The sequence below is a fragment of the Nocardioides sp. Bht2 genome, assembly GCF_047308515.1.
GTDB lineage: Bacteria > Actinomycetota > Actinomycetes > Propionibacteriales > Nocardioidaceae > Nocardioides.
The window spans coordinates 843939-899328 of the sequence record NZ_JBLBWI010000001.1 but is presented as its reverse complement, the minus strand read 5'-3'; the positions used below and the strand labels follow the sequence as shown (position 1 = coordinate 899328).

Sequence of the window (55390 nt, the reverse complement as noted above, 5' to 3'; positions counted from 1 at the left end):
GCGGAGCCGGGGAAGAGCTCGGACTGGAGGTCGGCGGCCTTCTCCGACGGGATGCCGGGGATCGACATGGCGTCGGTCATCGGCTTGGCGAAGGTGGCCGCCAGCGAGCCCAGGCCAACGATGGCGATCAGCCACGCGGCGAGGAAGATCGGCCAGCGCCGGAAGGCGGTCTTGCCGAGTCGGTAGAGCAGAGTTGCCATCGTGGTGGCTTCCTGTGTGTGGGTGGTCAGGATGGGTGGGTCGGGTCAGACGAAGAGCGTGTTGGCTCGCGCCGCGGCCTCGTCGTAGTAGTCGGTGAAGCCGCGGTCGTCGGTGCTTTCGAGGAAGCTCTCCAGGGCGACCTGGCACAGCACGATGAGCAGGCCGAGGGCGACCTTGGCGCGGACCTCGTCGTAGTGACCGGCCTCGCGCTCGCGAATCATCTCCAGAACCGTGGCGGCCAGCGTCTCGAAGCGTTCGTGGCAGGCCGCCATCACCCGGGGGTTGCGGATCACCTGACGCATGGTGGTGATCTGCGACTTCTCCTGCGGCATCCGCTCGAAGTGGCGGTGCGCCAAGTGGCCGAGGTCGGTGAGCAGGTGGCCGGTCGGGCCGCCAGCCCGGAACTCGCCGGTGAACTCCTCCGTCAGCTCCGGCTCCGGGCCGAGGACGGCGTCCAGTTTGGAGTCGAAGTAGTTGAAGAGGGTGCGCCGGGAGACCTTCGCGGCCTGTGCGAGGTCTTCCATGGTGAAGCCCTCGAAGCCACGCTCGGCGGCGAGCTGCTGCGCGCACGTGGCGATCTGCAGGGCAGAGCGCTCACGACGAGTCAGGGTTGAGTTTGCACTTTCGGACACAGAGTGCAGTCTTGCACTTCGCTGGGGTTGAGTGCAAAAGGATTCGGCGTGACCTGCGTCTCGTGCTTCGGGAGTTAGTCGTGCGAATTTGCTGACTTGGTGGTAACCCCGAGAGGGGTGAAGCATGGGGCCATGTCAGCCACCGCCTCCTCGTACTCGATCACCATGCGTCTGCACACCCTGCCGGATCACGGCGTGGTGGGACAGGTCGCCACGACGTTGGCGAAGGCGGGTGGGATCGTCACCGCGATCGACGTCGCCGAGTCGAACCATGAGCGACTGGTCGTCGACGTCACCTGCTCCGCGGTCGACGAGACGCACTCCCAGGCGCTGGTCCAGGTGGTCGACGGGTTGCACGGTGTCGAGGTGCACAAGGTGTCGGACCGTACCTTCCTGATCCACCTCGGCGGCAAGATCGAGGTCGCCTCGAAGGTTCCGCTGAAGACCCGTGACGACCTCTCGCTCGCCTACACCCCCGGTGTCGGCCGGGTGTCGATGGCGATCGCAGAGAACCCCGAGGACGTCCGCCGCCTCACCATCAAGGGCAACTCGGTCGCCGTGGTCACCGACGGCTCCGCGGTGCTGGGCCTCGGCAACATCGGCCCGGGCGCCGCGATGCCGGTGATGGAGGGGAAGGCAGCTCTCTTCAAGCGGTTCGCGAACATCGACGCATGGCCGATCTGCCTGGCCAGCCAGGACGTCGACGAGATCGTCCGCGCCGTCGAGATGATCGCCCCCGGCTTCGGCGGCATCAACCTGGAGGACATCGCGGCCCCGCGTTGCTTCGAGATCGAGGCGCGGCTGCGCGAATCGCTCGACATCCCGGTCTTCCACGACGACCAGCACGGCACCGCGATCGTGGTGCTGGCTGCGCTGACCAACGCCCTGCGCTGTGTCGGCAAGCACCTGCCCGACGTGCGGATCGTGGTCGCCGGCGGTGGCGCGGCCGGTTCTGCGATCACCTCCCTGTTGCTTGCCGGTGGCGCCGTTGACGTGGCCGTCTGGGACCGCGAAGGTCTGCTGTCGCGCGACGACGAGACGCTGCCGGAGGCGAAGGCCTCGCTCGCTGCACGGACCAACCCGAACCTGCGTCGCGGCACGCTGCAGGACGGCCTTCAGGGTGCCGACGTCTTCATCGGTGTCTCCGGACCGGGCCTGCTCAACCCCGAGTGGATCAAGGAGATGGCGCCCGAGGCGATCGTCTTCGCTCTCGCCAACCCCGACCCGGAGGTCGACCCGGCCGAGGCGGCGAAGCACGCCGCCGTAGTGGCGTCGGGCCGATCGGACTACCCGAATCAGATCAACAACGTGCTCGCCTTCCCCGGGGTCTTCCGCGGTCTGCTCGACGCCAAGGCCAGCCACGTCACCGACGAGATGCTGCTGCGTGCCGCCGAGGCGATCGCCCACGTCGTCACCGACGAAGAGTTGCACCCCTCGTTCATCATCCCCAGCGTCTTCCACCCGGACGTCGCCAAGCGGGTCGCAGCCGCCATCGCCGGCCGCCCGCTGCACAAGGACTGAGCCCCGGAGGTCGAGCCCGGAGGTCGAGCCTGTCGAGACCGTAACCCCGCGCCCGGAGGTCGAGCCCCGGAGGTCGAGCCTGTCGAGACCGGAGCTGGACGTGTGGGGGTGATCTCGACAAGCTCGATCAACGGGATGGGGCTCGATCAACGGGATGGGGCTCGATCAACGGGATGGGCTCGATCAACGGGATGGGGCCCGATCAACGGGATGGAGCCCGGCCAACGGCGGCCGGGATGAGCCTCAGCGCGGGTCGAGGATGACGACCGGGATCTCCCGGTCGGTCCACACCGCGTACTTGGCGAAGTCCGCGTAGAGGTCGACCAGGCGCGGCCACAGTCGGGCCCGCTCGTCGGCGTCGGCGACGCGGGCGGTCACTGGAACCACCCCACGCCCGCGGACCTCGACGGTGGTCGCGGGGTGCGCCACGAGGTTCGGGAACCACTGCGGGTTCTTCGGCAGTCCACCCTGTGACGCGACGACGACCAGTGATTCGCCGTCGTTCAGGTAGAGCAGCGGCGTGGTGAATGCCGTGCCGGACTTGCGTCCGACATGGTTCAGCAGGAGCGTCTGCACCGGATTCAGGAACCCTGCACCGACCCGCCACTTGCTGCCGATCCGCCCGTTGGTGGCGCGGAAGAGGCGCACCTGGGTGCGTGCCATCACCTTGATGAACTTGGCGGTCAGGGGCGAGTCGAGGCCGGACGGCTTGGTCTCGGGCAACGAGAAACGGCCCATCGGGTCTCCTCAGGGTTGGGGGCGTAGGGATCACCCTGCCGAATTCCGTCAGCTCCCGCAGCGAAACCACCGAGCACACCCGAGCACGGGCAGGGCTCGCGCCGTCTCAGCTGACGCCGTCGCCGGGAGGCGGGGGAGTGACCGCCGCGACGATCCGCGCGTCATCACAGGCACGCGCGAAGGCATTGATCCGGGCCTGGATCTCGCGCCCCAACACGAAGGTTCCGATCCGGTCGGCGATCGGGCTCAACCAGCGCGGCCGGGTCGCGAAGGTGTACTTCCACGTCGCCTCGGTGCCGCCGTCGACCGCCTTGAACCGCCAGCCGCCGCCGAAGCTCGCGAAGAACCATGGGCCATCGACCATCGTCATCCCGACGTTGGTGGGTGGTTGGTAGGAGACGTACTGGCTGTCCATCCGTGGCCCGATCCGCGACCAGGTCCGGGTCCGCACGCCCCTGTCGGGCAGAGTGGCGCCGTCGAGGAAGTGTTGACGCCGGATGAACGGGTCCCAGGAGAGCCGGAGTTCTCCGGTGGTCTGGGAGACCGCGAACGCGATCGCGGGAGAGACCGGCACGACGACCCGAGCGACGACCTGTGGCATGGGTCCAGCCAACCACGGGAAGGGAGGTCGACGCCTCAGAGTCGTGCCAGCAGCGCCAGTGTGGTGTCGTCGCCGCCGACCTCAGCCGGCTCGGTGAGCCACCCCGGGAGCTTCTCGCGCACCCAGTCGATCCCGTTACTGCGTAGGTGTCCGAGCAGATCGGCGCCGACCTGCTGGACCCAGTCCCGTTCGACCTGCGGGGCGCCGAAGCCGTCGGTGACCACGAACGCCAGCGCCACCGGGTGGGTGGCCAGATCGATGAGCGCGACCCGCGCCGCGCGTACCGGATCAGGTTCGGCGAGGGAATGGGTGTGTACCCCGTCGTGGGTCGGGTCGGGTGCGAACGGCTGCGTCATCGTGCCGTCGGGAGAGACCAGGGCCAGTTCGCCGTCCCCGATCTGGAACGCCAACAGGTGCGTCGCATTGGCCGCGACGGCCAGCAGCGTGGTGCCGTAGGTGGTCATCGCGTCGGTCTGCGACATCGAGTCCAGAGGATGCGCGGCGAGATGGCCGCCGACCGCCGACCGCCATTGGGTGACGACCACCTGGGCGAGAGCCTCTTCCAACCCGTCGACGTCCAAGCCTGACGGGCTCGCCAGCTCGGCGGTGATCCGACCCAAGCACCCCGGCAGGATGTCGGCTGCTGTCTCGACGCCGAGCCGGGCGCCGATCTCGCTGCGCAGGTAACGCTGATTGCCGTGCCCGTCCGCGACGATGGCGACCCCGTCGGACGCCGACGCCTCAGCGTGGTGCGCGTCCTGGTTCGGGGCGCCGTTGCGTTGATGGACCGACCCGCGCTGACTGGCAGACGCGACGACCCAGTTCACCGCAGGGTGCTCCAGATCGGGTCACCTGCCGGTGCCGGTGGAGGTGCGTAGGTGGGTGCCCCGTTGGCGACGGCGGGCAGTGATGCGCCGCGGCTCGCGACCTTCGATGCCCAGACCACGTAGTCGATGAGCTGTTCGGGGCTGTCGGCCCGGAGCAGGGGGATCTCGTCGTTCCCGATGAACCGGCGCAACGACGTCAGGTCGGCGTCCCGGCCCACCCCGAGTGCCAGCCGGACGGCGTGGGTCCCGCTGCGGGTGGCCAGCACCCGTTCGAGCCCGTCGGCGAAGGTGGTTGTGGTCTCGGTGGGCATGCCGTCGGAGACCAGGATGATCGCGGGCGGGAAGGCGCCCTGGCTCTGGTCGACCTCGGTCAGCGCGTCAGCCAGGAGGTCCAACGCGCTACCCATCTCGGTGAACCCCTGGGGCACCGCTTCCAGGCGCTGCCAGCGGAACTCTTCAACGGGGGTGGGCACTTCGACGGTCCAGGTCGCTTCGTTGGCGAAGGCCAGTACTCGGATCAGGACGTCGGCGTGCGGGTTGTTGCGAGCCTCGTCGCGCAGGTGCGGGATCACTTCGGCGATCGCGTTGTTGAGCGCCTGGATCCGACCGCCACGCAACATCGAACCGGAGACGTCGAGGACGAAGAAGAGGTGCAACGGGCGACGGGCCACCGCGCCGCCGAGGCGATCACTCATCTGGCCCACCTTCACTTCCACCCGTCACCTGTGGCGAGGATATACCGTGAGCAGTCGTTGGCGATGAGGTTCACGAAGGGGGTGCGACCATGCTGAACAACGGCACTCTGGTCGACCTCGACCTCCTCGGCCCGGCTCGGGTGACCGGCCTGATCGGCCAGGGCGGACAGGGTTTCGTCTACCGGGTCCAGCAGGCGTCGGGGCGGATGCTTGCGCTGAAGTGGTACCGCCCGGAGTCTGCGTCGGACCAACAACGTCAAGGGATCCGCACCCTGGTCGACTTCGGTGCTCCCGACCATCGGTACCTGTGGCCGTTGAGCATGGCGGAGGTGGTCGGCGTCCCCGGCTTCGGGTACGTGATGGAGCTGCGTGAACCTAAGTTCCTGGAGCTCAGTCGGCTCCTGGCCAACCGGGATGCGCACGGCCACGAGCTGCAGGTGAGCTTCGCGGCGACGATCGCGATGTGCCGGCAGCTGGCCGGGAGCTTCCTGCGGCTGCACGCCCGAGGGCTCTGTTACCGCGACATCTCCTTCGGCAACGTCTTCTTCGAGCCTGCCAGCGGAAACATCCTGATCTGCGACAACGACAACGTCGGTGTCGACAACGGGGAGAGCAGGGTGCTGGGGACGCCGTTCTTCATGGCCCCCGAGGTGGTCGCTGACACCACCTTCGCGACCCTGCCGAACACCGACACCGACCGACACTCGTTGGCGGTGCTGCTCTTCTACATCCTCTTCACGGGACACCCGCTCGAAGGACGACTGACCGAAGGCGGGCTCCGCGACCCGGCCTGGCTGACCCAGCACTTCGGTTCCGGCGCGGTCTTCTGTCTGCATCCGGAGCGCACCGAGAACCGGCCGCCCGCGATCGTCCAGCAGTACTGGGACCTCTACCCCGGTTTCCTGCGCGAACTCTTCCTGCATGCCTTCGTCGACGGGCTCCGTGATCCAGGCGCACGGGTCACCGAAGGCCAATGGCTGAAGGCGATGGACCGGTTGGGTGATGCGATGGTCCGCTGTTCGTGCGGCACCACCGGCTTCTTCGACGACGCCGATCCGGACCGTCTCTGCCGGTCCTGCGGCGTCGCCCTCACGCCGCCGTTCGTCTTGCAGGTCGGACGCCGCCGGATCGCGGTGAGCGCGATGGCGCAGGTCCGCGGTGACCACGTCGGGGTCGACGCCGATCAGCCCACGCCGCTCGCCGCCGTCCGCGCGCACCCGCAGGACGCGAACAGGTGGGGGCTCAGCAACCTCACCGACCAGCCCTGGACGGCGCACTATGCCGGTGACCAGCGGGTGACGGTGGCACCAGGCGCCACCGTCGAACTCACTGCGGGCCAACGGATCGACCTGGCCGGCGGCAGCGTCTACGTCGTCGCGCCGTCGTAGACCCAGCGCCGGTCGATCCTCAGCACGAGGCGAGCTTGCCCTGTGCCGGTACCTCCTTGAATGCGTTGAGGAGGAGGCCGACGTCGAGTGGATCGGCGGGCCGGTCGGCACGGGCCGGAGCACCGTCGAGGGTGAACTCCCAGCACTGGTAACGCATCCGGAGGCGGGTGGCGGTGACCGAGATCGGGACCTCGGTGATCTGGCCGTCCAGGTGGCTCGCCACGAAGGAACGCACCGCGGGAGGAGCCTTGCTCAGGTTCCGCCAGGTGGTGCCGGGAATCTCGATCGCTGCGTTGTACTGGCGGGGGACGTCGTCGAGGCCCGGGCCGCGTTCGACCTGGCGGAGGACGTCCTCGGAGTGCAGGCGCAGGTTCAAGGTGGCGCCGTCGAGCTTGACGGCCAGATCCGCTCCGGAGCAGGCGGAGTTGAAGTTGCTGACCACCGCGGGCGCGCCGGCGATCGAGCCGACGTAGCGGCGGTCGCGGCTCGTGGCGAGCTCGGTGTGGGCCTTCAACACCTTGCCCGCCAAGGATCTGCCGCTCGCTGTGAACCGCCACGAGGAAGCGCCGATCTGCTTGCGCCACCAGCCGTTCCGGCCCTTGCGGTTGCGGCCTTCGACCCGGAGTTCGCGGTCGGAGGCGTCGGTGCCGGTCTTCACGATGGTGACACGATCGGTGACCGCGCCGGGCGGCGTCGGCTGCCGTTTCCAGCCGGGCGCCGGGAGCTGGAACGCAGCCGAGTCCGGGGCGACGTCGCGCTGCCAGGTGTAGCTCCCGGCCATGCTGTTGGCGCCGCTGACGTCGAAGTCGTAGAGCCGGGTCCACAGCGAGCCGTCGGTCCCGGCGGCGAGCACGGTGGAGCCGCTGGCGTCGAGTGAGGCGAGGATGAGCCGGCCACGCCGAGGTCCGCACATCTCGCGGCTTTCGTCGACCGGCAGCCATGGGTCGATATAGGTGATCGTGCGCCGGTCCTTGCGGAGCAGGTAACCGGTGGCCACGCCGATCGGATGGTGCCTGCGGCCGGCGCTGTCGGTGAACGTCTCGTTGGCGTTGAAGGAGGAGATCGACCAGTCGACGACGCCGGGGAACATCTTCATCCCGGCACCAAGCCAGAGGAACGGGCCCCAGCGCCAGGTCCAGCGCTGCGCGGAAAGGTCGTTGCCGGGCATGTCGTGGCTGTAGAGCTGGCCGTCCGTGGTGGTCACGGTGAGCAGCTCGTGGTCGGCGCTGACCGAGGTGATCGCGCCCTGCAGGCAACTGGGCAAGGTGAGCCGATGCCACCGTGAACCCTTCTTCGCTCGCCCGGCGTCGGCGTCGCGGACATGCAGCGTGCCGCGGCGGAGTGCGAACGCGTACGCGTTGCTGATCGCGTGGCGGCCGTCCTCGAAGACCACGTCCTTCGGCAACTTCGCGGACGCGGGTGAGATCGCGCCGATCCCGCGGTTCGGGTCGACGCTGGGGATCTGGTCGCGCAGGCCCGGCAGGCCCGTGCTGCCGAGGGCGAGCCCCGCACACCTCAGGTCGCTCGGCGGGTCGGCGGCGGCGGGCGTGCCAGGAACGGCCGCGGCGAGTGAGGCCGCAAGCAGGGTGGCCACCCCGGCGGCGATGGTGCGGCTCGTTCGGCGGGCACGGGTCTGATTCACAACGGGCGCAACGAGGTCTGAAGCGCCCAGGTTACGAGCGGCGCGACACTAGAGTGCTGGCCATGGTTGCCCTCCGTTCGGCCAGATTCTTCTCGGTTGCCGCGCTGGCGGGGTGTCTCGGAGTTGGCTTGATGCCGGTCGAGACGCCCGTCGCCGAGGCGCGGTTCGCGGCACCGTCGGTGCGCGGGGACGGCAGCCAGACCTCCGACGGGGAGCCGGGGTGGGTGCCTCGGGTCCCGTGGTCAGCCCGGTTGGCGAAACGTGACCCGGTGGACACGTCGTCGGTGAGCTGGCCGGCTGGTCCGGGCGTCACCTATCGACGGTGGGTGCGGACCGACGAACGCGGCCCGGCCCGGATCCACGTGGTCAGGATCGACCTCCGGACCAAGGGCTTGAAGGTCGCCGCGATCGGGGCGCCGTCGGTGGCGGGCCGTCAGGAGATGTCGACGATGGTCAAGCAGAACAAGGCGATCGCCGGGATCAACGGGGACTTCTTCGACATCGGGAACACCGGGGCGCCGCTCGGTGTGGCGACTGCTGGCGCGAGGTTGCGGCATGGGCCGGTGGCGGGTTGGAACAACGCGATCTACAAGGTGAACGGGCGTTGGGCGGTCGGCGAGCTGCCGGTGGTGGCGAAGGTGCTCAAGCATCCCGAGCTGGTGGTCACCAACGTGAACTCGCCGCAGGTCGCCAAGGGCGGGCTCGGTGTCTACACCTCGGCGTGGGGCGTGACGCCTGGGCGCGCCGTCACCGGCGGCCAGCGGATCGTGCGCCAGGTGGTGCTCCGCAACGGTCGGGTGGTCTCGAACACCCGCAAGCTCTCGGTGGGTAAGCCGATCCGCGGCACGGTGTTGATCGGCCGTGGCCGTTCGGCGACCAAGCTGGCCCCGCTGAAGGTCGGGAAGAAGGTACGCGTCAGCAAGCGGCTGAAAGGTCGGCCGACGGTCGCGATCAGCGGTGACAAGCCGTTGCTCATCGACGGCGTCCGCCGCGTCATCGACAACGTCACCCTGCACCCGCGCACCGCGGTCGGCATCGACCGCGACACGAAGTCGATGTACTGGGTGGTGGTCGACGGCCGCACCGCGAGCAGCCGGGGTTTCTCGATGGTGGAGCTGGCGAACCTGATGATCGAGCTCGGCGTCGAGGACGCGTTGAACCTCGACGGCGGCGGCTCCAGCACGATGGTCGCCCGCAGCAAGAGCGGCAAGTTGTCGGTCCGCAACCGCCCCTCGGACGGCCGCCAGCGCGTGGTGCCGAACGGGCTGGGTGTCTTCGTCCGGTAGCGCCCCAGGACGTCATGCGCTCCGAGGGAGCGGTTGCCCCGTCCGTATGACGTCCCGGGGAAGCGGAGCGGTTTACAAAAACTTAGGTCTTGTCAAACGCCTTGACATCTCGTACCTTCTTGTAAAGCGATCCAGGTCACAGGCGACCTTGATCGGCCGACCAAGGAGGACGCCATGACCCAGGCGAGCAGCCCGGAGACGCCGAGCAGTAGCGGTTCCCGCACTGCCGGCACCGTGCCCGCAGGATCAACCGAGCAGTGGAAGGACAAGAAGCGCTATCTGTGGTTGATCGGCCTTGTCGTGCCTTCGCTGGCCTTCGCCGCGATCGGCCTCTACGAACTGACCGGGCTCACCTTCTGGTTCTGGCTCGGCCCGATCGTGATCCTGGGCATCGTGCCTGCCATCGACCTCGTCGTCGGCCTGGACCGGGTGAACCCGCCTGACGACGTCATCGAGGCGTTGGAGAACGACCGCTACTACCGCTGGATCACCTACCTGTTCCTGCCGATCCAGTACGCCGGCTTCATCGGCGCCTTCTGGGTGATCGACACCTGGGATCTTTCCGTCATCTCCAAGATCGGGATCGCCGTCTCCATCGGCGCCATCGGCGGTATCGGCATCAACACCGCCCACGAGCTCGGTCACAAGAAGGAGAGCCACGAGCGTTGGCTCTCCAAGATCGCGCTGGCACAGGTCTTCTACGGCCACTTCTACATCGAGCACAACCGCGGTCACCACGTCCGCGTCGCCACCCCCGAGGACCCCGCCAGCAGCCGGATGGGCGAGAGCTTCTACGCCTTCTGGCCGCGCACCGTCGGCGGCTCGCTGAAGAGCGCCTGGGAGCTGGAGCAGCGCCGGTACGCCCGCAAGGAGAAGCACCCGTTCCGGCTCGGCAACGACGTGCTCAACGCCTGGCTGATGTCGGTGGTGCTGTGGAGCGGCATGGTCGCCGTCTTCGGTTTCGACATCCTGCCGTACCTGATCCTGCAGGCCGTGGTCGGTTTCTCGCTGCTCGAAGTGGTCAACTACATGGAGCACTACGGAATGCTGCGCCAGAAGGTCGGCCGCCCGGGCAAGGAGCGCTACGAGCGCGTGCTGCCCTCGCACAGCTGGAACTCCAACAACATCGCCACCAACGTCCTGCTCTACCACCTGCAGCGGCACAGCGACCACCACGCGAACCCGACCCGTCGCTACCAGACGCTTCGTGACTTCGAGGAGTCGCCGGTCCTGCCCACCGGCTACGCCGGCATGATCGTGCTCGCACTCTTCCCGCCGATCTGGCGCCGGGTGATGGACCCGCGGGTGATCAACCACTACGACGGCGACCTCACCCTCGCCAACGTGCAGCCCCGCAAGCGGGAGAAGGTCTTCGCCAAGTACGGCGTCGCGATGAGCCAGGCTGCCGACCGGGCTGAGGCCGCCCGGATCGACGAGATCGCTGCGGCTGCCGCTGCCGCCGCGGCGCAGGTCGACGAGGTGCTCGCCGCACGCTGTCCCGGCTGTGGCTACACCTACGAGGTCGCCGCCGGCGACGAGCACGAGGGCTTCGCGGCCGGAACGGCATGGGCCGACATCCCCGACGACTGGTGTTGCCCCGACTGCGGTGTGCGCGAGAAGGTCGACTTCGTCCCGGTCTCCCCGGCGGTGGCCTGATGAAGATCGTGGTGGATCGCGACCTGTGCGACGGAATCGGGATGTGCCAGTCGATGGCACACGAGTTCTTCGAGCTCGACGACGACGACGTGATGCACGTCTTGGATGAGAACCCCAGCGAGGAGTTCCGCGGGCAACTGACCGCCGCGATCAACTCGTGCCCCGTGTTGGCCCTCTCGTTGGAGGGCTGAGCACTGCTCCATAGGATCGACGTCATGGTCGCCAAGGAACCGATGCTCGCGCTACGCGAACGCATCGTGCGTGCCGCGGCGACCATGACGATGGCCCAGGGGTGGGCCGCCGTCACGATGGCGAAGCTCGCGGACGTCGTCGGCGTCAGCCGGCAGACCGTCTACAACGAGATCGGCGGCAAGCCGGCCCTCGCCGAGGCGATGGTGCTCGACGAGCTGGCGCGGTTCCTGTCGCTGGTGAACAAGGCGTTCGCCGACCACCCCAACGACCTGGTGAAGGCGATCGAGGGCGCCTCCCGCGCGGTCCTCGAACACGCCGACGACAACACGCTGCTGCATGCGATCGTCTCGGCCACCCACGGCGCCGACACCGAGCTGCTGCCGTTGCTGACCACCAACTCCCAGTCGCTGCTGGGAGTCGCCAAAGCGGTGGTCGCCGAGTTCGTGACCAACCAGGACACGGGCCTGACGCCGGCGCAGCTCGACGTCGCCATCGACATGGTGGTGCGGGTCGTGCTCAGCCACGTCATGCAGCCCACCGCGTCGCCCGCGGAGACCGCCGCCGGGATCGCCTGGATGGCCGACCGGGTGCTCAACCCGCACTGAGCCACGGATGCGCTGCGCGCAGGTTCCGGAGTTCGATGCGGAAGTTCGGCGGCCGCGCCTATGCTCGGCGACACGAGTGGTGAGCGGTCTGGGAGGACTGGGATGTTGGCTGCGGGTAGGTTCGCGCGGGCGCTGACGGCGTCGCTCTGCGTCGCGGTCCTTGCTGCCTGCGGAAACGGGGAAGGATCGCCGCAGGCGAAGCCCGAACCGTCGACCCCGCCCGCCTCGTCGCAGAGCCCGGCCAACCCCGACTCGGAGCGGAGCGTCGAGGCGCCGGGTGCGTTGACCGACCCGCTGCGTTCGGCCGACATCATGCTGGTCGCCCTCGACCCGAAGCCGCTCCCTGCCGAGTTGATCGCCAACGTCAAGAAGCTCAAGGACGTCGCCGCCACCGAGCTGATCGACCTGGGCAGTGTCTCGATCCAGAACAGCGTGGCGAAGGTGGCCTCGGTCGACCCGGCAACGTATCGGCGGTTCACCAGCTCCGGTAAGAGCGAGGAGATCTGGAAGCGCGTCGCCGGAGGCGAGTTGGCGCTCAGTCAGACCCTGGCCAAAGAGGTCGCCGACGACGAGGCCTACGTGACGCTCGGCAACGACAAGGACGCCCCGCGGGTCCACGTCGGTGCCTACGCCGATCAGGTGCCGAACGTCGACATGGTGCTGAACCGGGCCTGGACCAAGGACCTCGGCCTGGTCCAGGACAACGCGTTGCTGATCTCGACCGGGATCGGCTCGCCGCAGAAGGTGCGCAAGCAACTCAAGGGCCTGGTCGCCGACGTCGCCTCGATCCAGATGCTCGACGTCGTCGCGCGGTTCGGCCTCGACCCCAACGCCAAGCAGACCGCCTACCTGACCGGTGGTTCGGTGGCCCAGGCCGTCGGCTCCTTCTCCTACCGGGTGATCGGTGGTGGCCGGATCGCACCCGACCCGGCCTGGGTTCGGGCGAACATCCGCACCGAGCAGGTGCCGATCGTCGGTGCGGTCACCTGTCACAAGGTGGTGCTGCCGCAGCTTCGGGCAGCGCTGACCGAGATCGTCGAGCGCGGCCTCGCCGACAAGATCCACCCGGGTGAGTACGCCGGTTGCTACTACCCGCGTTTCATCGCCAACTCGAACAATCTCTCGCTGCACTCGTTCGGTATCGCGTTGGACTTCAACGTCCCCGGCAACCAGCGCGGCACCGTCGGCGAGATGGACCGGACCGTCGTCTCCATCTTCAAGAAGTGGGGCTTCGGCTGGGGCGGCGACTGGAAGTGGACCGACCCCATGCACTTCGAGATGAACGCGCTCGTCGACCCGCGCTGAGCCCCACTGAAGTCTTGACGGCTGGGCGCGTACGCCTGACGGTTGGGCGCGTATGCCTGACGGTTCGGCGCGTGGGCCTGCCGGTTCGGCGCGATCACCTGACGGGACGGCGCGTCTGCCTGCCGGTTCGGGGATAGGTTCGGGACATGCGCGCAGTTCAGGTGACCCGCCTCGACGGGCCGGAAGCAATCGAGATCCTCGACATCGCCGAACCGACGGCGGCCCCGCAGGAGGTGCTGATCGACGTCCACCGGGTGGGGATCTCCTTCCCCGACCTGCTGCTGTCGCGGGGGCAGTACCAGCTCAAGCCGGAGCTGCCGTTCACCCTCGGCGTCGACGTCGCGGGCACCGTGGTCACCGACGGCAACGGCTTCACCGCCGGCCAGCGGGTCTGCGCGGTGGTGCCCTACGGCGCCGGTGCCGAACGGATCGCGGTCGGCGCCGACTTCGTCTTCCCGCTGCCCGACGAGATGAGCTTCGACGAGGGCGCGGCCCTGCCGATGAACTACCTCACCGCGCACTTCGCGCTGGTCGTCCGCGGCCAGGCCCAGCCCGGTGAGTCGATCCTGATCCACGGGGCCGCCGGCGGTGTCGGCACCGCCACCATCCAGACCGCCAAGGCGCTCGGGCTGACCGCGATCGCCGTCGTCTCCACACCGGAGAAGGCGGAGGTGGCTCTCGCTGCCGGTGCCGACCACGCCCTACTGATCGACGGCTTCAAGGACGAGGTCAAGAAGCTCACCGACGGTCGCGGTGTCGACCTGGTCCTCGACGTCGTCGGTGGCGACGTCTTCACCGACTCGCTCCGTTCGCTCGCCCCGCTGGGCCGGTTGCTGGTGGTGGGCTTCGCGGCGGGCCAGGGGATCCCCGAGGTCAAGGTCAACCGGTTGCTGCTCAACAACATCGACGTCCGCGGCGTCGGCTGGGGCGACTATGCGATGCGTCGGGCCGGCTACCTCACCCAACAGTGGAACGAGATCGTGCCGTTGATCGAGACCGGCTCGATCAAGCCGCCGATCGGCAAGATCTACCCGCTGGAGGAGTTCGGTCAAGCACTGCTCGACCTCGACGGCCGCAAGGCGGTCGGCAAGCTCGTCGTCGCGATGCGCTGAGTTACTTCCGCCCGAAGTCCTGGGTCGCCCACGGGACGCCGTTCTTCACCGTCACGCCGACCCCGAGGTGCCGGTACTTGCAGGTAAGGATGTTCTTGCGGTGCCCGGGGGAGGCCATCCACGCCGCCATCATGTTGGCCGGGGTCGGATAGCCGAAGGCGACGTTCTCCCCGACGCTGCGCCAGTTCCGGTAGCCGGCCCTGGTGATCCGCTTGCCGAGCGACGCCTCGCCGGGCAGTTGGTGGGAGAGCGTCTTCGCGCGCGCCATCAGGTCGCTGTGCTTGCGGGCGGCCTTGCGGAGGCTGGTGTTCAACTTCAACGCCTTGCAGCCCGCCTTGGCCCGGTGCTTGTTGGTGATCGTGAGGATCTTCTTCTCCCAGGTCGCCTCGGCGGTGCTGACCTTGGCCGCGACCCGGGTAGTACTGGCGGGCGGGTTCCCCGCGGTCGCGCCGGTGTCCATGCTGGTCGCGGGGGCGATCCCCGCCAGGGCGAGGAAGAGCACCGAGGCGGCGATGACGGCAGGACGGACCAACGGGGGCATGGTTCATCATCCTTCACCACTTTTGGGGTTGACTAGACACCTACCGGCTCGAAGAAATGACCCATAAGGGTGGTATGAACGCCCGGGGAACCCCGTTCGCCGTTCGCAACTGCCGGGTAGGGTCGACGGGGTGAGCATCCTTGACGACGCCCGCCCCGGCATGGATCTGGCCCTACGTCCCCAGGACGACCTGTTCGGCCACGTCAACGGCGCGTGGCTGGAGACGACCCCCATCCCCGACGACCGTTCCAGTTGGGGACCCTTCGTGCAGCTCGCGGACACCGCTGAGGAGCAGGTGCGCGAGCTGATCCAGGATCTGGCCGCCAGCCAGGGCGAGATCGGCACGGACGCCGGCCGGATCGCGGCGCTCTACGCCTCCTTCATGGACACCGCGACCATCGCGCAGCGCGGCCTGGCGCCGGTTCGTCCGCTGATCAAGGCGGTCGCCGGGCTCCGCGACGTCCGCGACCTCGCCGCCTTCCTCGGCGAGTTCGAACGGGTCGGCGGCGCCGGCCTCTTCGGCTCCTACGTCGACACCGACTCGCGCAACTCCGACCGGTACCTGTTCCACATCTCGCAGGGCGGTCTGGGCCTGCCGGACGAGTCGTACTACCGCGACGAGAAGTTCGCCGAGATCCGGGCGAAGTACGTGGGCTACCTGACCCGGCTCTTCGTGCTCAGCGGGCACGGGGATCCGGCCGGTGCTGCACAGTCGGTCCTCGAACTCGACACCACGTTGGCAGCGGGCCACTGGGAGCGGGCCGAGACCCGCGACGTCCAGAAGACCTACAACCTGTTGACGGCCGATGAGCTCAACGCACTGGCGCCCGCTTTCGACTGGAGCGCCTACGTGCGCAACCTGGGCGGCGACGGCAACACGCTGGCCGAGGTCTGCGTACGCCAGCCGTCCTACCTCGAGCACCTCTCCTCGGTCCTGGCGAGCACGCCGATCGAGCAGTGGCGCAACTGGATGCTGACCCGCGTGCTGCGGTCGGCGGCGCCGTACCTGACCGACGACTTCGTCGAGACCAACTTCGACTTCTACGGCCGGACCCTGAACGGGACGCCGGAGCTCCGCGCCCGGTGGAAGCGCGCCGTTGCCTTCGTCGAGGGCTCGGTCGGTGAGGCGGTCGGCCGCGAGTATGTGGCACGGCACTTCCCGCCGCAGAGCAAGGAGATGATGGACGAACTGGTCGCCAACCTGCTGGAGGCGTACCGCCGTTCGATCGCGGACCTCGACTGGATGACCGAGGCCACCAAGGAGCGCGCCTACGAGAAGCTCGCGACCTTCCGGCCCAAGATCGGTTACCCGGAGACGTTCCGCGACTACTCCGCGCTGCGGGTCACTTCGGACGACCTGATGGGCAACGTGGCGGCTGCCGCCGCCTTCGAGACCGACCGCCAGCTGGGCAAGTTGGGCGGCCCGGTGGACCGCGACGAGTGGTTCATGCTGCCGCAGACCGTCAACGCCTACTACAACCCCGGCACCAACGAGATCTGCTTCCCGGCAGGCATCCTGCAGCGCCCGTTCTTCTCCCCGGACGCCGATCCGGCGGAGAACTATGGCGGCATCGGAGCGGTGATCGGCCACGAGATCGGTCACGGCTTCGACGACCAGGGTGCGCAGTACGACGGCGCAGGCAACCTCAACGACTGGTGGACCCCGGACGACAAGGCCGCCTTCGAGGAGAAGTCCAAGGCGCTCGTCGAGCAGTACAACGGCTTCAGCCCCCGCAACCTGCCGGGCGAGTACGTCAACGGACAGCTCACCGTCGGCGAGAACATCGGCGACCTGGGCGGCCTGACCATCGGTCACAAGGCGTTCGCGATCTTCCTGGGCCGCGAGCCGTCGGCGGAGGAGTCCCAGGCACTCTTCATGAACTGGGCCTACTGCTGGCGCACCAAGCGGCGCACCGAGCAGGAGCAGCAGTACCTGACCATCGACCCGCACTCCCCACCGGAGTTCCGCGCCAACATCGTGCGGAACCTCAACGAGTTCCACAACGCGTTCGGTACGAAGCCGGGTGACGGCCTCTGGCTCGAACCCGAGGCACGCGTTCGGATCTGGTGATCTGACACGTCGACTGCCGCGTCCCTGAGTCAGGAACGCGGCAGTCGGTAATTCAGCTGACGTCAGTTGGCCAGCTGAGCACAGACCAGTTGGATCCGGAGCAGGTCGTCGCCAGGGATCGGCGTCGCGTAGACCGCTCCGGCCTGCGGGTCGCCCAGGGAGAAGAGCGCCTGCACCCCGACCGAGATCGCCGTAACCAGCCGCGTCACGGTTGATGGGCGATGATGGGCGCATGACGTTCGCCCCTGAGGTTGTTGCGGCCGTGCTGGCCCACATGAATGACGACCACACCGACGACAATCTGCTGATCGCGCACGCCTTCGGCCTGCCTGAGGCGACAGCCGCGACGATGACCGGCCTCGACGGTGAGGCGGGTCTGTGGCAGGTCACCGGCCCGACCGGCGACGCCGAGTTGCGGGTGCCGTGGCCCGGCGCACCGATCACCGAGCGCGCGGAGATCCGGCGCGAGATCGTGGTGCTCTACGACCAGGCGTGCGTCCGACTCGGTCGAGAGCCGCGCCCGCATTGATCAACGACGACGTCGACTTCGACCGAGCCCATACCCAGGCGCCCTACCGGGTGCGCTTCGAGTGGGGGCAGTCGGGCGCTGCGGCGTTGACGGCGCCCGGGGTCGACGCCGCGGTCGTCGTCGACGTCCTCTCCTTCACCACGTCGGTCTCGATCGCCGCTACCCGCGGGGTGACGGTCTACCCCTACCGATGGCGGGACGCCGGTGCCGCGGCCTATGCGATGCGCAAGGGAGCCAAGTTGGCGGTCGGCCGGTTCGAGGCGCGGAGTGCGACGAGCGGGGCGCACGTCTCGCTCTCGCCTGCCGCGATGGAGCGGATCGAGGGCGTCGAGCGGCTGGTCCTGCCGAGCCCCAACGGCTCGACGATCTGTTTCGAGTTGGCCGACAGCGGCGCCGCCGTCTACGCCGCCAGTCTGCGCAACGCGGGCGCCGTCGCCCGGGCGTTGCAGCCGCTGCTCGCCGACGGCGGCACCGTAGCGGTGGTCGCTGCCGGGGAGCGTTGGCCCGATGAGTCACTCCGCCCGGCGTGGGAGGACCTGTGGGGTGCAGGTGCGGTGATCGCCGCCTTGGCCGGGGCCGATGTCGAGGGGATCAGCCCCGAGGCACAGGCCGCGAGCAACGCCTACCACCAGATCGCCACCGCCACAGAGCAGGCTCTGATGACGGTGGCGAGTGGGGTGGAGCTGGTGGAGAAGGGGTACCGCACCGACGTGGAGGCTGCGGCGCGGGTCGACGTCGACGACGTCGCCCCGCGCCTGATCGAGGCAGCCTTCCGCGCCTAAGTGCTACCGGTTCAGCGCTTCGCGGACTTCTTCACGGTCCGCTTCTTGACCGGCTTCTGGAACTTCACCTGGATGGTGCTGGAGCCGGTGACCACCGACGGGGTGGTCCAGGTGCTGGTGCGGGTGAACAGGTTGCCGTACTTGGTCATCCCGGAGAGGTCGGCGGTCACCGTGTTCTGCTTCGGCTCGCTCTGCAGCAGCTTGAGCAGGCCGTTCAGGCTGGTCACGACCGGACCCTCGGAGAACCCCTCCCCGCCGAGAAGCTCACCGAAGAGCTCGTCGAAGTCGTCCCAGAAGCTGACTCCGTTGCCGGCGACCGAGAGGCCCGCCTTGCCGGCGGCGCTCTTCGGGGTGGAGAAGGTGAACACCCTGCTGGTCGGCGTTCCGCTGGACTTGCGGCCGTCCTTGAGCAGGTGTGCGCGGACCTTGACCGTCGCACCCGGCTTCACGGTGATCCGACCGCCGTCCTTGACCGTCGTCCACTTGCCGTTGACCCAGGCCTCGACCCGGTTCAGCAGCATGCCCTTGTAGGAGCGGGTGAGGTTCTGGCGGACCTGGACGTCGGTGATGGTGACGTCCTCGAAGCCGTTGTCGAGGATGGCAGCGACGTCACCGGCGACACCGCTGGGAACCTCGTCGGCGATGTTGAGTGCGCTCGCATAGTGCTGCGAGCGGCTGAAGGTCTGGGTGCTGCCGTTGGCCCGCTTGAAGGTGATGTCCCAGGCGACGTCTGCCTGGCCGGGGCCGGTCTCGTTGACGCTCAGTGCAGCGTCGCGGTAGGTCTGGGTGCCGACCACGAAGGGCAGCGCCTCGATGTTCGGGACGATGGACTCGGTGACCGAGTTCTTCGGCCCGGTCGTGGTCACCGTGACCGTGGTGCTCGCCGGAAGCGTGGCGCCGATCCGGCCGGTGATGCCGGCGAGGCGGTCGTGGAGCAGGGTGCCGACCGGGGCGGCCAGGTTCGCCATCTTGTAGGAGACGGCGCCGTCAGCCATGATCGTCGCCGTCGAGGCGCCGTGGATCGTGCCCTGGGCCGGAGACCAGACGTTGGGGTGGCCGTAGCCGATCACGATGTCGTCGCAGACCGCGGCGGCGGTGCCGACCGAGTAGAGCGCGACCGAGCCGTAGCTGTCGGCGACCGCGACGTTGCCGCCGGCCACGATCGGCACGGTGTTGGCCTGGTTGCCGGTGCTGCCGGCCAGCTTCGGCATCGGGCGACCCGACTTGGCGGCGATGGCGCGCAGCGTCTTCGTGCTCAGGCCGTTCGCACCGGCCAGGACGGTGGGGTTGGTCAACCGGTTCAGGCCGCCGGTGATCTCCGAGGCGGAGACACCCGCCCGGGTCAGCTCAGCGCGCTGCGCGCGGTTGGGGACGATCCGCTGCGCAGGGGCTGGGTCGGTCTCGCCGAGCAGGTCGTAGAGCGCCGCCGCCGGGGTGATGCCCGCGATCCGGGAGCCGGTGGCCTGGGTGAAGCCGTAGGAGACCGAGCCGACGAGTTGGCCGTTGGCGTAGACCGGGGAGCCGGAGATGCCCGCCCAGATGCCGGCGTCGACGCTGCCGTCGGGGTTGCTGATCCGGGAACCCTCGAGCTCGAAGAGGAAGAGGTCGCCGGTGGCGTCCTCGATCGTCGAGAGGTAGGTGCCGGTGAACGCCTCCGGCGTCTCCGGGGAACTGTGGATCGTGGCACCGCGCTTATAGGTACCGGCCGTCGTCTTGCCGGTGACGGTGAGGCCGGGGACCAGGTCCTCGGCCGGGAACGGCAGCGGGCAGTCGGCGGAGACGCCGGGGCTCGGGGCGCCGGTCGCCGTCGACGTCGCGGCCACCAGGCCTGCGGTCAACAACGTGAGGGTCGCGCCGGCACCGAGCAGCGCGCGATTGCGTCGTGGGGTCATGTCACATCCGTAAAGTCGCGGGTGAAGTCCCTCAATCTAGTGGCTGGTGGCCATCTTTGTGCTGAGTACACGTGTCTGCGGATGCCGCTCTTCGCAACGGCGCCGCGGTGCCTGCGGTTCGCGTCGGAGCGTCTTGGTAGACATGAGGCATGACGGCACCCACGATTGACCGCGCGGCCCTGCGCCAGGACGCCGAGGCGCACCTCCGCGCTCTGGTCGGCCGCGACGACGCCCGGCTCCGCGACGACCAGTGGACGGCGATCGAGGCGCTGGTGGTCGACCGCCGTCGGGCACTCGTGGTGCAGCGGACCGGCTGGGGAAAGTCGGCCGTCTACTTCACCGCGACGGCGCTGCTGCGGGCCCGGGGCGCCGGGCCGACGGTGATCATCTCGCCGCTGTTGGCGTTGATGCGCAACCAGATCGAAGCCGCCTCCCGGGCCGGGATCCGTGCGGTCACCATCAACTCCACCAACCTCTCCGACTGGGAGGCGATCCACGCCGACATCGAGCGCGGCGAGGTCGACGTCCTGCTGGTCAGTCCGGAGCGGCTGAACAACCCTGGCTTCCGTGACCAGGTGATGCCGCGGCTCGCCGCGACCACCGGTCTGCTGGTCGTCGACGAGGCGCACTGCATCTCCGACTGGGGCCACGACTTCCGCCCCGATTACCGCCGGATCCGCACCCTGCTCAGCGAGTTGCGGGCCGGTATCCCGGTGCTGGCCACCACCGCCACCGCGAACGCCCGGGTGACCACCGACGTCGCCGAGCAGTTGGCGGTCGGCGAGGCGATCGGCGACTCCGTCCTGGTCCTGCGCGGTTCGCTGGACCGCGAGTCCCTGCACCTGGGCGTGGTCCGACTCCGTACCGCCGAGCAGCGGTTGGCGTGGCTTGCCGAGCACGTGGCGCAGCTGCCGGGTTCCGGGATCGTCTACTGTCTCACCGTCGCGGCCACCCAGGAGGTGGCAGAGCATCTGCGCTCCGCCGGCCTCGAGGTCGCCGCCTACTCCGGCCAGACCGACGCTGAAGAACGGCAGCGACTCGAAGGAGCCTTGGCCCGGGGCGAGGTCAAGGCGCTGATCGCCACCTCCGCGCTGGGCATGGGCTTCGACGCCACGCTGGGCTTCGTGATCAACCTCGGCGCGCCCTCCTCGCCGGTCTCCTACTACCAACAGGTGGGTCGTGCCGGCCGTGGCACCGAGTCGGCGACGGTGGTCCTGTTGCCGGCCATCGAGGACCGCGACATCTGGGCCTACTTCGCCTCGCTTGCCTTCCCGCCCGAGCCGCTGGTCCGGCAGACCCTGGAGGAGTTGGCCGTCAGCGAGCGCCCGCTCAGTACCCCGGCGTTGGAAACCCGGGTCGAGCTCAACCGGAACCGGCTGGAGATGATGCTCAAGGTGCTCGACGTCGACGGCGCGGTCCGTCGGGTCTCCGGCGGCTGGGAGTCGACCGGGCAAGCGTGGGAACACGACACCGAGCGCTACCAGCGGGTCGAGGCGGCACGTGCCGCCGAGCAGCAGGCGATGCTCGACTACATCACCACCGACCAGTGCCGGATGCTCTTCCTACGCCACCAACTCGACGACGAGAACGCCGCGGTCTGCGGTCGTTGCGACAACTGTGGCGGGGTCAGCTTCACCACCGACATCTCCGAGGCAGCCTTGGGCAGTGCTCGGGACGCCCTGCTCCGGCCGGGGGTCACCATCGCGCCGCGCAAGATGTGGCCGACGGGTCTCGACCGCCTCGGGCTCACCCTCAAGGGCAAGCTCGACCACGCCGCCGCCGAGGGGCGTGCGGTGGCTCGACTCACCGACCTGGGCCACGGGCAGGCGCTGCGCGAACTCTTCGCGGCTGCGCCCGAGCAGCCGCAGGGGGTGCGCGATGGCGAGGTCCCGCCCGGGTTGGCCCGGGCGATGATCGAGGTGCTCGACGACTGGGGGGTCCGTCCCGACGCGGTCGCCTACCTCGACTCCGCACGGCGACCGGTACTCACCCGCTCGCTGGCCGACGGCGTCTCCCGCTATCTCGGGGTGCCGATCGTGGCGCGCTACTCGATCGCGGATCCGAGCGTCACGCCCGGCGCGGGGGCGATGAACTCCGCGCAGCGTGTGGCTGCGGTGAGCCGTCGCTATCGGCTCGATCTGGCGCCGTCGGCTGAAGGCGTGCTGCCCGGCGGCCGGGTGCTGCTGCTCGACGACCAGGTGGTCACCGGGTGGACGTTGACCCTCGCGGCCCGCGCACTGGGCGCGGCCGGTGCCGCCGAGGTGCTGCCGCTGACGCTCGCCGTCCAGGCGTAAGCGGTCCGCCCGTTGATCGAGCTTGTCGAGATCCTGGCGGGTCTCGACAAGCTCGACCTCCGGGGGGAAGCTCGACCTCCGGGACGGGGCCCGTTGATCGAGCTTGTCGAGATCACCTCCGAGGGTCTCGACAGGCTCGACCTCCGGGGGCAAGCTCGACCTCCGGGGGCAAGCTCGACCTCCGGGGGGCAAGCTCGACCTCCGGGGTCAGTGCACCAGCACCTGGGGGCGCTCGCCCTCGGTCACCATCTTGCGACGCGGTAGCAGCACTGCCGGGATGAGGACCGCCAGGACCAGGATCGTGGCGATCACGAAGGCGCCTGCGAAGGCCGAGGCCACGTCCACCGGGAACTTGGCCATCACGTCGCTGACGGCGTCCGGGTTGATGCCGAACGTCTTCATCACCTCGGCGACCTTGCTCTCGTCCTTGCCGGCGAATGCCAGCGCGGTCGAGGCGCGGTCGGCGAAGGCGTTGGTGATCAGCACCGAGAAGAGCGCGGTACCGGCCGAGGCGGCCACCTGCTGAATGATGTTCATCAGCGTCGAACCGCGAGCGATCTGATGCTCCTTGAGGGTCGCCAGCGCGGCACTCATGATCGGCATCATCGTGGCGCCCATACCGAGGCCCTGGATGAAGAGAGCGGTCAGCAGGAACCAGTAGCTGGTGTCGGCGTCGAGCAGGGTGAACATGCCCATACCCACGGCGATCAGCGCGATACCCGGGATGACGACCTTGCCCGGACCGATCTTGTCGGCCAGGAAACCAGCCAGCGGCATGGTCAACATCGCGCCGAGACCCTGCGGAGCGAGCAGGATGCCGGACTTCAGCGGGGTCTCGCCCTGAGCGACCTGGAAGTACATCGGGAAGAGCAGGCTGGCGCCGAAGAAGGCGAGCGCGAAGAGCGACATCGCGATCACCGCGACGGTCATCTGACGGTTCGCGAACAGGCGCAGGTCCACCAGCGGGTGCAGGTTGCGCCGGTTCAACGCCCACGGCACGAAGGCGGCGACCAGCAGCAGACCGATCACCGCGGGTGCGAGTACCTCGGCGTCCCAGACGGTGCCGGTCTCAGGGACCATCGAGACGCCGTAAAGGAAGGCCGCGAGACCGGGGGAGAGCAGCAGCATGCCCAGCCAGTCGAAGCTCTCCGACGGCTCGACGTGGTCGGTCGGGAGTGCCTTGTAGGCGTAGACCAACGCGATCACACCGATCGGCAGGTTGATCAGGAAGATCCAGTGCCACGAGGCGGCATCGATCAGCCAGCCACCGAGGATCGGGCCTCCGATCGGGCCGAGCAGCATCGGGATACCGAGCACAGCCATCACCCGCCCCACGCGGTCAGCACCGGCGGCACGGGTCAGGATCGTCATACCCAGCGGCATCAGCATGCCGCCACCGAGACCCTGGATCACGCGGAACGCGATCAGCTGTTCCAGGCTGCCGGCCATCGCACAGAGGGCGGAGCCGATGGTGAAGAGCACGATCGCCAACAGGTACAGGCGCTTGGTCCCGAACCGGTCCGCAGCCCAACCGGTCAACGGGATCACCGAGGCCAGCGCGAGGGTGTAACCGGTCATCGTCCAGGCCACCTGGGCGGTGGTGGCGTCGAACTCCTTGACGAAGGTGTTCAGCGCGACCGAGACCACGGTGATGTCGAGGATCGACATGATGGAGCCGAGGACCACAACGCCGGCGATGATCAGCGTCTTGCGGTCGAGCTTGTCGTCGTGCGGCGCTGCGCCGTCGTGGGGAGCAGCGCCGTCTTGGAGTGAATTGCTTGTGGACACCAGAAGAGAGTAGAGAGTCGGTCCTGGTATCTGCGAATCAATTCAGCTCGGCACCGGTAGCGTCACGCCTATGAGTCAGCACCCGCCTGAGCACGATCCGTTCCGCCGTTCACTCGGTGATCTCGTCACCTCGGGGAACCTCACCCCTGCCCAGGCGGACGCCGCATGGCGTGCCGGAGTCGCTCAACCGGCGATCCTGCACCGCGGCGAGACGGTCACCGTCGCGCTCGGAACGACCCTGCTGGCGGCCGCCGTCACCTTCGCGTTGTGGTGGAGTCGACCCGACGCCGACCTCGACTGGGCCGTCTACGGACCCGGTCTGGGAGCGGCACTCGGCCTGGTCCTGGTGGCGCTGGCGGCGTGGAAGGTGGTCGGCGACCCGGAGCGTCGCGCCAATCTGATCGCCTGGCCCGGCGCCGTCGGTGCGATCAGCATCGGCCTGATGATCGGCGTCGGGATGGACGACACCACCGGCACGACCTACGTGGTCGGAGCGGTGATCCTGGCGCTCAGCGTGCTGGGCCACCTGATCACGCCGCGCCCGCCGTTCCTCTTCAGCGCGCTTCTCGGCCTGCTGGTGCTCTACCTGCAGGGTGTCGAAGATCTCTTCAGCGACGCCCTCGATCTGGACGAGATCGGCGACAACGCCGGCATGGTGCCCGCGGTGGCGACGGTGCTCTTCGTCGTGGTGATCACGATCCTCGGCCGGCGCTATCTGCCGGGTGGTGAACTGCTCGGCGTCGTGGTCGGCCTGGTCGGGATGGTCTCGTTGACGGTGACCGCGATCGGGCTGGGAGTGGCCGCCTTCTTCTTCGAGATGATCGGTGCGTTCTCGGCCGACTTCTCGGACGGGGAGATGCCCTCCGAGGGCTCGGACCTCTCCGCCGACGCCTTCCACAACGACCTCTGGGTCGTGCTGCTCTGCGGCGCCCTGCTGATCGCCTTCTGGCTCTGGCTGGCGTGGCGTGATGGCCCGGTCGGCTACCGGGTACTGGCGCTCGCGACCGGCGCGGTGTTGGTGCCCGTGGTCTCGGTCGCCCTGGACACCGAACACCCCGCCGTCTGGATCGCCGTTGTGCTGGCCGCCGGTGCGGCGACCTTCGTGGCTGTACTCAGCCGAGCAGTGATTCGATCGCGGTAGCGATCGCCGGGTCGGTCGGCTCGGTGCGCGGGCGGAAGCGGGAGACCGGCGTGCCGTCGGCAGCGACCAGGAACTTCTCGAAGTTCCACTGCACGTCGCCGGCCTCGCCGTCGGCGTCCGGCAACGAGGTGAGGGCGGCGTAGAGCGGGTGCCGACCCTCGCCGTTGACCTCGATCTTCTCGGTCATCGGGAAGCTGACGCCGTAGGTGGCGGAGCAGAACTCGGCGATCTCCTCGGCGGTGCCGGGCTCCTGGCCCATGAACTGGTTGCACGGCACGCCGACGACGGTGAAGCCGCGGTCGCCGTACGTCTTCTGAATCTCTTCCAAGCCGGAGTACTGCGGCGTGAGGCCGCACTTCGAGGCGACGTTGACGACCAGGGCGGGGCGACCGTCGGTCAGCTCACGCAGGGTTGCCGCGGTGCCGTCCAGACGGGCGATCGGGGTATCGAGGATGCTCATGCTCCGCAGGGTAGCGCTCGGTGTTGTAGGGGGTGGGTGGTTGACTCGGGGATTGACATGCGCACGGACGACGAAGGAGTGGTGGCGTGAGCTTCGTGCCGATCGTTGGGCCGGCCACCTTCCACCCTGCTGAACCTCCGCGGGAGAGCGAGATCGAGTTCACCGGGGGCGCTCGCGCCGTCCGGTTGCCGATGCGTGCCGCCCTGCCGGTGCTGACCCGCGCCCGCACCGACGACGCCGCGCATCCGAGCGTGAGCCTGCTCGCCGGTGCCGCGTTGATCGCGATGCAGGTCGTCGCCGCTGGGCGGATCGGGCCCGGCCCCCAGGGCTGGTGGATCCCGGCCCTGGACGAGCGCGACCTCGATCGGCTGCACATGTTGGGGCTCAAAGCTGCTGCCGCCGAACCGGTCGACGGTTCCCATCCCGAGCAGATGTCGGCCGAGGATCGTGCCGCTGCCGTGCTGGGCGCCGTCGTCGACGCGCTGCCGCCGAGCCCGCCGTCGGCGAAGCCCGCTGCGGCCAAGCGGGCGGCGGCCGAGGGCGAGGACGACGGGCTCTCCCGGTTCGCCCGTGCCCGCGCGCGGCGTTCGCTGGCACCGGATCCGACGTTCGTACGGCGGCTCCAGGCCAGGGCGCAGAGTGGCGGTGACTCGGACCTTCCGCAGTTGGTCAGTCTCTCGTTGCGGGTGGAGGCGCCGGAGGAGTCGCTGATCGCGGGTGCCGTCGACCTGGTCCTCCAGGTCCACGATGCGCGCAACTCGCTCCACCTCGCCGACGCCGCGGTCCTCTTCGCGGAGTCCGGCCCCGGTGCCAGTCACGGGTTCGGCGACCGCGCGCGGTTGCACACGATGGTGCTGCTCCGCGAGGCGGCGTTGAGTTGGCCGGTGATCGACCGGTTCGCCGAGCTCCGGGTCCCGGACCGGATCACCCTGGACGCCGACGAGATCCTGAGCTTCCTCGACCATGGTGTCGCGGCGATGCAGGAGCGCGGTGTCGAGGTGCACTGGCCGCGGAGTCTGGGCCGTGAGATCACCTCTACGGCGGTGCTCGGTCCTGGTGGACGTTCAGCGCCGATGGAGCGCGAGGAAGCCTTACAGGACAGCATGTTCGGGCCCGAGTCACTCTTCTCCTTCAAGTGGCAGCTGGCGTTGCACGGCGACCCGTTGACCGACGCGGAGATGGATCAGCTGGCCGAAGCGGCGCAACCGATCGTGAAGCTGCGGGACCAGTGGCTGGTGGTCGACTCGGCGGTCCTGAAGCGGGCCCGGAAGCGGATGATCGGGTCGGTCAAGCCGGCGCAGGCGTTGGCCGCCACCCTGACCGGCGTCGCCTCGATCGAGTCGGCCGACGTCCAGGTCATCGTCGGGGCCACCTTGGAGAAGGTACGGGCGAAGCTCACCGGGGCAGCGACGGCGGAGCCGGTCGAGGTGCCGGTCGGGCTGAAGGCGTCGCTGCGTGAGTACCAACGCCAGGGCCTGACCTGGCTCAGCGAGCTCACCGGGCTGGGCTTGGGTGCCTGTCTTGCCGACGACATGGGTCTCGGCAAGACGATCACCCTGATCGCCTTGCACCTGCACCGCAGGGAGTCACTCGGGATCGAGCGGCCTACGTTGGTGGTCTGCCCGGCCAGCCTGTTGGGCAACTGGGAGGCCGAGATCCGGAAGTTCGCTCCCGGCGTCGAGGTGCAACGGTTCCACGGGTCCCAGCGCTCCCTGGACGGCGTCGGCAGCGGTTTCGTGCTGACCACCTACGGCACGATGCGGGCCGACGCCGAGCGACTGGCGGCGGTGGGTTGGGATCTGGTGGTCGCCGACGAGGCGCAGCACGTGAAGAACGCCCAGTCCGCCACGGCGCGCGCGTTACGGACGATCCCGAGCGCGGCCCGGGTGGCGTTGACCGGTACCCCGGTGGAGAACGAGCTCGCGGAACTGTGGGCGATCCTGGACTGGACGACGCCGGGATTGCTCGGGTCGCGGGCGGCGTTCCGCAAGGTGTGGGCGGCGCCGATCGAGGCGCAGGTCGACCCGGCGATCACCCGCCGGTTCGCCGATCTCGTGCAGCCGTTCATGTTGCGACGCAAGAAGTCGGACCCGGGGATCGCACCCGAACTGCCGCCGAAGACCGAGACCGACCACCTGATCGGGCTGACCCGTGAGCAGGTGGTGCTCTACGAGACGTTGGTCCGTACCTCGATGGAGAAGATCGAGAACGCGGACGAGGAGACCCGCCGCGGCCTGGTGTTGGCGTTGCTGACCGGGCTGAAGCAGATCTGCAACCACCCGGCGCACTACCTGAAGCAGGTCAACCCCCGGTTGCGGGGACGCTCCGAGAAGCTGGACCTGCTCGACGAGGTGGTCGACACGGTGATCGCCGAGGACGGTGCGGTGCTGGTCTTCAGCCAGTACGTGCAGATGGCGAAGTTGCTGCAGCGGCACCTACGCGCTCGCGGGGTGGCCAGTCAGTTGCTGCACGGCGGGGTGCCGGTGGCGGAGCGCGAACAGATGGTGGCTGCGTTCCAGGCCGGCGAGGTGCCGGTCTTCCTGCTCTCGTTGAAGGCTGGCGGCACCGGCCTCAACCTGACGCGTGCCGACCACGTGATCCATTTCGACCGTTGGTGGAACCCGGCGGTCGAGGATCAGGCCACCGACCGGGCCTACCGGATCGGGCAGACCAAGCCGGTGCAGGTGCACCGGCTGGTCACCGAGGGCACGATCGAGGCTCGGATCGCGGAACTGTTGACGCGCAAGCGTTCGTTGGCTGACGCAGTGCTCTCCGGCGGCGAGACCGCGTTGACCGAGCTGAGCGATGCGGAGCTGCGCGAGTTGGTCACGCTACGCCGCGAGGATGCGCGCCGGATGGGTTGGGAGACGCTATGAGCACCGTCACCCACCCGCGGTTCGCGGCGCGGCGGAGCTCCGCGAAGGCCGCTACCTGGTGGGGTCGGGCGTGGGTGCGGGCGGTCGAGGAGGCGGCGTTCTCCGAGGGCGACCTGAAGCGGGGGCGGCAGCTGGCTCGTGGCGGCGCGGTCGGCGCGATCAGCGTCAGTGCGGGCCGGGTGGTCGCCGCGGTCGTGGAACGTGACGACGCCTGGACCGTGACCATCGCGGTGCCCGAGTTGGAGGCTGACAGCGTCGACGCCTTCGTCGAGGTGGTCGCTGCCGAGGCCGGCCGGATCGCGGCGCTGGTCTCCGGGGAGTTGCCGCACACCTTGGTGGAGCACGCCGAGGAGGCGGGAGTCGAACTGCTGCCCTACGGCGGTGAGTTGGCCGCCGACTGCAACTGCGACCACTGGACGCCACCCTGTCCGCATGCGCTAGCCGTGCTCACCCAGTTCGCCTGGCTGGTGGACGCCGATCCCTTTGCCCTGTTGGGCTTACGCGGTCTTGCCCGCGACGAGCTGCTGGCCCGACTCCACGAACTCGGCGGCGCCGGCACCCAGGACGGCAACCTTGAGGAGGAGGCCGACCTCGACTCCGCAGCTGACGCCGTCCGCCGGGCCCGGGAGTTGTTGCTGGAGTCGGGCGACGGCGCTAGCTGAGCCCGAGCGTCGTCGTCTGGCGACGGAGGAAGGCCTCGAAAAGATGGTCGGCCGGGTCGGCGGTGCCGACGAAGTGGCCGGCGATCTCCGCGGTCAGCATGCCGACCAGGGCGGCGATCTCGGCGATCACGGCGGCGGTGCCGGATGGGTCGAGGTCGAGGGAGCCGGCGGTCGGACTGATCTGGCGGTGCAGGGCTGAGGAGTTGAACTCCCCGACCGGACGTCGGGCACCGGTGGTGAGGAAGTGGACGGCGACCGACTCCGCGGCCGGGATGGTCTCCGCGGGCGCGATGTAGCCGGGGATCGGCGTTCCGTAGATCAGTTGGAACTCGTGCGGGTTGCTCATCGACCAGACCCGGAAGGCTCGACCGAGGGTCTCCCAGCGCCTGGCGAGGTTGCGCTTGCGGTCCGCCCCACTGGTGGCGAGTGCTTCGGCGAGGTTGCCGTAGCTCTCGGTGATCATCGCGGTCAGCAGCGCTTCGCGGGTGGGGAAGTAGCGGTAGACGGCGGACGAGACGAGACCGACCTCGCGGGCGATCGCGCGCATCGAGAGCGCGCCGCCCCCGTGTACGGCGATCTCCTGGCGGGCCGCGGTCAGGATCTGCGCGTGCATCTGTTCCCGGGCTTCGGCGCGCTTCATGGCAGGTCCTCTCGTCGGCTGCGACCAGTCTGCCAGAAGAGAGAGCAGTGCTCTTGCATTTCCCGCGACCAGGCGCTTACTCTCGATTGAGAGAGCGGTGCTCTCTTAAATGACTGGAGGGTTGGAGATGGTGGTTCGAGAAGTGTTGACGCAGGCGGCTCGGCAGAGGTCGAGCGCCCGGGTGGGCGAGGTGGCGGTGCTCTCGTCGGGGGTGCTGATGGCTGCGTATCTACTGCTGCGGCCCTACGGCGACACGCGCGGAGTGGCGGCGACGGCCGAGGCGTTCGCCTCGCCCTGGTGGCTGATCGCGCATCTGTGCGGAGTGGGTGCGCTGGCCTGCTTCGCTGCGTTCGCGTGGAGTGTGGCCGGCGCTGATCGGCTCGGCGCGGTGGTGCGCGGCTCGGCGGTGGCGGGCGCGGTGCTCGTGCTCCCTTACTACGGCGCCGAGTCGTTCGGCCTGCATGCCATCGGGCAGGCCTACCTCGAAGGCGACCTGGTCGACCTCGAGCTAGCTGACGCCGTCCGCAACCATGCGGCGGCGATGAGCAGTTTCGGCATCGGGTTGCTGCTGCTTGCGGTCGCCGGCGTGACCTCCGCGGTCGCCGTCGCCCGTTCGTTCCAGCCCGGGGCGGCTGTTGCAACGCGCTACGCCGCCTGGCCGCTCGGCCTCCTGGTGGCGGTCTTCCTGCCGCAGTTCTACCTCCCGCCGTTCGGTCGGATGGCCTTCGGTGTCGCCTACCTGGCTGCCGCGATCTGGGCCTGGCGTGCGCAGACCAAGTGGCAGCTGGCTCCCGCCAACAGGGAGCTAGCTGCCGCCTGAGTGAGCTCCTTGAACTCGTGGTGCTACAGATGTGCTACGTGCCGCGGTAGATTGGACCTATGAAGTCCATCAGCCAGCGCGAGCTCCGCAACGACAATGCGGAGGTGATCCGGTCGGTCGAGCAGGGGGAGTCGTTCCTGGTGACCAAGAGCGGCAAGCCGGTCGCTGTGCTGCGCCCGGTGGAAGGGGCGGACCTCACTCCTGGGTTGCCGATCAGTCAGCCGGCCAGTCGGCGCGTGGACTACCAGGACTGGCCGCGTGTCGAACTGGGCATCGACAGCGCCGAACTGCTCGACGACCTCCGCGACGAGCGCTGATTCGATGCCGGTCTGGTACCTCGATACCTCGGCCGCCTTGAAGCTGGTTGCGGCTGAGCGTGAGTCGGCGGCACTGGCCGAGGCGATCCAGGCCTCCGATGCTCGATTGGTGGCGACTCGGCTGCTGGAGACCGAGATGCGACGTGCCGCGCATCGGGCGCTCGCCCTGCATCAAGATCAGATCACCGCGTTCCTGTCGACGCTCGACCTCTACTCGGTCACCGACGCCGTCTACCGCCAGGCCGGCCTGATGCCCGGCCCGCGCCTGCGATCGTTGGACGCCCTGCATCTCGCGGCCGCTATCGCGCTCGACGTGCACGCGATCCTCACCTATGACCACCGGCTCCAGCAGGCCGCCGCCGAGGTCGGTGTCGTCGCGCTAGCGCCTGGCGCAGTTGGTTAGGTCGCGCGTGGCTCCCGCTACCGGGGAGCACGGTGCGACCCAAGTGGACCCGAGTCGGGCTCAGCTGATGTCGAGGGCGCGCAGCGACATCACTTCGAGCACCTCGCGCATCTCGCCGGCGGGGATCCGGGAGGAGTGCGGCGTGGAGTTGAGCAGGCCGAAGTTGGTGTGCGAGATGGCGCGGGCGCGGTCGAGGGTCAGGGCGCCGTCGAGTTTGCGGAGCTGGTCTGCCCACAGGTCGACGTAGTCGCGTTGCAGGGTGCGGACCCGCTCGCGAGCCTCCGCGGGCAGCGACTGCCAGTCCCGCTCCTGGACGACGATCAGCGCGCGCCGCTCGACGGCGAAGTCGATGTGCCACGAGATCAAGGAGCGCAGCGCGTCCTCGGCGCCCGAGGCCGCCGCGACCCGGCGCTGGCCCTCGTCGAGCAGCTCCTCGCTGATCCCGACCAGCATCGCGGCCAGCATCGCGTCCTTGGACGGGAAATGCTTGTAGAGCGCCGGTCCGGAGATGCCGCAGGCGGCGCCGAGCTCGGCGACGGAGACGCCGTGGAACCCGCGCGCGGCGAACAGTTCCGCTGCGGTCTCCAGGATCTGGTCTCGTCGGCTCACCGGCGCAGCCTACCGAGCCGGGTCGCCAGGTGCCGAAAGATGGTCAAGAAGCCACGGGTCCTCCCGCTGCCACAGCCGCGGCAGATGGAGGCTGACGCCGTCCGCGGCAGCCAGCTCGCGGAAGACCCGCATCGTCACATCGAGGTCGTCGCCGGCGTAGGGCAGGGCGCGCAGCCCGGCATGCTCGTCGGGCAGTGCGGAGAAGAAGTCGTCCCAGTGCGTCAGCACCACGTGCCGGGCGCCGACGGTGCGGACCGTCTCGGTCCAGTAGTCGCGGAGGTACTGCTCCGGTTGGACGCCGAGCTGTCCGATCCCGAGCCAGGCGACCTCCGCCTGCTGCCCGGCCAGTGACCCGGGGACGAAACCCGCACTGCCCTGGACGAGGAGCCGGCGTCCGGAGCTGTGCCGGACCAGGATCGACCAGGCCTCGCCGCACCGGTAGGCGGTGGTCCGCACCGGTGGCACGACGGGGGCGTCGATGGTGCCCGGATAGCGGTCGGGTGGGCAGTGCTCGGAGGCCAGGTGGGTGATCTCCCAGTTCCCGAACTGCTGTGGCACGCCCGACGTCACCACCTCGATCCGCGACTCCGGCAGTCCGTGGCCGCGGCCGATGTTGGCCACCGACTCGCCGCCGACCAGGAGGGCGCCGGTGGTCTCGGCGACGACGGCCGAGTCGAGCGCATGGTCGAAATGGGTGTGCACCGGCAGGACGGCGTCGAGCCGGTCGATGCCGGCGCGGGTCAGCGCGGTGCCGATCCGGGTCTGGTCCGGCTCGATCCGTCCCGCGGCGACCCGGAGCAGGCCGGGGCGGCTGAAGAAGCCGTCGGTCAGGATCGCGGAGGTGCCGTCGTCCAGGAGCAGGGTGCTGACACCGAGGAAGGTCGCGGCGAACGGCGACCGCTCGACGGCGGGTGGCACGGTGAGCAGGTGGGCGTAGTCGGTGAGTCGCGGGCGTCCAAGGCGCAGTCGCATGTCGCGATCCTAGGGTGACTTTCCCGACTTGCTTGCGCCATTCCGTCTGGTTAGCGATCATTAACCCCATGACCGAGATGCGCGATCTCGCCGACGACCTCCGCGAGCGCCTGGCCAAGGCCCACCAGGGCGGCACTGAGTCCGCCCGTCGCAAGCACACCGACCGGGGCAAGTTGCTGGCCCGGGACCGGGTGAACCGCCTGCTCGACCCAGGCAGTCCGTTCCTGGAGATCGGGGCGTTGGCTGCCACCGGCATGTATGGAGCACCCGACGCCACGGGGCAGAACGACCCGGTGCCGAGTGCCGGCGTGGTCTCCGGCATCGGTTCGATCAGCGGTCGCCTCGCCGTCGTCATCGCCAACGACGCCACCGTCAAGGGCGGCACCTACTACCCGATCACGGTCAAGAAGCACCTGCGCGCCCAGGAGATCGCCCGCACCAACCGGTTGCCGGTGATCAGCCTGGTCGACTCCGGCGGCGCCTTCCTGCCGATGCAGGACGACGTCTTCCCGGACAAGGAGCACTTCGGCCGGATCTTCTTCAATCAGGCGCAGATGAGCGCCGAGCAGATCCCGCAGATCGCCGCGGTGATGGGCTCCTGCACCGCCGGCGGCGCCTACGTGCCGGCGATGAGCGACGAGACCGTGATCGTCAAGGACCAGGGCACGATCTTCCTGGGCGGCCCGCCGCTGGTGAAGGCCGCGACCGGCGAGGTGGTCACTGCCGAAGAGCTCGGCGGTGGCGACGTCCACGCCCGCAAGTCCGGGGTCGCCGACCACCTCGCGCTCGACGACGCCCACGCTCTGGCGATCGTCCGCGGCATCCTCGACACGGTCCCGGCCACGCGGATCGCGGAGACCGCGCCGATAGAGGAGCCGGCCGAGGATCCGATCGGCCTCTACGACGTCGTCCCGGCCGACACCCGCACGCCCTATGACGTCCGCGAGGTGATCCGCCGGATCGTCGACGGCAGCCGGTTCACCGAGTTCAAGCAGCTCTACGCCGAGACGTTGGTCTGTGGCTTCGCCCGGATCTACGGCCACCAGGTCGGGATCGTGGCCAACAACGGCATCCTCTTCGGCGAGTCCGCCCGGAAGGGCGCGCACTTCATTGAACTGTGCAACCAGCGCGGGGTGCCGCTGGTCTTCCTGCAGAACATCTCCGGCTTCATGGTCGGGCGCGAGTACGAGAACGGCGGAATCGCCCGCGACGGCGCCAAGCTGGTCACCGCGGTCGCCTGCAGCGTCGTGCCGAAGTTCACCGTCGTCATCGGCGGCTCGTTCGGCGCCGGCAACTACGGCATGTGCGGCCGCGCCTACGACCCGCGGTTCCTCTGGATGTGGCCCAACGCGCGGATCTCGGTGATGGGCGGCGAACAGGCCGCCTCGGTCCTGGCCACCGTCAAGCGCGACGGCCTGGAGGCCCGCGGCGACGAGTGGAGCGCCGAGGACGAGGAGACCTTCAAGGCGCCGATCCGCGCCCAGTACGAGGAGCAGGGCTCCGCCTACTACTCCACCGCCCGGCTCTGGGACGACGGCGTGATCGACCCGCTCGACACCCGTCGGGTCCTCGGCATGGGGCTGGCGGCCGCGGCGAACGCGCCCACGCCGGCCCCCAACTACGGCGTCTTCCGGATGTGAGGCAGCAATGAACAACGAGTTCGCAGAGGCTGGCGACGCGATGGATTTCTTCGACGACGACTACGACGCGCCCGCGCTGCGCAGTGTGCTGGTCGCCAACCGTGGCGAGATCGCGCTCCGGGTCTTCCGGACCGCCGCCGAGTTCGGCATCCGCACCATCGCCCTCTACACCGACCTGGACGCCGACGCCCCGCACGTGATGGCCGCTGACGAGGCGGTCCGGGTCGACTCCTACCTCGACATCCACGCGGTGGTGGCGGCGGCCGTCCATGCCGACGCTGAGGCGATCCACCCCGGTTACGGCTTCCTCTCCGAGCGGGCGGCGTTCGCTCGCGCGGTCGAGGCGGCCGGCATCCGGCTGGTCGGACCGACCGCCGTGGTGATGGAGCAGATGGGGCGCAAGGACGCTGCCCGGGAGATCGCGGTCGCGGCCGGGGTCCCGGTGATTCCCGCCTACGACCTCGCCACCCCAGTGGCGGAGCTCGCCTTCCCCGTCCTGGTCAAGGCGGCGGCCGGCGGCGGCGGCAAGGGGATGCGGGTGGTCCGCAGCGCCGACGAGTACGCCGACGCACTGGCGGCTGCAGCCCGCGAGGCGCAGTCGGCCTTCGGCGACGACACCCTGCTGATCGAGAAGTACATCGAGTCGGGCCGGCACATCGAGGTGCAGGTGATGGCCGACACCCGCGGCAACGTCCTCCATCTGCTCGAGCGCGACTGCTCGACCCAGCGGCGTCACCAGAAGGTGCTGGAGGAGGCGCCCGGCCCGACGGTGACGCCCAAGCTGCGCACGAAGATCACCGAGGCGGCCGTGGCCCTGGCCCGCGCCGTCGACTACACCGGTGCCGGCACGGTGGAGTTCCTGGTCGACAACGCCACCGGCGAGCCGTACTTCCTGGAGATGAACACCCGGCTCCAGGTCGAGCACCCGGTCACCGAGCTCGCGCTCGGCGACTACGACCTGGTCGAGATGCAGCTGCGGGCCGCCGCAGGGCAGGGTCTGGAGTTCGACCAGGAGGACGCCGAGGCGCAGGCGCACGCGATCGAGGCCCGGGTCTACGCCGAGGACTCCCACCACGGTTTTCTGCCACAGGCCGGCACCGCGCGGGTCGTGCACTGGCCCGACGCCGAGACCAGCCGCCTGGTTCGTGAGGACGCCGCCGATGTGGTCCGGGTCGACCATGCGCTGCTGAGCGGGCAGGTGGTCTCCACCGCCTACGATCCGATGCTAGGCAAGGTGATCGCGCACGGCCGCGACCGGGAGACCGCGCGGCGCAACCTGCTCGCGGCCCTGGACGAGACCGCCATCTTCGGGCTGACCACCAACGCCGGTTTCCTGCGGCAGCTGGTGGCCAGCGACGAGTTCGCCGACGCGACCATCGACACCGCCTGGCTCGACCACAACGAAGTGCCGGCACCTGCGCCGGAGCTGGCCCGGGCACTCGCCGCGCACGCCGTCGCCGACGCGGTCCTGGGCCAGGGCGCCGGCCCGTTCGCCAGCGACGCCTGGCGTGCCTCGGGTGACCAGGTACCGGTGCTGGTCGAGCTCGACGAGCCGATCAGCGTCGTCCGGGACGGGACGGTGTCGCAGATCGGCGAGTGGAAGATCCGCACGCTGGACCGGGTCCGGTTGGGCGTCGGCGCGGCCGAGCGGCTCGAGGTCTCCGTGGACGGCGAGCGCGAGGTCGTCTTCGTGGACGGCGGGCTCAACTCGGGTCATGCGGTCGAGGTCGTCCACCGCGGGCAGCGGTTCGTCTTCACCCGCCCCGACCCGTTCGCGCCCGCCGGCCACGAGTTGGCGGAGGGGGAGCTGACCGCGCCGATGCCGGGGACCGTGCTCGCGGTCTCGACGGAGGTGGGTCACCGGGTGCAGGCTGGAGAAGCCCTGGTGATCATGGAGGCGATGAAGATGGAGCTGACTCTCAAAGCACCTTTCGACGGCGTCGTGGCGAGTGTCCATGCCGCCGTCGGGGATCAGGTGGCGCTCGGTGCGCCGTTGGTCGTCGTGGAGCCTGAGCAGACCGAGGCGCCGTGATGAGTGAGATCTCGCGCGCCATTACTGCGTCCTCGGCGGCTATCTCTGCGCCCTCGGGGCTGCCGGCGGAGGTGACGATCTGGGAGGTCGGGCCGCGCGACGGGCTACAGAACGAGAAGACGATCGTCCCGGTCGAGGTGAAGGCCGAGTTCATCCATCGGCTCGCTGGGGTCGGGCACAAGGTGATCGAGGCGACCAGCTTCGTGCACCCGTCGTGGGTGCCGCAGTTGGCGGACGCCGAGGAGCTCCTGGAACGCCTCGCCGGTGAACAGCGGGTGCTGCCGAACCTGCCGGTGCTGGTGCCCAACGAGCGTGGCCTGGACCGGGCGTTGAGTCTCGGCGTCGAGCAGATCGCGGTCTTCGGCAGCGCCACCGAGACCTTCGCGAACAAGAACCTCAACCGCACCTTCGAGTCGCAGTGGGCGATGTTCGAGCCGACGATGGTGCGGGCCAAGGAGCAGGGACTCTACGTCCGCGGCTACCTCTCGATGTGTTTCGGCGACCCGTGGGAGGGTGCGGTCCCGATCGAGCAGGTGGTCACCGCCGGACGCCGGTTGCTCGACCTTGGCGCCGACCAGCTCAGCCTCGGCGACACCATCGGCACCGGGACGCCCGGCCATGTGAAGGCGCTGCTCCGCGCCTTCGCCGACGCCGGGGTCGGCATCGACAAGATCGCCGTCCACTTCCACGACACCTACGGTCAGGCGCTCGCCAACGCCTATGCCGCGATGCAGGAAGGCGTCACCACGCTGGACGCGAGCGCCGGCGGGCTCGGCGGCTGTCCCTACGCGAAGAGTGCGACCGGCAACTTGGCGACCGAGGATCTGGTCTACCTCTGTGAGGGCCTCGGGGTCCGTACCGGCGTCGACCTGGCCGGGTTGGTGGAGACCAGCGTCTGGATGGCCGCTCAGCTGGGAAGGCCGAGTCCATCTCGGGTGGTCACGGCACTTGGGGCAGAATCTCACCCATGAGCCGGGCACGCGTCTTCTTGCACATCGGGGCGCCCAAAACCGGGACCACCTATCTGCAGGACCGACTCGCCCGCAACGCGCGACGGCTCGCCAAGCACGGCGTGCACTATCCGAGCCCCAGCGTCTTCGGTGACACCTCGCTCTTCCACTTCCGGGCCGCGCTCGACCTCCTGGGTGCGGATTGGGGCGGTCCCCCCGGCCATGCCGACGGCGCCTGGCAGTCGATGCTCAAGCAGGTGAGGCGCCGTAGCGGCACGGTGGTGATCAGTCACGAGATCCTGGCGCCGGCGAAGCCGGATCGGATCCGCAAGGTGATGTCCGACCTGGCCGGCCACGACGTCCACCTGATCTACACCGCTCGCGACCTCGCCCGGCAGGTTCCGGCCGGGTGGCAGGAGAGCATCAAGCAGGGCAGCACCTGGCGCTTCGAGCGCTACCTTCGCCGGGTGGAGAACGGCGGAGCCTGGTTCATGCGCGCCTTCGACCTCCCCACGGTGCTGGGCAACTGGGCCGCGGAGTTGCCGAAGGAGAACGTGCACGTGATCACGGTCCCCGGCCCGCAGGCACCCCGCGAGGAGCTGTGGCACCGGTTCTGTTCGGTGCTCGACATCGACCCGGCCTGGGCTCCCGACGACGCGGAACGGGTCAACGAGTCGATGGGCATCGAGGAGACCCAGGTGCTGCGCCGGCTCAACCGCCGACTGGTCGCCGGGGAACAGGTCCAGCAGCGCTCCAAGGATGTCGACCTGCTGCTCCTGCAGCTGGTTCAGCAGGGTGGGTTCGCGGGCGGCAAGCGTCGGATCGAGCTCCCGCCGGACCGGCACCCCTGGGCTTCGGCCCAGGCGCAGCGGTGGATCGACTGGCTGGGTGCCTCGGGCATCGACGTCGTCGGCGACGTCGAGGAGTTGCGGCCGACACCGCCGGACCCGGACGCCGTCTGGAACGACCCCGACCGGCCGCGCCGCCGTCGCCTGGCGCGGGCCGCGATCGCGGCCCTGGAAGCGGTCACCCTGGAGGCCGCCCGTCGCCCGGTGCCGGAGCAGGGCGTGTTGCCGCGCGTCCGGGCCGGGCTCGACCGGATCAGGAACGACCGATGAACGCCGACTCCGCAGGTCTGCGCCGCGGCTGGGCGTGGGTGGCGCATCTCCGAGCGGGTGGGACGACGCCGTGGCACGAGTTCACCGGTGATGCAGCGTCACAGGGCCCGTGGCTGCCGGGCGCGATCCAGTTGGAGTTGGCCCGCCGGGTGAACCTGGCCGGAGACCCCCAGCCGGACGTCGTCGAACGGGTGTTGGCGGCGAGCGCACCTGGGCGTGGACTACCCGACCTGGAGCTGATCGGCGCGGACAACGGTTCCGCGTTCGGGCCTCGCCCGGTCGACCCTGCGCAGGTTCCGCTCAAGGAGCTGATCCGGCTGGGCACCGGGGTGCTCGCCGAGGAGCTGGCGCAGCGTGATCCGGCGCCGGTTTCCACCCGGCGTCGCCGCCGTGCCCGGCACCATGTCGAGGGGGACCCGCTACTGGTCCACCGGGCGGTCGGCGGACTGCGCGAACCACGCAGCGAGGGCGGTCGGTTGACCGTCGTCGGCACCTCGCTGGAGACGATGCTCTACGACGTCTGGGCGATGCGGTCGTTGACCGGGGCAGTTCCTGCGTGGGGGCGCTGGGTGCGCAGGTTCGCCGAGACGAATCGGCTTCCGGTCGGGATCGACCTGCCGACGTTGGCGCGGCGGTGGAGTCGCCAGTTCGGCCGCGAACACGTGGTGATCAGCGTGGAGGAACCGACGTCGTCGCCGGCTCCGGAGGCGGTCGAGGCGGTCCGGCACGTGGTGACGGCCCTGCGGGTGCTGGTGCCGGCCGACCAGATGCACCGGCTCCGCGAGGGGCTGCTGAACCCGTGGGCGTTGGCCCAGCCCGGCGAGGCCCTCGGGGTCCGGGCGATCCAACGGCCTTGGCTGGAACGGAACGCCGGGCTGATGGCGGACCGGATCGTCGCCGCTGGCTACCCTGTTCATGGAGACTTGGGGATTCTGACGGCGTTCTCGGCGAGTAACGCAGCGCCACGTCCGCAGTTGGTACTCCAGTCAGTTGTCACGCTCCTGCGGGAAGGATGGGATCAGCGGTGAGTCGCAGGCGAGTGATCCTGCACGTCGGTACGCCCAAGACCGGTACGTCCTATGTGCAGGACGTCTTGTTCAACAACCGGATCAAGTTGCGGGCCGAGGGCCTGGCGTACCCGGCGGAGCGTTTCGACGGCCACTTCCTGGCCGCGCTCGACCTGATGCGGCTTCCGTGGGGCGGTCTCGAGAAGGAGGCCGTCGGCGCATGGGACGCGCTCGCAGCGGAGGCGCGGCGTTGGCCCGGCACCACGGTGATCAGCCACGAGATCCTGGCGACCGCCTCGCGCAGCCAGGTGAAGCGTGCGCTGGAGTCGCTCGGTCACCCGGAGACCGAGGTCCATGTGGTGCTCTCGGTGCGTGACCTGGTCCGCCAGATCCCGGCCGAATGGCAGGAGAACATCAAGCACCGCCGCACGTTGAGCTACCAGGCGTTCCTCGACCAGCTTCAAGACCCGGAGCGCAGCGGCAACATCGCGACCTGGTTCTGGGGCGTCCAGGAGGTCCCCGACATCCTGGACCGCTGGGCCTCCACCCTCTCGCCGGAGCAGGTGCACCTGGTCACCGTGCCGCCGTCCGGCGCGCCGAAGACGTTGTTGTGGGAGCGGTTCGCGACCGCCTTCGGCCTGACCGGGATCGACCTGGACCTGCATGTCGAGCGGGTCAACGCCTCACTCGGGGTGCCGGAGACGGCGCTGATCCGGCGGATCAACAAGGCGGTCAACGCCGAGGTCGAGCCGGCCCACTACCGGCCGCTGGTCCGTGAACTCCTGGCGCACCAGACGTTGTCGCACCGGACCGGTTCGCCGCGCCTCGCGCTGCCCGAGCCGGTCTGGGAGTGGGCACGCGACCTCTCGCAGAGCTGGGTCGACGAGATCAAGAAGCGTGGCTATCACGTGATCGGCGATCTCGACGACCTGTTGCCGACCGGTGAACCGCCGAAGTTCAGCAACCCCGACCGGCCGCGGGAGCGTCAGGTCAACAAGGCTGCGGTCGAGGCGATCAAGGCGTTGCTGCAGGAGAACGTCCGGATGCGCGAGCACGAGGAGCAGTTGCAGCAGCGGCTCGCCGACACCGAGCAGGCGTTGGAGCGGGCCTACCTGCGGCCCACCTACCGGATGCGGGAGAAGGCGGTCCGCAAGCTGGAGGACTCCGGTACCGGACGGCGTGCGATGAAGCTCTACCGCTTGGCGCGCGGGCGGAACTCCGAGTCGGCGTAACGGCCGAGCTTCCAGGTGGCGTAACCGTCGGCGCAGAGACCGACCATGCCACCGGCGATCGGTACCTTGCGGGCGACCGTCCCGACGACCTTCTTGCCGGTCACCCGGGTGAGCAGCTCGTTGGCGACCCGACCCGCGATCTCCTTCTCCAGTTGGGGATCGAGGGCGCCGCCGGTGGCGAGCTGGATCGGGGTACCGGGGAGCTTCTTGCTCTTCACCAGGGTGCGAACCTGATCCTCGCCGAGCAGGGCGGCCAGGATCGCGGCGCGGACCCGGGGGTCGTGCATGTCGTGGCCGCGGAGGTCGGCGATACAGGCGATCATCCGGGACTGGATCAACGCCAGACCGGAGACGTTGGTGGGGATCGTGACCGCTGCGGTGACGATGCCACCGAGGTTGGTGACGAAACCCTGCGCGCCGGCGTAGCGGACGTGCCGTTCGATCACGTCGTGGATCGCGCGTTTCACGTCGCCGTCGGCCTCACGCTTCACCTTCCAGGCGGTGAAAGCGGCCGGCGGGAGTGCGGGCGGAACGCCGCGCACCGCCCGGTCCAGGGCTTCGCGGACGAAGTTGCTGGTCAGCCCCGGGGCGGCACCGTTGAGCGCCACACCGGCCAACTTCGGGGTGAGGGTGGAGGTGAGCTTGCTGCCGATACCCATGCGATCCATCCTAGGGGCGTAGGTCACAACTAGGCTTGCGTTGTGCAGGTAGAGCCTCCGTCGACCCCCTGGGTATTCCCTCCCGTCTTGCCGGGGACCGAGGACCTGGTCGCGATCGGTGCGGACCTCGAACCGGGGACCCTGCTCTCCGCCTATCGGGCCGGGTACTTCCCGATGCCGTTGGGCGACGTCGACGAGGTGGATGGGGAGTTCGGCTGGTGGTGCCCGGAGTTCCGCGGTGTCCTGGAGCTGGACGGGTTGAAGGTCTCGCGCTCGTTGCGGAAGACGGCCAGGCGCTTCGAGATCCGGATCGACACCGCGTTCGCTGCGGTGATGGAGGGGTGCGCCGACCCTGCCCGCGACGGCGCCTGGATCTCGACGGCGATCCGGCGCGCGTACGAGGAGCTGCACCGGCTGGGCTGGGCGCACTCGGTCGAGGCGTGGGCCGACGGCGAGCTGGTCGGCGGTCTCTACGGGGTGGCGGTCGGTGGTCTCTTCGCCGGCGAGTCGATGTTCCACCGGGAGCGGGACGCCTCCAAGGCGGCGCTGATCGGCTTGGTCGAGCATCTGCAGGCGCAGGGCGGGAATCGGTTGATCGACGTCCAGTGGCAGACCGAGCACCTCGCCACGTTGGGTGTCGTCGAGCTGGAGCGGGCGGAGTATCTGCGCCGGCTTGAGGAGCTGCAGGAGACCCCGCCCGCGTTCTGGTGACCACCGTCACGGCCCCGGTTGGCCGAATTTTCTGCGGTTCGCGCTCAGGAAACGGAAAATCGGCATGTTTCAACGCGGAGATCGTGGGAAGAAGTGTCCGCGATGCCTGAAGGCGTCACGTGCTGGACGCCAGATCGTTACGGCGATGTGGTGGCCGCGCAAGGCGACACAGGCAGGGTGCAACGGCACCCTAAGTCACCTATCGAACAAGGGGAATGAACGTGAAGCGACTTGCACTGGTTGGAGCCAGCCTCGTACTGGTGGGCGGCATGGCGACCGCATGTGGCAGCGCACCCGAGGACGCCGACAAGGGCGACTTCTGCAAGGCCACCGAGAAGTTCCTCTCCTCGGAGAACGAGGACGACTTCAACGACGCCAAGGACAAGCTGAACGACGTCGGTACGCCCAAGGAGATCAAGGGTGACGCCCGCAAGGGCTTCGAGCTGCTCGCCGACGTGAAGTGGGACGAGCGCAACGACGACGACTTCAGCAAGGACGAGCAGAAGCAGGGCGAGGCGTTCGTCACCAAGTACATGGAGCTGTGCGCCGACACCAACGCGCCGACCGGTACCGACAGCGACGCGCCGAGCGAGCTGCCGAGCGACCTGCCGAGCGAGCTGGAGGACCTCCCCAGCGACCTGCAGTCGCAGCTTGAGGATCTCCCCACCGAGATTCCCTCGGAGTGATCTGAGCGCAGTTCTACCAACTGCGACTGACGGGCGCCCTGGCATGGCCAGGGCGCCCGTTCGGCGTTGTGGGTGCAGGCATCTCTGGCATGCTGGGGATATGAAGCGACTGGCTGGTTGGGGTGCACTGGTGGTGCTGATGGGCGCCGCGTTCACCGGATGTTCGGACGACGACGGCGACTCTGAGGCGCGCGACAAGGGTGCGAGCAACACCGAGAGCACCGACATCGCTGCGGACGCCGACGCCAGCGGCGACGACGCGACCGGCGACGACGGTGCTACCCGCACCGCAGACGAGTCCGAGTTCTGCGGCGCGATGAACGACTTCTACGGCGTGCTCGGCCAGGACGACGCGAAGGGTTTCGAACAGGCGCGTACCGCGCTCGTCGAGCTCGGGGCACCGGCTGTGATCGCCGACTCCGCAGGTGAGGGCTACCAGGTCTTCATCGATCTGGTCGGCGCGATGGACCCGGCCGACGTCACGTTGCCCGAGGACAGCACCGCGGACGAGCAGAAGGCGTTGGCCACCTTCGGTGACGCCTACTTCAAGCTCTGCATGGACGCCACCGATTCGGAAGAGTTCGGCGAGCCGGAGTGACCACGCGCGAGCGCTGAGCATGGGAGGGTTTTCCCATGAAGCGACTCGCGTATGTAGGAGCCAGCGTGCTGCTGGCGATGGCGGTGACCGCCGGCTGCTCCGACGACAAGGACAGCGATGGCGGTGGCAAGGCGGAAGTAGCGTCCAAGGACGACTTCTGTGCCGCCATGACGAAGCTGACCACCGCCGCCCAGGGCGACGAGGAGAAGCCGTTCCGCGACGCGCTGTCCGACTTCGTCGACACCGGTGTGCCGGAGAGCGTGAAGGGTGACGCACTCAAGGGGTTCGAACTCTTCACCAAGGCCCTCGACGGCGTCGATTGGGAGAAGCGGTCCGAGAGCCCGGAGCTGCCGGCGGCCGACCAGAAGCTGGTCGCCGCCTTCATCAAGGACTACTCCGCGTTGTGCGTCACCGCAGATGACGGGGGAGACCAGCCCAGCCCCACCGAGTGAGGCGCGGGTGACTCAGAAGACCTGAGGCGGCTGACCGGTCGAGCTCACCATGGGCCGGCCGGCGGCCTCCCAGTCGAGCATGCCGCCGTCGAGGTTGACCACGTCGCGGCCCTGGCCGGCGAGCCAGGCGGTGGCCTGTACCGAGCGGCCGCCGACCTTGCAGACCACCAGGGTCTGGTCGAAGGGAACCTCGTCGACGCGGTTCATCAGCTCGGAGAGCGGGATGTGCAGGGCGCCGTCGATGTGCCCGGCATCCCACTCGATCTGCTCACGCACGTCGAGGATGACGAGTCCTTCGGGCAGAGGGTTGGGGACGCCGTCGATGGCCACGGTGGGAACCTGCATGGAGCCAGCCTAAAGGGCGGTACCGATCAGCTAGAGAACTGTGCCGATCCCGTAACCCACGGCCGCGCAGAGCAGGCCCGAGGTCACGCTGACGATGAGCAACGCGGACGCGACGGCGGCGCCGCGTCGGCGGGTGACGTCGAGGACGTCGTAGCTCAGCGTGCTCCAGGTGGTCAGCGCGCCACAGAATCCGACGCCGAGCGCCAGGATCAGGTCGGTCGGGGCGTTCGAGGCGACGAGCAGGCCGAGGATGAAGGAGCCCGCCATGTTGACCAGCATGGTGGCGCGCGGGATCCCGGCGGTCGTCGGCGGCAGAGCCGCGGCCAGCAGTTGACGGGCGCCGGCACCGAACGCAGCGCCCAGACAGACCAGGAAGACGCTCACCCCCGCCTCCCGAACCGTCGCTCAGACGCGTCGAACCGTCGCTCAGACGCGCCGAACCGTCGCGAATCCTGATCGCGAGGCCACCAGCGTTCGCCGACGAGCGAGCCCACGACGACGGCGAGCACTGCGGCCACGACGGTGGCCACCAGGTAGCAGAGAGCGCGGACCGGGTGGCCGGCGTCGACGTGCGTCACGACGTCCACGGCGTAGGCGGAGAAGGTGGTGAAACCGCCAAGGACGCCGACGCCGAGGAACGGCCGGGCCAGAGCGGGTGCGGTCCCGGAGGCGACCCAGGCCATCAGCACGCCCATCAGCGCCGAGCCGCCGACATTGATCGCCAACACCGTCCAGCCGAACTCGCTGGTCGGCGTCCGCTCCTGGAGTTGCCAACGCGCGACGGCGCCGAGCATGCCGCCGAGCATCGCGGCCAGCAGGGCCGCGCGAGGAGAGGCGACAGGCGTCGGGCGTGGGGGCATCGAGCGGTCTGCTCCTGCAGTGCGCGGGTGGTGTTGGTCCAGGCAGCATAGAGCGCGAACGCGTGACGGCGGTCGGCGTGGGTTCGCCCAGCTGTGCATCGGCTTGTGCGATTCTGCACGCGGCGGCCCGATCGGGTCGGCGGTGAGCCGGGGAGGTCGACTGTGCAGCACGTACGGATCACGACGCCGCCGGAGCTGACCGATCAGGTGCTGGAGATCTTCGCCGACGATCCGGCGGTGAGTCAGTTGTCCGTGGTCCGCGGTGCCTCGCTGCACCCGGCCGGCGACATCGTCGACGTCGACGTGGCCCGTGAGGCGGCGAACGACTTCTTGGATCGCCTGGATGCGCTCGGCGTTCCCGAGCGGGGCACGATCCACATCGTTCCGGTGACCTCCTGGGTATCGCGGGAAGGGTACGAGGCTGAGCGGCGGACCCCGGGCGCGAGCGCGGACGCGGTCGTGTGGGCGGACGTCACGCAGCGCGCCTACGAGGAGTCCGAGCTCAACTGGACCTACCTGGCCTTCATGACCCTGGCCACCTTGCTGGCCTCGATCGCGATCGTCATCGACTCGCAGGTGTTGGTGGTGGGCGCGATGGTGTTGGGGCCGGAGTTCGTGCCGATCGCGGCACTCGGCCTGGCCGCGGTGCGCCGCCGCGGCGCGCTGTTTCGGATCGCGGCCCGGACCTTGCTCGTGGGGTTCGGGGTGGCGATCACTCTGGCGACGGTGGCTGCTCTGGTCGCACGGGCGTTGGGTTGGGTGGCCCTCGACGACGTCACCGGTCCGCGCCCCGGCACGGACTTCATCTACTCGCCGGACAAGTGGTCGTTCATCGTCGCGGTGATCGCGGCAGCCGCGGGCGTGCTGTCGTTGACCTCGGCGAAGGTGGGCGGCCTCTCGGGTGTCTTCATCTCGGTGACGACGGTGCCTGCCGCCGGCAACGTGGCGCTCGGGATCGCTTTCGGTGTGGGGCACGAGATCACCGGCAGCGCCCTGCAGTTGGTGCTCAACATCAGCGGCATGGTGGTCGCCGGCTGGGCCACCTTGGCGGTGCAGCAGGCGTTGTGGACGCGGCGCTCGGTGCGTGAGGCGCGGGCGGCGAGCCGGGCGCGGGCGACGAAAGACTGAGGCTGAGAGCCTTCTGACTCGATCTCGGCGCTACTTCAGCAGCTTGCTCATCCGGCGATCGGCGAGCGGCTTGCCGCCGGTCTGGCAGGTGGCGCAGTACTGCAGGCTGGAGTCGGCGAAGCTGACCTCGCGGACGACGTCGCCACAGACGGGGCACTTCTTCCCGGTCTGGCCGTGAACGGCGAGGTTCGACTTCTTCTCGCCCTTGAGTTCGCTCATCGCGAGGCCGTCGGAGCGGGCGACGGCCTCGCTGAGGGTGTCGCGGATCGCGGCGTAGAGGGTGGCGAGCTCGTCGTCGTCGAGTGAGTTGGCCGGTTTGAACGGCGACATCTTCGCGGCGTGCAGGATCTCGTCGGAGTAGGCGTTGCCGATGCCGGCGATGGTGCCCTGGTGGCGCAGGACGCCCTTGAGTTGGGAGCGGCCCGCGACGTCGAGGATCTCGGCGAATGCCTCGCTGGTGAACTCGTCGGCGAGCGGGTCGGGGCCGAGTCGGGCGATACCGGGGACGTCGGCAGGGTCGCGGACGATGTAGATCGCCAGGGACTTCTTGGTTCCGGCCTCGGTGATGTCGAGCCCGGAGTCGTCGTCGAGCACGACCCGGGCCGCGAGCGGGGACTTCCCGCCGGGCTTGGCGGGCAGCTTCGGGACCTCGTCGCGCCAGCGGATCCAGCCGGCCCGGGCGAGGTGGATGACCAGGTGCAGGCCGCCGGCGGTGATATCGAGGAACTTGCCGTGGCGGGTGACGCCTTCGATGAAGGTGCCTTCGAGTGCTTGCACCGGAGGGTCGTAGGTCTTCAGTGCACTGAAGGCGGCGAGTTGGATGGCGACGATCGCACGGCCGTCCAGACGCCGGGCCAGATCGGCACTCAGCGCCTGCACCTCTGGTAGCTCGGGCACGGGTTCACCCTACCGTGGGACCTGGACGTGATACCCGTCACACTGATGAGGCATAATGTCGGTATGTCAGGGAGTTCCGTTGCTGCCGAGGGGTCTGTCTTCATCGACGACCGCGGTAACGGTCGTGCGCTGAGGCTGACGTGGCACTCAGAGGCCGACGTGGTGGTGCTGTCGTTGTGGCGTGAGCGCTTGTGTACGGGGAGCTTCCGGCTGCGGGCCGAGGAGGTCCCGGCGCTGATCGCGGCGTTGCAGGCGGGGATGGCTGCGGCGATGCAGCCGGCTGAGTTGATCGCCTGACGGCGCTTCTGGCGGTACGCGTGACACTCGGAGTCCCGGTGGTCGAGAGGCCCCGTTGGTCGAGCTTGTCGAGACCGTCTCCGAACCACCGGCCTATCTGCGTCCTGGTGGTCGAGCTTGTCGAGACCATCCCCGAACCACCGGCCTATCTGCGCGTCGCTAGCGAAATCTAGGGTCTGGCTTAGATCCGTCGATACGGTCGGACGGTGGATCCGATCCGTAATCCGTACGCGCCCGGTGCTGGTCAACGTCCGCCGGAGCTTGCCGGCCGTGACGAACAGTTGGGTGCCTTCGACGTCGTCCTGGAACGGATCGCCCGTGGGCGCCCGGAGCGGTCGTTGGTGCTGACCGGGCTGCGTGGCGTCGGGAAGACGGTGCTGTTGAACGCGTTGCGTTCGGCGGCGGTCCGGAAACATTGGGGGACCGGCAAGTTGGAGGCGCGGCCCGATCAGGCGCTGCGGCGGCCGTTGTCGTCGGCGGTGCATCAGGCGGTGCGCGAGTTGGGCCACCCGGCGCAGGAGCAGGTCGACCATGTGCTCGGCGTGATCCGCGCGTTCGCCCAGCGCGAGGCCGGGCCCGCGCCGAAGCTGCGCGAGGCATGGAACCCGGGCATCTCGGTACCGGCGGCGCGCGGACGGGCGGATTCCGGCGACATCGAGATCGACCTGGTGGAGTTGTTCACCGACCTGGGCGGCTTGGCTGCCGAGGTGGGCAAGGGCATCGCGATCTTCATCGACGAGATGCAGGACCTAGGGCCCGACGACGTCTCGGCGTTGTGCGCCGCCTGCCACGAGATCAGCCAATCGGGTCTGCCGCTGGTGGTTGTTGGGGCCGGGCTGCCGCACCTGCCGGCCGTGTTGTCGGCAAGCAAGTCGTACTCGGAAAGACTGTTCTCGTACCAGCGGATCGACCGACTCTCGCGCGACGCCGCCGACCGGGCCCTCGCTGCCCCGGCTGCGGAGGAAGACGCCTCGTTCTCGCCGGATGCGCTCGCTGCTTTGTATGTCGCGACAGGCGGCTACCCCTACTTCATCCAGGCCTACGGAAAGGCGGTCTGGGACCGCGCCCCACGGTCGCCGATCACCGCCGACGACGTAGCGGTCGCTTCGCCCGAGGGCGAAGCCGAACTGGCCGTCGGCTTCTTCGGTTCGCGTTTTGAGCGGGCAACGCCAGGGGAGCGCGACTATTTGCGGGCGATGGCCGACGCTGCCTTGGCTGCTGAAGATGCCGACGACATCGGCTCGGTACCCACCGCCTCTGTAGCTGCTCTCCTCGGCAAGAAGCCGCAGTCGTTGTCCCCCGCCCGCGACGCCCTGCTCAAGAAGGGCCTCATCTACTCGGGCGAGCGTGGCCGGATTGCGTTTACCGTCCCGCACTTTGGGAGGTACTTGCGCGAGCAGGGGTGAGGGGCCATTCCGCCCAGAGTGGCGCCCCATTTCTCTGAGATCCGACGAGGTCAAGTCGCCGCCGGCGGCAGGACTATCTACGCCGCGAGGGTCCCAAGTACTTCGTCATTCGCTCGCGCAGTGCTTGAGTCGTCCGCGGGTCTTTTGCGACCTTGTCGAACAATATTTGGTTGGTTGTCCGCGCGACGCGTGCGAATTCTTCTTGAACGGCGCCAATTAATTCTCGAAGAAGCTGATTGGATGGCATCAGTTCGATCGACGCGATATCCTTCGCGCTCGGCTGCGTCTTTCGAGTCAATGCAACTGCCGAAGCCATCGAGAGATGGAAAACAAAGTCATCGACCTGGCCTTGGGTCTGTCTGTTATTGCGCAGATACAACTCACATTTCCGTACTACTTGGATTGCCGGAAAGTACATCTCAATCGGGTTGTTGCTTGCGAAAACGACGTCATAAACTTCGTCCTGAAAGATTCTAGACACCTCTCCCCTCGACACGTGAGGAACTTGCACGAGAGTCGCCATCACTGCCTGGCCGAGTTGATCGATGGAAACTAGTTTGTGCAAAGGAATCTGGCGGTTCCAATAGAAGTTCTTGCGTCGCTCGTAGTACAAGCCTTTCGCTCGAAAGAACTCTTCGATCTCTCGCTGAACTCTGTCGGTGGCGCGGAGCGAGCTAAGTCCCAGGGAGGTCTGGCTGTTTGTCGCCCGGATGATCCGGTCCTTAATTTGATCGTCATCCGCCTGGATCACCTTTACGAGAACGCCACGTTCTTCCTTGAAGCCCTCGGAACGTCCGCGCTTGTAGATCTCATGGGACGTTTGCAGACCGTTCACAATCTGAGGCGACACCAACTGCAGAAGTTTTCCAGCGGGTTGGACCTTGTCCGCGACGATGGTTACCCCATTGTTTAGCCACCAAAAGTCGACGTCTTTATCCTCGTGCTCAAGCGTTCCTTGAATGCTCCGGTTGACACCGGACTCGCCTTCATAATCGCGGACATTCGCTTCGAATAGAGCGGCATCAAGCTTGCCGGTGTCGTCCGTGATGAACTTCTGATAGTCGTTCAGGCGAACCAGGCCGACATATCCGCCAGCCATGTCCGTGGAGATCGGGTTTTCAGCCAAGGCCAACTGCATCGTGACCGGCGGCTTGTCTCGGGCCATGTTCGCCATAGCGGCGGCATCGAGCAGATGCGTTAACGGCTCGCATGTGCCGAAGCAGCCTGTCAAGGTTTCTCGTAGGTGGGCCGCTTTAGCCTCGACGTTTGGGTGAATTTGATCAGCCTTGAGGGCTGCAAATGCTGAGAAGATGCGTAGTTCCGGCATGTCCATCGCTCTATAAGTGTCGAGGAATCGCCGGGTTATCTCGATCACGCGAGGGTTGAACTGCTGGGCGAGCGCGGCGTCGTCACGGGTGAAGTCCAAAAGTTTTGGGAGATGAACGATCAGTTTGTCGACTGCCGCCTCGCCAAAGCCCTTGGAGTTCTTCACCTGGATGAGCACCAGGTCCAACTGTGGGCTTCGGCCGAGTGCACTCAAGTTGGTGTCGTCGCGAAGGCAATAGCCGTTCGCGAAGATGTAGATCGCGTCGATTCCACCATCGAGTGTTCCGTCGACGATTCCAGAGAGGAGGTCATCGTGACTCGGGCGATAGGCACTCAAATAATGGCGAGCGACGAAGTAGGTCTCTTGCTCGGAGTCGTTGAGACTGGCCGTCTCGAGTCGTGTCCGGTCGACCATGTCCGTCAGAAGGATGACGTCGTTCGCGCTCATCGTTCAGCCCTGATTTCTGAGATTTCGGCGCTCCGCGCCATCAAGTCGCTCTGCCACGGCACTTCAGACATGCCTTACCTTTCGACCAGTTCCTAGGACCCTGAACATAGTCCCACCCGCCCAACGAACGACATAAGGGGCGCTCGGCGAGTCCCGCTTGATCTTCATCTCCACGCCTCGACACGGATGTTCCAGCCGCGTCACTTCGTCGAGTAATGGGAGTAGCGCGCGTGCTACAGGTCTCGGTCTTCAGCGCCCTTGGCGAGGTCGGACCAGAACGGGACGTGCGTTCGATCCGACGGATCGAAGGGATAGAGGCGGAACTCGCGGGCGGAGTAGTCCAGGAGGTTGTCACCGTAAACAATGACGTCGATCTGATAGACGGAGAAGACCGGGCTCGGGCAGAACTGCGGACCAGACGCCAGGTACCGGTGTGAGTAGACCGGGGCAAGGGTCGGCACGTGGGCACGGTGTGAACGTGCTTCACGCTCCCGTTCCTCTCGCGCATCCGGTCGATCGGCCCAGGAGGATGGCCAGAAACCGTTGTTGTGTACGCCGAAGAGGACGCCCTTGATCGGCCAGTTGAGCCGTCTCCGGAGGTCCTCGTCGGCGTCACGCCGCCAGTCCGGCCATGACTTGCCGACAGGTACGGCCGACTGGAGGAACTCACGGTGCTCGGGGCCGAATCCGAAACCAAACTTGTCCTGAAGCCGCGACACTTCGCAGTCCGATAGGCCACGTTCGACGCGTACTCCACCTGCGCGAAGACGCTGGATCGCCGCAGACATGAGGGCTGGCACGCCACGATCCTCCCTGATGAACCGAACTCTCGTGTCGCAGTTAGTGGCTTCACCCAGGATGGTCCTCCCGTCGTCGCAACCAACGCGACCCAGCTATCGCACGATGCGGCGTGCCAAGAGCCAACTCACAACTCCGGCCAGCAAGGCAGCAATCGAGCCGACGTCAGGGTTGAGGGCGAGCGCGTTTGCCGTTGCGCCGATGACCATCACCAGACAGAACCAGATTCCTAGCCCGACGAAGAAGCGGGAGAGCTTCTTCCTTGAAACGGGCGGCGCCGGTGGCGCAACAGGCCGCCTGGGAGGAGAGAAACTCTGGCGGGCGCGGCGAGACCTGGGCGATGAAGACCGAGAGGAGTAGGCCCGCTGCGCTGAAGGCCTGGGGCTTGCCTTGGTCGTCATGCATCGACGTAGGAGGGTGGCGGCGTGGTTGATCTCGGCATCGCTGAGGACGCGGGGTCGGCTCATCAGCATCTCGACGATGTTCGCGGTCGAGCAGAGCATCACCTCACGTGCCCAGCCAGAGATCTCCTCATCGCGGTCGAAGCAGATCACCGGCTTCATGCAGTCCATGTAGCGCGGGGCGAGATGTCCAACGGCAAGCGCGGCGTCGGCACATCCGGACACCGCGGTCTCGCGTTGATATCCGTTCTGGCGAAGGACGTTCTCCTTGACGGTGATGCGTCCTGACCAATTCTTGGAGTCGATGACGAAGATGCCACCGGGACCTATCGCCAAGTGGTCGATGTTGGCCAGTTTTCGGCCAGGCCACCTCAGGTCATGAATGTGAGTCCACTCGACCCCGAGGTGAGAGAGCGCTGCGGCGGTATGCGATTCACCGTCGGCGCCCTTCTCCCAGTTGTCTGCGTAGCGCGCCAGGCGGGCAGACTTCTCACGCGCACGTCGCGCTTGCTCCCGAGCAGAGTCTCCAGCCACCATGGCAATTCCCTACCCTGCTTGGGGGAGCTAAGGGCAGGCCACGCCGATCTATCCTCAATTTCAGGGTGCCTGGGGCCACCCTGATCGGGCGCATCGTCACGCCACCTCGACGTCCCCAGGATCGCCCGGTCCACTCCCGCCCAGGTACGGCTCCACCGCAGGCACGTCCGTGTCGTCGCCCAACCGCGTCGGGAGCGCGGTGCCGTGGCGCTCCCAGTACTCACCGGACAGGTGGCGCCACGAGCTGAACGGTGCGTCGCCGTACTGGGAGTCGCCGATGTCGTGGTGCTGGGGCAACTCCAGCATCGGGCCGAGCGACGACATGTTGTCGGCCTCGTCCTGAACCACCGTGTTCGTCGTCCCGTTGGGCGCATCGTGGTACGCCCCAAACTGGGGATAGTCGCCGATGTTGCCGCCGACCTGCGGTCCGCCCGGTCCTGGGTTCACGTACAGGGTGCCGTTCACCGTGTGCATCAGGTTCGACCCAGGAGGCGCGAACGGGTTGATCGCGTCGTAGTGGACCTCGAGGTTCCCGGCCGTCGTCTGCCGGACATCCACCCGCGGGGTATCCACAGCGACGTTGCCGGCCGCATCCACCGATGGGTTCTGGCGGACGACGATTGTCCCGGTCTCGTAGTCGATGAACATGGTGACGCGGGTCTGCTCGGGGTCGAAGTGCGGGTCGAAACCACGGTTGTCGCCCAAATCGTCGTGGGGGAAGTTGGTGACCTGCTCGATCGGGATGAAGAGTCCGATCCGTACCGTGCCCTGCCCAGGTTGTGGGGTGATCCGACCGATCTGGATCACCGCATCCGTGTCCTGGTTCTTCGCGTCGTATGACGTCGGATCGAGCGCGGCCGCCAGCTTCCAATCGGAGACCGAAGCCGGCGGTCGGCCCATGGCCTCCGTGAACGCATCGATCTGCGCCTGACGCCGGACCGGGTCGATCTCGCCCCAGCCCGGCAGCTGGCCATCGGTGATCGGATCGTCCAACTGGTCCATCACACTCGCGAACTTGCCGCCGTCGGCCCCGATGTTGACGTCGTACTCGCCGCGCGCCGCGGCTCGCAGGATCCGGGCCAATGCGTCGTCCGCCGCCTGTGCATCCTCCAGCGCATAGCCGATCTCGCGGGCACACTCATCCGCCATGCCCTGCGCCAACGCGATGCCGACGCCGCTGCCCGGCTCCTGCGCCCAGATCGGCGCCGCCGGAACGGTGATCGTGTTCGTCGACGTGTTCACCGTCCACCCGTAGCTATCCGCGGTGGCGAGCTGCTGCTCCAGCAACTGCTTGGCCCGGATCAGATCCGACTGTGCCTCGCTCACCCCACCCAGGACGGCGGCAACGGTGGCCGTAGCGTCGGCCAACCGGTCGCACATCCGCACGTGCGCCGCCCGGGCCGCCTCGGCGTCGTCGCTCACCCAACCTGCTGGGGGAGTGCCGTCGACCATCTCGTCGGTCAGGTCGGCGAGACCCTTGCGGCGGTTGTTCAGCGTGTCGATCACCGGGTCCAGCGAACTCGGCGTCCACGACTTCAGCGTGGCGATGTTCATGGGAACCTCGGGTAGCCGCCGGCGACACTGCCGTCCGCCTCGACCCAGTGGTCGGCAGCGGCGTGCAGGTTCGTGCCGTGCGTGGTCATGTCCTTGTGCAGCGTGGAGAAACGCGTCTCCCACTGCGTCGCCAGAGCCTCCGCGGCACTGGCCGAGGAACTGCTCGGCAGCGCCGTGCCGATCCCCGTCAATGACGTCGACGGGTCGTTGGTGCTGATTCCCTCGGCAGCCTCCTCGACCTTGTCGGCGGCCTTGTTGATGGCGTCGGGTACGACCTCTGGCATGGGGCTCGCTATGTTCTGGCAGGCGCTGGGACATAGAGCGGTCTGCCCGCTCCGACGAATGATTAAACCAATCGGTGTTCGTGATCGTCCAGCGTGTGGCTGGTCCCATCGATGACGAGTGGCCAAAGAGTTCGCCGAAGACTCAATATGAGAGACGCACGCACTGCACACCTAAGGGTGAGGGCAGCTAAAGAGCCTGCCGTTCGACTCCGGGTGCAGGTCTCTAACCCGAAGCGGTGCAACCGGGTGACCTAGTACTAGGATTGGGATCCGCGTCAGGGGCGCGATTCCCGGGAAGACTCCGTCTCAATTCCGTGTACCATTCGCGGCCCACGATCTCGCCCGTTAAGTCGTCGCCGCCAGCAGTTCAGAAGGTGGCAGAAGATCGCTGTCATCTAGGCGTCTGGTCATTAACCTGGGGCCTCATACCAGTATATGAAATCGAATTCACGTAAGCCAGCCTTAGTGCAACGGTTCCTGGCGGCAAAGATGATTCGGAACGGTTCTGCTGAAACCAGTAGGTAGCCATCCTGAAACTCTGTCCGAACAGCCCCGATCTGGCCAACTTATATAGCGATAATGGAATTTGCAAGCCGCTTCTCTGCGCCTATTTCTGTAGTATAGAACCGTTGTTCGATCCCATAGACAAGCAACTTTAGGTCATCGTCATTGGAAACGGTAAAGCAATTTTCGCTTTCATCGAATTTGAGTCTGCCGTTGAGATACTTGTTCGTATACTGGACTAGCTTGGATCGATCTTCAGTTGGCAAATTTGCCAGCGTGGAGAGAGCCAGTGCAATGCGCTTTCGGTTCGGCTTCGAGACGC

General features: G+C 68.1%; 57 protein-coding genes (2 of these 57 only partly in view). 31 read left to right on the top strand and 26 right to left on the bottom strand.

The window, feature by feature from the left end; genetic code table 11:
* Positions 1–200 carry the 5' portion of an MMPL family transporter gene (locus ACLM5J_RS04315; protein WP_413654821.1) on the bottom strand. Its footprint begins 2173 nt before the window's first position, so the window shows 200 of its 2373 coding nt (coding positions 1–200); its start codon is at positions 198–200; its stop codon lies off the left edge, out of view.
* Between the two features lie 45 nt (positions 201–245).
* A complete protein-coding gene (locus tag ACLM5J_RS04310; protein WP_413654820.1) occupies positions 246–833 on the bottom strand; it encodes a TetR/AcrR family transcriptional regulator in 588 nt (195 codons plus the stop codon).
* Positions 834–965: 132 nt separating this feature from the next.
* Here ACLM5J_RS04310 and ACLM5J_RS04305 point away from each other — a divergent pair, with 132 nt between their 5' ends.
* A complete protein-coding gene (locus ACLM5J_RS04305) occupies positions 966–2354 on the top strand; it encodes an NAD-dependent malic enzyme (RefSeq protein ID WP_413654819.1) in 1389 nt (462 codons plus the stop codon).
* 243 nt (positions 2355–2597) lie between these two features.
* Here the strand turns inward: ACLM5J_RS04305 and ACLM5J_RS04300 are convergent, their stop codons facing one another.
* The 4 genes from ACLM5J_RS04300 to ACLM5J_RS04285 all read right to left on the bottom strand — a co-directional run bounded on the left by ACLM5J_RS04300 (position 2598) and on the right by ACLM5J_RS04285 (position 5215).
* Entirely contained in the window at positions 2598–3092 is a 495-nt protein-coding gene (locus ACLM5J_RS04300; protein WP_413654818.1) for a nitroreductase family deazaflavin-dependent oxidoreductase, read from the bottom strand.
* Between the two features lie 106 nt (positions 3093–3198).
* On the bottom strand, positions 3199–3693 hold the full coding sequence (locus ACLM5J_RS04295; protein ID WP_413654817.1) for an SRPBCC family protein: 495 nt from the start codon (positions 3691–3693) through the stop codon (positions 3199–3201).
* A 35-nt stretch (positions 3694–3728) separates the two neighbouring features.
* Entirely contained in the window at positions 3729–4520 is a 792-nt protein-coding gene (locus ACLM5J_RS04290; protein ID WP_413654816.1) for a protein phosphatase 2C domain-containing protein, read from the bottom strand.
* Entirely contained in the window at positions 4517–5215 is a 699-nt protein-coding gene (locus ACLM5J_RS04285) for a vWA domain-containing protein (RefSeq protein ID WP_413654815.1), read from the bottom strand. Before ACLM5J_RS04285 ends, ACLM5J_RS04290 begins: the two co-directional genes overlap by 4 nt.
* An 89-nt stretch (positions 5216–5304) precedes the next feature.
* Between ACLM5J_RS04285 and ACLM5J_RS04280 the strand changes: the two genes are divergently transcribed.
* A complete protein-coding gene (locus tag ACLM5J_RS04280) occupies positions 5305–6603 on the top strand; it encodes a protein kinase domain-containing protein (protein ID WP_413654814.1) in 1299 nt (432 codons plus the stop codon).
* Between the two features lie 19 nt (positions 6604–6622).
* On the opposite strand, the gene ACLM5J_RS04275 is transcribed toward ACLM5J_RS04280, so the two are convergent.
* Positions 6623–8245 carry a hypothetical protein gene (locus ACLM5J_RS04275; protein ID WP_413654813.1) on the bottom strand — a complete coding sequence of 541 codons (1623 nt, stop codon included), beginning with the start codon at positions 8243–8245 and terminating at the stop codon, positions 6623–6625.
* Positions 8246–8307: 62 nt separating this feature from the next.
* Between ACLM5J_RS04275 and ACLM5J_RS04270 the strand changes: the two genes are divergently transcribed.
* The 6 genes from ACLM5J_RS04270 to ACLM5J_RS04245 all read left to right on the top strand — a co-directional run bounded on the left by ACLM5J_RS04270 (position 8308) and on the right by ACLM5J_RS04245 (position 14401).
* A complete protein-coding gene (locus ACLM5J_RS04270; RefSeq protein WP_413654812.1) occupies positions 8308–9531 on the top strand; it encodes a phosphodiester glycosidase family protein in 1224 nt (407 codons plus the stop codon).
* A 174-nt stretch (positions 9532–9705) separates the two neighbouring features.
* Entirely contained in the window at positions 9706–11187 is a 1482-nt protein-coding gene (locus ACLM5J_RS04265; RefSeq protein WP_413654811.1) for a fatty acid desaturase, read from the top strand.
* Positions 11187–11378 carry a ferredoxin gene (locus tag ACLM5J_RS04260; protein ID WP_413654810.1) on the top strand — a complete coding sequence of 64 codons (192 nt, stop codon included), beginning with the start codon at positions 11187–11189 and terminating at the stop codon, positions 11376–11378. Before ACLM5J_RS04265 ends, ACLM5J_RS04260 begins: the two co-directional genes overlap by 1 nt.
* A 24-nt stretch (positions 11379–11402) precedes the next feature.
* Positions 11403–11984 carry a TetR family transcriptional regulator gene (locus ACLM5J_RS04255; RefSeq protein WP_413654809.1) on the top strand — a complete coding sequence of 194 codons (582 nt, stop codon included), beginning with the start codon at positions 11403–11405 and terminating at the stop codon, positions 11982–11984.
* A gap of 102 nt (positions 11985–12086) precedes the next feature.
* The gene (locus tag ACLM5J_RS04250; RefSeq protein WP_413654808.1) at positions 12087–13289 is read left to right on the top strand and encodes a M15 family metallopeptidase; all 1203 of its coding nucleotides are present in this window, start codon (positions 12087–12089) and stop codon (positions 13287–13289) included.
* A 146-nt stretch (positions 13290–13435) separates the two neighbouring features.
* Complete coding sequence (locus ACLM5J_RS04245; RefSeq protein ID WP_413654807.1) at positions 13436–14401, top strand: NADPH:quinone oxidoreductase family protein; 966 nt, start codon at positions 13436–13438, stop codon at positions 14399–14401.
* Position 14402: 1 nt separating this feature from the next.
* Here the strand turns inward: ACLM5J_RS04245 and ACLM5J_RS04240 are convergent, their stop codons facing one another.
* Complete coding sequence (locus ACLM5J_RS04240) at positions 14403–14942, bottom strand: CAP domain-containing protein (RefSeq protein ID WP_413654806.1); 540 nt, start codon at positions 14940–14942, stop codon at positions 14403–14405.
* Positions 14943–15072: 130 nt separating this feature from the next.
* On the opposite strand from ACLM5J_RS04240, the gene ACLM5J_RS04235 reads away from it, so the two are divergent.
* The gene (locus ACLM5J_RS04235; RefSeq protein ID WP_413654805.1) at positions 15073–17013 is read left to right on the top strand and encodes a M13 family metallopeptidase; all 1941 of its coding nucleotides are present in this window, start codon (positions 15073–15075) and stop codon (positions 17011–17013) included.
* Between the two features lie 62 nt (positions 17014–17075).
* On the opposite strand, the gene ACLM5J_RS04230 is transcribed toward ACLM5J_RS04235, so the two are convergent.
* Entirely contained in the window at positions 17076–17222 is a 147-nt protein-coding gene (locus tag ACLM5J_RS04230) for a hypothetical protein (RefSeq protein WP_413654804.1), read from the bottom strand.
* Positions 17223–17245: 23 nt separating this feature from the next.
* On the opposite strand from ACLM5J_RS04230, the gene ACLM5J_RS04225 reads away from it, so the two are divergent.
* Both ACLM5J_RS04225 and ACLM5J_RS04220 read left to right on the top strand, forming a co-directional pair.
* On the top strand, positions 17246–17542 hold the full coding sequence (locus tag ACLM5J_RS04225; protein ID WP_413654803.1) for a DUF2470 domain-containing protein: 297 nt from the start codon (positions 17246–17248) through the stop codon (positions 17540–17542).
* Positions 17506–18324 (top strand): 2-phosphosulfolactate phosphatase, encoded by an 819-nt coding sequence (locus tag ACLM5J_RS04220; protein ID WP_413654802.1) that lies wholly within the window; start codon positions 17506–17508, stop codon positions 18322–18324. Before ACLM5J_RS04225 ends, ACLM5J_RS04220 begins: the two co-directional genes overlap by 37 nt.
* 11 nt (positions 18325–18335) lie before the next feature.
* Here ACLM5J_RS04220 and ACLM5J_RS04215 read toward each other — a convergent pair whose 3' ends face one another.
* Positions 18336–20216: a hypothetical protein gene (locus ACLM5J_RS04215; RefSeq protein ID WP_413654801.1), complete on the bottom strand. Its 1881-nt coding sequence runs from the start codon at positions 20214–20216 to the stop codon at positions 18336–18338.
* A gap of 149 nt (positions 20217–20365) precedes the next feature.
* Between ACLM5J_RS04215 and ACLM5J_RS04210 the strand changes: the two genes are divergently transcribed.
* Positions 20366–22510, top strand: coding sequence for a RecQ family ATP-dependent DNA helicase (locus tag ACLM5J_RS04210; RefSeq protein WP_413654800.1), 2145 nt, complete (start codon positions 20366–20368; stop codon positions 22508–22510).
* Between the two features lie 207 nt (positions 22511–22717).
* On the opposite strand, the gene ACLM5J_RS04205 is transcribed toward ACLM5J_RS04210, so the two are convergent.
* Positions 22718–24298, bottom strand: coding sequence for a DHA2 family efflux MFS transporter permease subunit (locus ACLM5J_RS04205; RefSeq protein ID WP_413654799.1), 1581 nt, complete (start codon positions 24296–24298; stop codon positions 22718–22720).
* Between the two features lie 70 nt (positions 24299–24368).
* On the opposite strand from ACLM5J_RS04205, the gene ACLM5J_RS04200 reads away from it, so the two are divergent.
* Positions 24369–25439, top strand: a complete 1071-nt coding sequence (locus tag ACLM5J_RS04200; protein ID WP_413654798.1) for a hypothetical protein — start codon at positions 24369–24371, stop codon at positions 25437–25439.
* Here ACLM5J_RS04200 and ACLM5J_RS04195 read toward each other — a convergent pair.
* Positions 25411–25899 (bottom strand): glutathione peroxidase, encoded by a 489-nt coding sequence (locus ACLM5J_RS04195; RefSeq protein WP_413654797.1) that lies wholly within the window; start codon positions 25897–25899, stop codon positions 25411–25413. The genes ACLM5J_RS04200 and ACLM5J_RS04195 overlap by 29 nt on opposite strands.
* An 86-nt stretch (positions 25900–25985) precedes the next feature.
* Between ACLM5J_RS04195 and ACLM5J_RS04190 the strand changes: the two genes are divergently transcribed.
* Together ACLM5J_RS04190 and ACLM5J_RS04185 are read left to right on the top strand one after the other, a co-directional pair.
* Positions 25986–28775, top strand: coding sequence for a DEAD/DEAH box helicase (locus ACLM5J_RS04190; RefSeq protein WP_413654796.1), 2790 nt, complete (start codon positions 25986–25988; stop codon positions 28773–28775).
* Positions 28772–29437 (top strand): hypothetical protein, encoded by a 666-nt coding sequence (locus ACLM5J_RS04185; RefSeq protein ID WP_413654795.1) that lies wholly within the window; start codon positions 28772–28774, stop codon positions 29435–29437. Before ACLM5J_RS04190 ends, ACLM5J_RS04185 begins: the two co-directional genes overlap by 4 nt.
* On the opposite strand, the gene ACLM5J_RS04180 is transcribed toward ACLM5J_RS04185, so the two are convergent.
* The gene (locus ACLM5J_RS04180; protein ID WP_413654794.1) at positions 29430–30077 is read right to left on the bottom strand and encodes a TetR/AcrR family transcriptional regulator; all 648 of its coding nucleotides are present in this window, start codon (positions 30075–30077) and stop codon (positions 29430–29432) included. The genes ACLM5J_RS04185 and ACLM5J_RS04180 overlap by 8 nt on opposite strands.
* A 127-nt stretch (positions 30078–30204) precedes the next feature.
* On the opposite strand from ACLM5J_RS04180, the gene ACLM5J_RS04175 reads away from it, so the two are divergent.
* The 3 genes from ACLM5J_RS04175 to ACLM5J_RS04165 are packed head-to-tail and all read left to right on the top strand — an operon-like array spanning position 30205 to position 31617.
* Entirely contained in the window at positions 30205–30897 is a 693-nt protein-coding gene (locus tag ACLM5J_RS04175; protein ID WP_413654793.1) for a hypothetical protein, read from the top strand.
* Between the two features lie 59 nt (positions 30898–30956).
* A complete protein-coding gene (locus ACLM5J_RS04170) occupies positions 30957–31214 on the top strand; it encodes a type II toxin-antitoxin system Phd/YefM family antitoxin (protein WP_413654792.1) in 258 nt (85 codons plus the stop codon).
* A gap of 4 nt (positions 31215–31218) precedes the next feature.
* Positions 31219–31617 (top strand): PIN domain-containing protein, encoded by a 399-nt coding sequence (locus tag ACLM5J_RS04165; RefSeq protein ID WP_413654791.1) that lies wholly within the window; start codon positions 31219–31221, stop codon positions 31615–31617.
* A gap of 60 nt (positions 31618–31677) precedes the next feature.
* Here the strand turns inward: ACLM5J_RS04165 and ACLM5J_RS04160 are convergent, their stop codons facing one another.
* Both ACLM5J_RS04160 and ACLM5J_RS04155 read right to left on the bottom strand, forming a co-directional pair.
* Positions 31678–32226 (bottom strand): TetR/AcrR family transcriptional regulator, encoded by a 549-nt coding sequence (locus ACLM5J_RS04160; protein WP_413654790.1) that lies wholly within the window; start codon positions 32224–32226, stop codon positions 31678–31680.
* Between the two features lie 9 nt (positions 32227–32235).
* Positions 32236–33198 (bottom strand): MBL fold metallo-hydrolase, encoded by a 963-nt coding sequence (locus tag ACLM5J_RS04155; protein WP_413654789.1) that lies wholly within the window; start codon positions 33196–33198, stop codon positions 32236–32238.
* 68 nt (positions 33199–33266) lie between these two features.
* On the opposite strand from ACLM5J_RS04155, the gene ACLM5J_RS04150 reads away from it, so the two are divergent.
* The 6 genes from ACLM5J_RS04150 to ACLM5J_RS04125 are packed head-to-tail and all read left to right on the top strand — an operon-like array spanning position 33267 to position 41177.
* On the top strand, positions 33267–34838 hold the full coding sequence (locus ACLM5J_RS04150; RefSeq protein WP_413654788.1) for a carboxyl transferase domain-containing protein: 1572 nt from the start codon (positions 33267–33269) through the stop codon (positions 34836–34838).
* Positions 34839–34845: 7 nt separating this feature from the next.
* Positions 34846–36870: a biotin carboxylase N-terminal domain-containing protein gene (locus tag ACLM5J_RS04145; RefSeq protein ID WP_413654787.1), complete on the top strand. Its 2025-nt coding sequence runs from the start codon at positions 34846–34848 to the stop codon at positions 36868–36870.
* Complete coding sequence (locus tag ACLM5J_RS04140; RefSeq protein WP_413654786.1) at positions 36870–37841, top strand: hydroxymethylglutaryl-CoA lyase; 972 nt, start codon at positions 36870–36872, stop codon at positions 37839–37841. Before ACLM5J_RS04145 ends, ACLM5J_RS04140 begins: the two co-directional genes overlap by 1 nt.
* Positions 37838–38938 (top strand): hypothetical protein, encoded by a 1101-nt coding sequence (locus tag ACLM5J_RS04135; protein WP_413654785.1) that lies wholly within the window; start codon positions 37838–37840, stop codon positions 38936–38938. The genes ACLM5J_RS04140 and ACLM5J_RS04135 overlap by 4 nt, the downstream gene beginning before the upstream one ends.
* Positions 38935–39966, top strand: coding sequence for a hypothetical protein (locus ACLM5J_RS04130; RefSeq protein ID WP_413654784.1), 1032 nt, complete (start codon positions 38935–38937; stop codon positions 39964–39966). Before ACLM5J_RS04135 ends, ACLM5J_RS04130 begins: the two co-directional genes overlap by 4 nt.
* Positions 39963–41177: a hypothetical protein gene (locus ACLM5J_RS04125; RefSeq protein WP_413654783.1), complete on the top strand. Its 1215-nt coding sequence runs from the start codon at positions 39963–39965 to the stop codon at positions 41175–41177. Before ACLM5J_RS04130 ends, ACLM5J_RS04125 begins: the two co-directional genes overlap by 4 nt.
* Here ACLM5J_RS04125 and ACLM5J_RS04120 read toward each other — a convergent pair.
* On the bottom strand, positions 41138–41836 hold the full coding sequence (locus tag ACLM5J_RS04120) for an EcsC family protein (RefSeq protein WP_413654782.1): 699 nt from the start codon (positions 41834–41836) through the stop codon (positions 41138–41140). The two genes, ACLM5J_RS04125 and ACLM5J_RS04120, sit on opposite strands and share 40 nt — an antisense overlap.
* A gap of 87 nt (positions 41837–41923) precedes the next feature.
* Between ACLM5J_RS04120 and aat the strand changes: the two genes are divergently transcribed.
* From aat to ACLM5J_RS04100, 4 genes are all read left to right on the top strand, one after another.
* Complete coding sequence (gene aat, locus ACLM5J_RS04115; RefSeq protein WP_413654781.1) at positions 41924–42547, top strand: leucyl/phenylalanyl-tRNA--protein transferase; 624 nt, start codon at positions 41924–41926, stop codon at positions 42545–42547.
* A gap of 221 nt (positions 42548–42768) precedes the next feature.
* Positions 42769–43233 (top strand): hypothetical protein, encoded by a 465-nt coding sequence (locus tag ACLM5J_RS04110; RefSeq protein ID WP_413654780.1) that lies wholly within the window; start codon positions 42769–42771, stop codon positions 43231–43233.
* Positions 43234–43333: 100 nt separating this feature from the next.
* Positions 43334–43831, top strand: coding sequence for a hypothetical protein (locus ACLM5J_RS04105; protein WP_413654779.1), 498 nt, complete (start codon positions 43334–43336; stop codon positions 43829–43831).
* Between the two features lie 35 nt (positions 43832–43866).
* Complete coding sequence (locus ACLM5J_RS04100) at positions 43867–44283, top strand: hypothetical protein (protein ID WP_413654778.1); 417 nt, start codon at positions 43867–43869, stop codon at positions 44281–44283.
* Positions 44284–44295: 12 nt separating this feature from the next.
* Here ACLM5J_RS04100 and ACLM5J_RS04095 read toward each other — a convergent pair whose 3' ends face one another.
* From ACLM5J_RS04095 to ACLM5J_RS04085, 3 genes are read right to left on the bottom strand one after another with little or no spacing between them, the layout of a single operon-like run.
* Positions 44296–44628 (bottom strand): rhodanese-like domain-containing protein, encoded by a 333-nt coding sequence (locus ACLM5J_RS04095; RefSeq protein WP_413654777.1) that lies wholly within the window; start codon positions 44626–44628, stop codon positions 44296–44298.
* A gap of 30 nt (positions 44629–44658) precedes the next feature.
* Positions 44659–45012 carry a fluoride efflux transporter FluC gene (locus tag ACLM5J_RS04090; protein WP_413654776.1) on the bottom strand — a complete coding sequence of 118 codons (354 nt, stop codon included), beginning with the start codon at positions 45010–45012 and terminating at the stop codon, positions 44659–44661.
* On the bottom strand, positions 45009–45488 hold the full coding sequence (locus ACLM5J_RS04085; RefSeq protein WP_413654775.1) for a fluoride efflux transporter FluC: 480 nt from the start codon (positions 45486–45488) through the stop codon (positions 45009–45011). The genes ACLM5J_RS04090 and ACLM5J_RS04085 overlap by 4 nt, the downstream gene beginning before the upstream one ends.
* A 162-nt stretch (positions 45489–45650) precedes the next feature.
* On the opposite strand from ACLM5J_RS04085, the gene ACLM5J_RS04080 reads away from it, so the two are divergent.
* Complete coding sequence (locus ACLM5J_RS04080; RefSeq protein WP_413654774.1) at positions 45651–46616, top strand: DUF389 domain-containing protein; 966 nt, start codon at positions 45651–45653, stop codon at positions 46614–46616.
* A 30-nt stretch (positions 46617–46646) separates the two neighbouring features.
* Here ACLM5J_RS04080 and ACLM5J_RS04075 read toward each other — a convergent pair whose 3' ends face one another.
* Positions 46647–47513, bottom strand: coding sequence for an Fpg/Nei family DNA glycosylase (locus ACLM5J_RS04075; protein ID WP_413654773.1), 867 nt, complete (start codon positions 47511–47513; stop codon positions 46647–46649).
* Positions 47514–47576: 63 nt separating this feature from the next.
* Between ACLM5J_RS04075 and ACLM5J_RS04070 the strand changes: the two genes are divergently transcribed.
* Positions 47577–47810 carry a hypothetical protein gene (locus ACLM5J_RS04070; protein WP_413654772.1) on the top strand — a complete coding sequence of 78 codons (234 nt, stop codon included), beginning with the start codon at positions 47577–47579 and terminating at the stop codon, positions 47808–47810.
* Positions 47811–48016: 206 nt separating this feature from the next.
* On the top strand, positions 48017–49216 hold the full coding sequence (locus ACLM5J_RS04065) for an ATP-binding protein (protein ID WP_413654771.1): 1200 nt from the start codon (positions 48017–48019) through the stop codon (positions 49214–49216).
* A gap of 73 nt (positions 49217–49289) precedes the next feature.
* Here the strand turns inward: ACLM5J_RS04065 and ACLM5J_RS04060 are convergent, their stop codons facing one another.
* From ACLM5J_RS04060 to ACLM5J_RS04035, 6 genes are all read right to left on the bottom strand, one after another.
* The gene (locus ACLM5J_RS04060) at positions 49290–50990 is read right to left on the bottom strand and encodes an AIPR family protein (RefSeq protein WP_413654770.1); all 1701 of its coding nucleotides are present in this window, start codon (positions 50988–50990) and stop codon (positions 49290–49292) included.
* 233 nt (positions 50991–51223) lie between these two features.
* Positions 51224–51709, bottom strand: coding sequence for a hypothetical protein (locus ACLM5J_RS04055; RefSeq protein ID WP_413654769.1), 486 nt, complete (start codon positions 51707–51709; stop codon positions 51224–51226).
* Between the two features lie 174 nt (positions 51710–51883).
* The gene (locus tag ACLM5J_RS04050; RefSeq protein ID WP_413654768.1) at positions 51884–52726 is read right to left on the bottom strand and encodes a nuclease-related domain-containing protein; all 843 of its coding nucleotides are present in this window, start codon (positions 52724–52726) and stop codon (positions 51884–51886) included.
* A 96-nt stretch (positions 52727–52822) separates the two neighbouring features.
* Complete coding sequence (locus tag ACLM5J_RS04045) at positions 52823–54280, bottom strand: hypothetical protein (protein WP_413654767.1); 1458 nt, start codon at positions 54278–54280, stop codon at positions 52823–52825.
* Entirely contained in the window at positions 54277–54564 is a 288-nt protein-coding gene (locus ACLM5J_RS04040; protein ID WP_413654766.1) for a hypothetical protein, read from the bottom strand. The genes ACLM5J_RS04045 and ACLM5J_RS04040 overlap by 4 nt, the downstream gene beginning before the upstream one ends.
* Before the next feature lie 566 nt (positions 54565–55130).
* A protein-coding gene (locus tag ACLM5J_RS04035; protein WP_413654765.1) for an ATP F0F1 synthase synthase crosses the window boundary here: on the bottom strand, positions 55131–55390 show its end. The gene runs 568 nt beyond the window's last position; only the last 260 of its 828 coding nucleotides appear in the window; its start codon lies beyond the right edge, outside the window; the stop codon is at positions 55131–55133.

Coding starts and splice junctions, on each gene's coding strand:
- ACLM5J_RS04135 (WP_413654785.1), top strand. CDS start 37,838: ATGAGCCGGGCACGCGTCTTCTTGCACATCGGGGCGCCCAAAACCGGG.
- ACLM5J_RS04105 (WP_413654779.1), top strand. CDS start 43,334: ATGAAGCGACTGGCTGGTTGGGGTGCACTGGTGGTGCTGATGGGCGCC.
- ACLM5J_RS04280 (WP_413654814.1), top strand. CDS start 5,305: ATGCTGAACAACGGCACTCTGGTCGACCTCGACCTCCTCGGCCCGGCT.
- ACLM5J_RS04145 (WP_413654787.1), top strand. CDS start 34,846: ATGAACAACGAGTTCGCAGAGGCTGGCGACGCGATGGATTTCTTCGAC.
- ACLM5J_RS04180 (WP_413654794.1), bottom strand. CDS start 30,077: ATGAAGCGCGCCGAAGCCCGGGAACAGATGCACGCGCAGATCCTGACC.
- ACLM5J_RS04095 (WP_413654777.1), bottom strand. CDS start 44,628: ATGCAGGTTCCCACCGTGGCCATCGACGGCGTCCCCAACCCTCTGCCC.
- ACLM5J_RS04120 (WP_413654782.1), bottom strand. CDS start 41,836: ATGGGTATCGGCAGCAAGCTCACCTCCACCCTCACCCCGAAGTTGGCC.
- ACLM5J_RS04170 (WP_413654792.1), top strand. CDS start 30,957: ATGAAGTCCATCAGCCAGCGCGAGCTCCGCAACGACAATGCGGAGGTG.
- ACLM5J_RS04240 (WP_413654806.1), bottom strand. CDS start 14,942: ATGCCCCCGTTGGTCCGTCCTGCCGTCATCGCCGCCTCGGTGCTCTTC.
- ACLM5J_RS04155 (WP_413654789.1), bottom strand. CDS start 33,198: ATGCGACTGCGCCTTGGACGCCCGCGACTCACCGACTACGCCCACCTG.
- ACLM5J_RS04225 (WP_413654803.1), top strand. CDS start 17,246: ATGACGTTCGCCCCTGAGGTTGTTGCGGCCGTGCTGGCCCACATGAAT.
- ACLM5J_RS04175 (WP_413654793.1), top strand. CDS start 30,205: ATGGTGGTTCGAGAAGTGTTGACGCAGGCGGCTCGGCAGAGGTCGAGC.
- ACLM5J_RS04300 (WP_413654818.1), bottom strand. CDS start 3,092: ATGGGCCGTTTCTCGTTGCCCGAGACCAAGCCGTCCGGCCTCGACTCG.
- ACLM5J_RS04215 (WP_413654801.1), bottom strand. CDS start 20,216: ATGACCCCACGACGCAATCGCGCGCTGCTCGGTGCCGGCGCGACCCTC.
- ACLM5J_RS04040 (WP_413654766.1), bottom strand. CDS start 54,564: ATGCCAGAGGTCGTACCCGACGCCATCAACAAGGCCGCCGACAAGGTC.
- ACLM5J_RS04185 (WP_413654795.1), top strand. CDS start 28,772: ATGAGCACCGTCACCCACCCGCGGTTCGCGGCGCGGCGGAGCTCCGCG.
- ACLM5J_RS04130 (WP_413654784.1), top strand. CDS start 38,935: ATGAACGCCGACTCCGCAGGTCTGCGCCGCGGCTGGGCGTGGGTGGCG.
- ACLM5J_RS04085 (WP_413654775.1), bottom strand. CDS start 45,488: ATGCCCCCACGCCCGACGCCTGTCGCCTCTCCTCGCGCGGCCCTGCTG.
- ACLM5J_RS04260 (WP_413654810.1), top strand. CDS start 11,187: ATGAAGATCGTGGTGGATCGCGACCTGTGCGACGGAATCGGGATGTGC.
- ACLM5J_RS04045 (WP_413654767.1), bottom strand. CDS start 54,280: ATGAACATCGCCACGCTGAAGTCGTGGACGCCGAGTTCGCTGGACCCG.
- ACLM5J_RS04150 (WP_413654788.1), top strand. CDS start 33,267: ATGACCGAGATGCGCGATCTCGCCGACGACCTCCGCGAGCGCCTGGCC.
- ACLM5J_RS04140 (WP_413654786.1), top strand. CDS start 36,870: ATGAGTGAGATCTCGCGCGCCATTACTGCGTCCTCGGCGGCTATCTCT.
- ACLM5J_RS04270 (WP_413654812.1), top strand. CDS start 8,308: ATGGTTGCCCTCCGTTCGGCCAGATTCTTCTCGGTTGCCGCGCTGGCG.
- ACLM5J_RS04265 (WP_413654811.1), top strand. CDS start 9,706: ATGACCCAGGCGAGCAGCCCGGAGACGCCGAGCAGTAGCGGTTCCCGC.
- ACLM5J_RS04285 (WP_413654815.1), bottom strand. CDS start 5,215: ATGAGTGATCGCCTCGGCGGCGCGGTGGCCCGTCGCCCGTTGCACCTC.
- ACLM5J_RS04210 (WP_413654800.1), top strand. CDS start 20,366: ATGACGGCACCCACGATTGACCGCGCGGCCCTGCGCCAGGACGCCGAG.
- ACLM5J_RS04245 (WP_413654807.1), top strand. CDS start 13,436: ATGCGCGCAGTTCAGGTGACCCGCCTCGACGGGCCGGAAGCAATCGAG.
- ACLM5J_RS04305 (WP_413654819.1), top strand. CDS start 966: ATGTCAGCCACCGCCTCCTCGTACTCGATCACCATGCGTCTGCACACC.
- ACLM5J_RS04295 (WP_413654817.1), bottom strand. CDS start 3,693: ATGCCACAGGTCGTCGCTCGGGTCGTCGTGCCGGTCTCTCCCGCGATC.
- ACLM5J_RS04255 (WP_413654809.1), top strand. CDS start 11,403: ATGGTCGCCAAGGAACCGATGCTCGCGCTACGCGAACGCATCGTGCGT.
- ACLM5J_RS04050 (WP_413654768.1), bottom strand. CDS start 52,726: ATGGTGGCTGGAGACTCTGCTCGGGAGCAAGCGCGACGTGCGCGTGAG.
- ACLM5J_RS04200 (WP_413654798.1), top strand. CDS start 24,369: ATGAGTCAGCACCCGCCTGAGCACGATCCGTTCCGCCGTTCACTCGGT.
- ACLM5J_RS04060 (WP_413654770.1), bottom strand. CDS start 50,990: ATGAGCGCGAACGACGTCATCCTTCTGACGGACATGGTCGACCGGACA.
- ACLM5J_RS04070 (WP_413654772.1), top strand. CDS start 47,577: ATGTCAGGGAGTTCCGTTGCTGCCGAGGGGTCTGTCTTCATCGACGAC.
- ACLM5J_RS04100 (WP_413654778.1), top strand. CDS start 43,867: ATGAAGCGACTCGCGTATGTAGGAGCCAGCGTGCTGCTGGCGATGGCG.
- ACLM5J_RS04250 (WP_413654808.1), top strand. CDS start 12,087: ATGTTGGCTGCGGGTAGGTTCGCGCGGGCGCTGACGGCGTCGCTCTGC.
- ACLM5J_RS04165 (WP_413654791.1), top strand. CDS start 31,219: ATGCCGGTCTGGTACCTCGATACCTCGGCCGCCTTGAAGCTGGTTGCG.
- ACLM5J_RS04195 (WP_413654797.1), bottom strand. CDS start 25,899: ATGAGCATCCTCGATACCCCGATCGCCCGTCTGGACGGCACCGCGGCA.